47 protein-coding genes and 4 pseudogenes are annotated in these 48,285 nt (G+C 70.5%); 34 read left to right on the top strand and 17 right to left on the bottom strand.

Features of this window, described 5'->3' with window-relative positions; all coding sequences use genetic code 11:
* The 4 genes from J1C73_RS22165 to J1C73_RS22150 form a co-directional block, all read left to right on the top strand.
* The coding region (locus tag J1C73_RS22165) for an alpha-mannosidase (RefSeq protein ID WP_207317956.1) at positions 1-2,672 on the top strand (2,672 nt) is incomplete at its 5' end.
* Between the two features lie 380 nt (positions 2,673-3,052).
* Positions 3,053-3,256 carry a cold-shock protein gene (locus tag J1C73_RS22160; RefSeq protein WP_015609674.1) on the top strand — a complete coding sequence of 68 codons (204 nt, stop codon included), beginning with the start codon at positions 3,053-3,055 and terminating at the stop codon, positions 3,254-3,256.
* A gap of 432 nt (positions 3,257-3,688) precedes the next feature.
* Positions 3,689-5,263 (top strand): DEAD/DEAH box helicase, encoded by a 1,575-nt coding sequence (locus J1C73_RS22155; protein WP_207317955.1) that lies wholly within the window; start codon positions 3,689-3,691, stop codon positions 5,261-5,263.
* 51 nt (positions 5,264-5,314) lie between these two features.
* Positions 5,315-5,626 carry an SCO5918 family protein gene (locus tag J1C73_RS22150; protein WP_207317954.1) on the top strand — a complete coding sequence of 104 codons (312 nt, stop codon included), beginning with the start codon at positions 5,315-5,317 and terminating at the stop codon, positions 5,624-5,626.
* A 76-nt stretch (positions 5,627-5,702) separates the two neighbouring features.
* On the opposite strand, the gene crcB (J1C73_RS22145) is transcribed toward J1C73_RS22150, so the two are convergent.
* Genes crcB (J1C73_RS22145) through crcB (J1C73_RS22135) form a run of 3 tightly spaced genes read right to left on the bottom strand, consistent with a single transcriptional unit; the run spans position 5,703 to position 6,837 of the window.
* Positions 5,703-6,077, bottom strand: a complete 375-nt coding sequence (crcB, locus tag J1C73_RS22145) for a fluoride efflux transporter CrcB (RefSeq protein ID WP_123460297.1) — start codon at positions 6,075-6,077, stop codon at positions 5,703-5,705.
* Positions 6,074-6,424, bottom strand: coding sequence for a DUF190 domain-containing protein (locus J1C73_RS22140; protein ID WP_207317953.1), 351 nt, complete (start codon positions 6,422-6,424; stop codon positions 6,074-6,076). The genes crcB (J1C73_RS22145) and J1C73_RS22140 overlap by 4 nt, the downstream gene beginning before the upstream one ends.
* A complete protein-coding gene (gene crcB / locus J1C73_RS22135) occupies positions 6,421-6,837 on the bottom strand; it encodes a fluoride efflux transporter CrcB (RefSeq protein ID WP_207317952.1) in 417 nt (138 codons plus the stop codon). Before crcB (J1C73_RS22135) ends, J1C73_RS22140 begins: the two co-directional genes overlap by 4 nt.
* A gap of 277 nt (positions 6,838-7,114) precedes the next feature.
* Between crcB (J1C73_RS22135) and J1C73_RS22130 the strand changes: the two genes are divergently transcribed.
* The 7 genes and pseudogenes from J1C73_RS22130 to J1C73_RS22105 all read left to right on the top strand — a co-directional run bounded on the left by J1C73_RS22130 (position 7,115) and on the right by J1C73_RS22105 (position 11,023).
* On the top strand, positions 7,115-7,852 hold the full coding sequence (locus J1C73_RS22130) for a polyprenol monophosphomannose synthase (protein ID WP_372446720.1): 738 nt from the start codon (positions 7,115-7,117) through the stop codon (positions 7,850-7,852).
* 67 nt (positions 7,853-7,919) lie between these two features.
* A pseudogene (locus J1C73_RS22125) lies at positions 7,920-8,661 on the top strand (peptidoglycan recognition protein family protein).
* 85 nt (positions 8,662-8,746) lie between these two features.
* Entirely contained in the window at positions 8,747-9,340 is a 594-nt protein-coding gene (locus tag J1C73_RS22120; RefSeq protein WP_207317950.1) for a GNAT family N-acetyltransferase, read from the top strand.
* 107 nt (positions 9,341-9,447) lie between these two features.
* Positions 9,448-9,888 (top strand): annotated as a pseudogene (locus J1C73_RS35120) (MMPL family transporter); the annotation flags it as partial.
* Positions 9,872-10,078 (top strand): annotated as a pseudogene (locus tag J1C73_RS22115) (response regulator transcription factor); the annotation flags it as partial. The pseudogenes J1C73_RS35120 and J1C73_RS22115, both read left to right, overlap by 17 nt.
* 106 nt (positions 10,079-10,184) lie before the next feature.
* Entirely contained in the window at positions 10,185-10,772 is a 588-nt protein-coding gene (locus J1C73_RS22110) for a DUF2975 domain-containing protein (protein WP_207317949.1), read from the top strand.
* Complete coding sequence (locus J1C73_RS22105; RefSeq protein ID WP_207317948.1) at positions 10,772-11,023, top strand: helix-turn-helix domain-containing protein; 252 nt, start codon at positions 10,772-10,774, stop codon at positions 11,021-11,023. The genes J1C73_RS22110 and J1C73_RS22105 overlap by 1 nt, the downstream gene beginning before the upstream one ends.
* A 132-nt stretch (positions 11,024-11,155) precedes the next feature.
* Here J1C73_RS22105 and J1C73_RS22100 read toward each other — a convergent pair whose 3' ends face one another.
* Positions 11,156-12,709 carry a DUF8823 domain-containing protein gene (locus J1C73_RS22100; RefSeq protein WP_207317962.1) on the bottom strand — a complete coding sequence of 518 codons (1,554 nt, stop codon included), beginning with the start codon at positions 12,707-12,709 and terminating at the stop codon, positions 11,156-11,158.
* 667 nt (positions 12,710-13,376) lie between these two features.
* Here J1C73_RS22100 and J1C73_RS22095 point away from each other — a divergent pair.
* From J1C73_RS22095 to J1C73_RS22075, 5 genes are all read left to right on the top strand, one after another.
* The gene (locus J1C73_RS22095; protein ID WP_207317947.1) at positions 13,377-14,360 is read left to right on the top strand and encodes an ABC transporter permease; all 984 of its coding nucleotides are present in this window, start codon (positions 13,377-13,379) and stop codon (positions 14,358-14,360) included.
* A 1-nt stretch (position 14,361) separates the two neighbouring features.
* Positions 14,362-15,315 carry an ABC transporter permease gene (locus J1C73_RS22090; protein ID WP_207317946.1) on the top strand — a complete coding sequence of 318 codons (954 nt, stop codon included), beginning with the start codon at positions 14,362-14,364 and terminating at the stop codon, positions 15,313-15,315.
* Positions 15,312-17,444, top strand: coding sequence for a dipeptide ABC transporter ATP-binding protein (locus J1C73_RS22085; protein WP_207317945.1), 2,133 nt, complete (start codon positions 15,312-15,314; stop codon positions 17,442-17,444). The genes J1C73_RS22090 and J1C73_RS22085 overlap by 4 nt, the downstream gene beginning before the upstream one ends.
* Positions 17,445-17,550: 106 nt before the next feature.
* Positions 17,551-19,233, top strand: coding sequence for an ABC transporter family substrate-binding protein (locus tag J1C73_RS22080; protein ID WP_207317944.1), 1,683 nt, complete (start codon positions 17,551-17,553; stop codon positions 19,231-19,233).
* Between the two features lie 532 nt (positions 19,234-19,765).
* On the top strand, positions 19,766-20,440 hold the full coding sequence (locus tag J1C73_RS22075; RefSeq protein ID WP_207317943.1) for a DUF998 domain-containing protein: 675 nt from the start codon (positions 19,766-19,768) through the stop codon (positions 20,438-20,440).
* 123 nt (positions 20,441-20,563) lie between these two features.
* Here J1C73_RS22075 and J1C73_RS22070 read toward each other — a convergent pair whose 3' ends face one another.
* Positions 20,564-21,064, bottom strand: a complete 501-nt coding sequence (locus J1C73_RS22070) for a hypothetical protein (RefSeq protein WP_307797771.1) — start codon at positions 21,062-21,064, stop codon at positions 20,564-20,566.
* A 318-nt stretch (positions 21,065-21,382) separates the two neighbouring features.
* On the opposite strand from J1C73_RS22070, the gene J1C73_RS22065 reads away from it, so the two are divergent.
* The gene (locus J1C73_RS22065; protein WP_207317941.1) at positions 21,383-21,613 is read left to right on the top strand and encodes a hypothetical protein; all 231 of its coding nucleotides are present in this window, start codon (positions 21,383-21,385) and stop codon (positions 21,611-21,613) included.
* A 54-nt stretch (positions 21,614-21,667) separates the two neighbouring features.
* On the opposite strand, the gene J1C73_RS22060 is transcribed toward J1C73_RS22065, so the two are convergent.
* Positions 21,668-22,150: an ArsI/CadI family heavy metal resistance metalloenzyme gene (locus J1C73_RS22060; RefSeq protein ID WP_207317940.1), complete on the bottom strand. Its 483-nt coding sequence runs from the start codon at positions 22,148-22,150 to the stop codon at positions 21,668-21,670.
* 89 nt (positions 22,151-22,239) lie between these two features.
* Between J1C73_RS22060 and J1C73_RS22055 the strand changes: the two genes are divergently transcribed.
* Genes J1C73_RS22055 through J1C73_RS22045 form a run of 3 tightly spaced genes read left to right on the top strand, consistent with a single transcriptional unit; the run spans position 22,240 to position 24,198 of the window.
* A complete protein-coding gene (locus J1C73_RS22055) occupies positions 22,240-22,608 on the top strand; it encodes an ArsR/SmtB family transcription factor (protein ID WP_207317939.1) in 369 nt (122 codons plus the stop codon).
* A complete protein-coding gene (gene arsB, locus J1C73_RS22050; RefSeq protein ID WP_207317938.1) occupies positions 22,605-23,720 on the top strand; it encodes an ACR3 family arsenite efflux transporter in 1,116 nt (371 codons plus the stop codon). The genes J1C73_RS22055 and arsB overlap by 4 nt, the downstream gene beginning before the upstream one ends.
* Entirely contained in the window at positions 23,713-24,198 is a 486-nt protein-coding gene (locus J1C73_RS22045) for an arsenate reductase/protein-tyrosine-phosphatase family protein (RefSeq protein ID WP_207317937.1), read from the top strand. Before arsB ends, J1C73_RS22045 begins: the two co-directional genes overlap by 8 nt.
* Before the next feature lie 536 nt (positions 24,199-24,734).
* Here the strand turns inward: J1C73_RS22045 and J1C73_RS22040 are convergent.
* The 3 genes from J1C73_RS22040 to J1C73_RS22030 form a co-directional block, all read right to left on the bottom strand.
* The gene (locus tag J1C73_RS22040; RefSeq protein WP_207317961.1) at positions 24,735-25,217 is read right to left on the bottom strand and encodes a DinB family protein; all 483 of its coding nucleotides are present in this window, start codon (positions 25,215-25,217) and stop codon (positions 24,735-24,737) included.
* A gap of 243 nt (positions 25,218-25,460) precedes the next feature.
* The gene (locus J1C73_RS22035; RefSeq protein WP_207317936.1) at positions 25,461-25,697 is read right to left on the bottom strand and encodes a hypothetical protein; all 237 of its coding nucleotides are present in this window, start codon (positions 25,695-25,697) and stop codon (positions 25,461-25,463) included.
* Positions 25,698-25,711: 14 nt separating this feature from the next.
* Positions 25,712-26,023 carry a hypothetical protein gene (locus J1C73_RS22030; RefSeq protein WP_207317935.1) on the bottom strand — a complete coding sequence of 104 codons (312 nt, stop codon included), beginning with the start codon at positions 26,021-26,023 and terminating at the stop codon, positions 25,712-25,714.
* Positions 26,024-26,408: 385 nt separating this feature from the next.
* Between J1C73_RS22030 and J1C73_RS22025 the strand changes: the two genes are divergently transcribed.
* Together J1C73_RS22025 and J1C73_RS22020 are read left to right on the top strand one after the other, a co-directional pair.
* On the top strand, positions 26,409-27,185 hold the full coding sequence (locus tag J1C73_RS22025; RefSeq protein ID WP_207317934.1) for a polysaccharide deacetylase family protein: 777 nt from the start codon (positions 26,409-26,411) through the stop codon (positions 27,183-27,185).
* A 166-nt stretch (positions 27,186-27,351) separates the two neighbouring features.
* Entirely contained in the window at positions 27,352-27,621 is a 270-nt protein-coding gene (locus J1C73_RS22020) for a hypothetical protein (RefSeq protein ID WP_207317933.1), read from the top strand.
* A gap of 175 nt (positions 27,622-27,796) precedes the next feature.
* Here the strand turns inward: J1C73_RS22020 and J1C73_RS22015 are convergent, their stop codons facing one another.
* Both J1C73_RS22015 and J1C73_RS22010 read right to left on the bottom strand, forming a co-directional pair.
* Complete coding sequence (locus J1C73_RS22015) at positions 27,797-28,171, bottom strand: PadR family transcriptional regulator (RefSeq protein WP_207317932.1); 375 nt, start codon at positions 28,169-28,171, stop codon at positions 27,797-27,799.
* A gap of 198 nt (positions 28,172-28,369) precedes the next feature.
* Positions 28,370-28,858, bottom strand: coding sequence for a MarR family transcriptional regulator (locus tag J1C73_RS22010; protein WP_207317931.1), 489 nt, complete (start codon positions 28,856-28,858; stop codon positions 28,370-28,372).
* 98 nt (positions 28,859-28,956) lie between these two features.
* Here J1C73_RS22010 and J1C73_RS22005 point away from each other — a divergent pair, with 98 nt between their 5' ends.
* From J1C73_RS22005 to J1C73_RS21990, 4 genes and pseudogenes are all read left to right on the top strand, one after another.
* A complete protein-coding gene (locus tag J1C73_RS22005; protein WP_207317930.1) occupies positions 28,957-30,141 on the top strand; it encodes a PP2C family protein-serine/threonine phosphatase in 1,185 nt (394 codons plus the stop codon).
* A 210-nt stretch (positions 30,142-30,351) separates the two neighbouring features.
* A pseudogene (locus tag J1C73_RS22000) lies at positions 30,352-32,032 on the top strand (SpoIIE family protein phosphatase).
* Positions 32,029-33,120, top strand: a complete 1,092-nt coding sequence (locus J1C73_RS21995) for a cobalamin B12-binding domain-containing protein (RefSeq protein WP_207317929.1) — start codon at positions 32,029-32,031, stop codon at positions 33,118-33,120. Before J1C73_RS22000 ends, J1C73_RS21995 begins: the two are co-directional and overlap by 4 nt.
* Positions 33,117-33,545 (top strand): STAS domain-containing protein, encoded by a 429-nt coding sequence (locus J1C73_RS21990; protein ID WP_242644519.1) that lies wholly within the window; start codon positions 33,117-33,119, stop codon positions 33,543-33,545. The genes J1C73_RS21995 and J1C73_RS21990 overlap by 4 nt, the downstream gene beginning before the upstream one ends.
* 166 nt (positions 33,546-33,711) lie before the next feature.
* On the opposite strand, the gene J1C73_RS21985 is transcribed toward J1C73_RS21990, so the two are convergent.
* The gene (locus tag J1C73_RS21985; RefSeq protein ID WP_207317928.1) at positions 33,712-34,083 is read right to left on the bottom strand and encodes a DUF4259 domain-containing protein; all 372 of its coding nucleotides are present in this window, start codon (positions 34,081-34,083) and stop codon (positions 33,712-33,714) included.
* Positions 34,084-34,538: 455 nt separating this feature from the next.
* Here J1C73_RS21985 and J1C73_RS21980 point away from each other — a divergent pair, with 455 nt between their 5' ends.
* The 3 genes from J1C73_RS21980 to J1C73_RS21970 all read left to right on the top strand — a co-directional run bounded on the left by J1C73_RS21980 (position 34,539) and on the right by J1C73_RS21970 (position 37,212).
* The gene (locus tag J1C73_RS21980) at positions 34,539-35,483 is read left to right on the top strand and encodes a DUF5996 family protein (protein ID WP_242644517.1); all 945 of its coding nucleotides are present in this window, start codon (positions 34,539-34,541) and stop codon (positions 35,481-35,483) included.
* Positions 35,484-35,615: 132 nt separating this feature from the next.
* The gene (locus J1C73_RS21975) at positions 35,616-36,080 is read left to right on the top strand and encodes a VOC family protein (protein WP_207317927.1); all 465 of its coding nucleotides are present in this window, start codon (positions 35,616-35,618) and stop codon (positions 36,078-36,080) included.
* A 586-nt stretch (positions 36,081-36,666) separates the two neighbouring features.
* Complete coding sequence (locus J1C73_RS21970) at positions 36,667-37,212, top strand: hypothetical protein (RefSeq protein ID WP_207317926.1); 546 nt, start codon at positions 36,667-36,669, stop codon at positions 37,210-37,212.
* Positions 37,213-37,231: 19 nt separating this feature from the next.
* Here the strand turns inward: J1C73_RS21970 and J1C73_RS21965 are convergent, their stop codons facing one another.
* Positions 37,232-38,089 carry a hypothetical protein gene (locus tag J1C73_RS21965; protein ID WP_207317925.1) on the bottom strand — a complete coding sequence of 286 codons (858 nt, stop codon included), beginning with the start codon at positions 38,087-38,089 and terminating at the stop codon, positions 37,232-37,234.
* Between the two features lie 112 nt (positions 38,090-38,201).
* Entirely contained in the window at positions 38,202-38,636 is a 435-nt protein-coding gene (locus J1C73_RS21960) for a hypothetical protein (protein ID WP_207317924.1), read from the bottom strand.
* A 635-nt stretch (positions 38,637-39,271) separates the two neighbouring features.
* On the opposite strand from J1C73_RS21960, the gene J1C73_RS21955 reads away from it, so the two are divergent.
* Complete coding sequence (locus tag J1C73_RS21955; protein WP_207317923.1) at positions 39,272-41,449, top strand: FG-GAP repeat domain-containing protein; 2,178 nt, start codon at positions 39,272-39,274, stop codon at positions 41,447-41,449.
* A 264-nt stretch (positions 41,450-41,713) separates the two neighbouring features.
* Here the strand turns inward: J1C73_RS21955 and J1C73_RS21950 are convergent, their stop codons facing one another.
* The 3 genes from J1C73_RS21950 to J1C73_RS21940 are packed head-to-tail and all read right to left on the bottom strand — an operon-like array spanning position 41,714 to position 44,444.
* A complete protein-coding gene (locus J1C73_RS21950) occupies positions 41,714-42,211 on the bottom strand; it encodes a hypothetical protein (RefSeq protein WP_307797770.1) in 498 nt (165 codons plus the stop codon).
* The gene (locus J1C73_RS21945; protein WP_307797769.1) at positions 42,208-43,755 is read right to left on the bottom strand and encodes an ATP-binding protein; all 1,548 of its coding nucleotides are present in this window, start codon (positions 43,753-43,755) and stop codon (positions 42,208-42,210) included. Before J1C73_RS21945 ends, J1C73_RS21950 begins: the two co-directional genes overlap by 4 nt.
* A complete protein-coding gene (locus J1C73_RS21940) occupies positions 43,752-44,444 on the bottom strand; it encodes a response regulator (protein WP_207317922.1) in 693 nt (230 codons plus the stop codon). Before J1C73_RS21940 ends, J1C73_RS21945 begins: the two co-directional genes overlap by 4 nt.
* Positions 44,445-44,580: 136 nt before the next feature.
* Between J1C73_RS21940 and J1C73_RS21935 the strand changes: the two genes are divergently transcribed.
* From J1C73_RS21935 to J1C73_RS21920, 4 genes are read left to right on the top strand one after another with little or no spacing between them, the layout of a single operon-like run.
* Positions 44,581-45,234, top strand: a complete 654-nt coding sequence (locus J1C73_RS21935; RefSeq protein ID WP_207317921.1) for a hypothetical protein — start codon at positions 44,581-44,583, stop codon at positions 45,232-45,234.
* On the top strand, positions 45,231-46,313 hold the full coding sequence (locus tag J1C73_RS21930) for a peptidoglycan-binding protein (RefSeq protein ID WP_207317920.1): 1,083 nt from the start codon (positions 45,231-45,233) through the stop codon (positions 46,311-46,313). Before J1C73_RS21935 ends, J1C73_RS21930 begins: the two co-directional genes overlap by 4 nt.
* Positions 46,310-47,029 carry an ABC transporter ATP-binding protein gene (locus tag J1C73_RS21925; protein WP_207317919.1) on the top strand — a complete coding sequence of 240 codons (720 nt, stop codon included), beginning with the start codon at positions 46,310-46,312 and terminating at the stop codon, positions 47,027-47,029. Before J1C73_RS21930 ends, J1C73_RS21925 begins: the two co-directional genes overlap by 4 nt.
* Entirely contained in the window at positions 47,026-48,219 is a 1,194-nt protein-coding gene (locus J1C73_RS21920) for an ABC transporter permease (protein WP_207317918.1), read from the top strand. Before J1C73_RS21925 ends, J1C73_RS21920 begins: the two co-directional genes overlap by 4 nt.
* Positions 48,220-48,285 lie beyond the last annotated feature (66 nt).

Here is a 48,285-nt window from a genome sequence, read left to right as displayed (position 1 = left end):
CGCGCAACCAGTGGGTGCGCGTCGGCGCCCCCGCAGCCGGTGGCGAAAAGGTGCTGCTGCACATCGAGGCCGCGTCCAACCCGGTCATCCTCGACTACCACCCCTTCCTGCCGACCCAGCTGGGCGACAAGGAGACCGCGGGCAGCGAACCGCAGTACACCCTCGCCCGGATGGACCTCGCCCTCTTCGACGAGAACGTGTGGAACCTCGTCCAGGACCTGGAGGTGCTCGGTGAGCTGATGCAGGAGCTGCCGGTCGACGGCGCCCGCCGCTGGGACATCCTGCGCGCCATCGGCCGCTCGCTCGACGCGGTCGACCTCCAGGACGTCAACGGCACCGCGGCCGCCGCCCGCGAGCAGCTCGCCGCCGTCCTCGCGACGCCCGCGCAGCCGTCCGCGCACCGCATCAGCGCCGTCGGCCACGCCCACATCGACTCGGCCTGGCTGTGGCCGCTGCGCGAGACAGTCCGCAAGGTCGCCCGTACGACGTCCAACATGACCGCCCTGCTGGAGGACGAGCCCGACTTCGTCTTCGCGATGTCGCAGGCCCAGCAGTTCGCCTGGATCAAGGAGCACCGCCCCGAGGTCTACGCCAAGGTCAAGCAGGCCGTGGCGGACGGGCGGTTCGTGCCGTCCGGCGGCATGTGGGTCGAGTCCGACACCAACATGCCCGGCTCCGAGGCGATGGCCCGCCAGTTCGTGCACGGCAAGCGCTTCTTCCTCGACGAGTTCGGCATCGAGAACGACGAGGCGTGGCTGCCCGACACCTTCGGCTTCGCGGCCGGACTGCCGCAGATCATCAAGGCCGCGGGCTCCAAGTGGCTCCTCACCCAGAAGATCTCGTGGAGCCAGACCAACAAGTTCCCGCACCACACCTTCCAGTGGGAGGGCATCGACGGCACCCGGATCTTCACGCACTTCCCGCCCGTCGACACCTACAACTGCTCCATGAAGGGCAGCGAGATCGCCCACGCGGCGAAGAACTTCAAGGACAAGGGAGTCGCGCGGCACTCCCTCGCGCCGACCGGCTGGGGCGACGGGGGCGGTGGCACCACCCGCGAGATGATCGCCAAGGCGGCCAGGATGCGCAGCCTCGAAGGCTCCGCGACGGTCACCTGGGAGACGCCCGCCGACTTCTTCACCAAGGCGGAGGCGGAGTACCCGAACGCACCGGTGTGGGTCGGCGAGCTCTACCTGGAGCTGCACCGCGCCACCCTGACCAGCCAGGCGAAGACGAAGCAGGGCAACCGCCGCAGCGAGCACCTGTTGCGGGAGGCCGAGCTGTGGGCCGCCACCGCCGCGGTGCGGACCGGCTCCGCCTACCCGTACGAGCAGTTGGACCGGATCTGGAAGACGGTGCTGCTGCACCAGTTCCACGACATCCTGCCCGGCTCGTCGATCGCCTGGGTGCACCGCGAGGCGGAGAAGACGTACGCGGCCGTCGCCGAGGAGCTGAACGGCATCGTCGACACCGCGCAGCGCGCGCTGGCCGGCGATCCCGCGACGGGACGGACCCTGCTCTTCAACTCCGCCCCGCACGCCCGCGACGGCGTCCCGGCCGGTGCGGCGACTGCCGTCACGGCCGCCGGCGGCGGCACGCTCGCACCGCGCGAGGGCGGCGGGTTCGTCCTGGACAACGGTCTGCTCCGGGTGGAGATCGACGCCCGCGGACTGGTCGTCTCGGCGTACGACATCGGTGCCGGGCGCGAGACGGTGGCCCCGGGCCAGGCCGCGAACCTGCTCCAGATCCACCCGGACTTCCCGAACATGTGGGACGCGTGGGACGTCGACGAGTTCTACCGCAACACCGTCACCGACCTGACGGACCTCGACGAGCTCACCCCCGTCCAGGAGGAGGGCGCCGTATCCGTACGGATCGTCCGCGGCTTCGGTGACTCGAAGGTCACCCAGCTGCTGACCCTCGCGCCGGGCGTCAAGCGGCTCGACATCGACACCGAGGTCGACTGGCACGAGACGGAGAAGTTCCTCAAGGCGGCGTTCCCGCTGGACATCCACGCCGAGCGGTACGCCTCCGAGACGCAGTTCGGGCACTTCTACCGGGCCACCCACACCAACACGAGCTGGGAGTCCGCCAAGTTCGAGGCCTGCAACCACCGCTTCGTCCACCTGGAGGAGCCGGGCTGGGGCGTGGCCCTGGTCAACGACTCGACGTACGGGCACGACGTGACCCGCACGGTCCGCGACAGCGACGCGGGCACGACCACCACCGTGCGGGTCTCCCTGCTGCGCGCCCCCCGTTTCCCCGACCCGGAGACCGACCAGGGCGTGCACCGCTTCCGGCACGCGCTCGCACCGGGTGCGGGGATCGGCGACGCGGTCCGTGAGGGCTTCCGCATCAACCTGCCGGAGCGCCGGGTGACCGGCGAGCGCGAGGTGGCTCCGCTGGTGACCGTCGACAACGACGCGGTCGTGGTCAGCGCGGTCAAGCTGGCGGACGACGCGAGCGGCGACCTCGTCGTACGGCTCTACGAGTCGACGGGCGGCCGCGCCGGGGTGCGGCTCGCGGCCGGTTTCGAGGCCGTCGGCGTGGCGGTGACCGACCTGCTGGAGCGGCCGCTGGCCGACGCGGTGGTGCCCGAGCTCGGAGACGGCGGTGTCCGGCTGTCACTGCGGCCGTTCGAGCTGATCACGCTGAGGCTCGCGCGCGGCTGAGGCAGCGGTTGAACTGCCCGTAATCTCCCCCCTGGTCCTGAATCAGGGGGGAGATCAGGGCATCGGGAGCCGGAGCACTACCCCGTGCGGCGGCGAATATCTACAGCGACAAGCACAGAATTTTACGCAATGTGCGATGAGGGTTTATGACACGCCGGGCGGAGTGTAATTACTTGCCGCGCCCGGCCGCATTCATTGTGCTACTGTAGATCTCAGTTGCAGTTGTGGTTCCCAAAGACTCCAAGTGCTCTCCTCAGCTAAATGGGCTGATGGGTGCACTTTTGTATTTCCGGTTCATTATCCGGATGGGGTAATCATCGCGGCGACGTGGGACTGGCACAGTGCGAGTCCCCGGGCTCTGCCCCAGAAGGAGATAGAACATGGCTACTGGCACCGTCAAGTGGTTCAACGCGGAAAAGGGCTTCGGCTTCATCGAGCAGGATGGTGGCGGCGCTGACGTCTTCGCCCACTACTCGAACATCGCCGCCAGCGGCTTCCGTGAGCTGCAGGAGGGCCAGAAGGTGAACTTCGACGTCACGCAGGGCCAGAAGGGCCCGCAGGCGGAGAACATCACCCCCGCGTGAACCTGATTGCTCCGGCGCTCACGCGCTGAGACGCTTTCGCGCAGCTGGGGCCCGCACCTTGGGGTGCGGGCCCCAGCTCGTTGCTTTTCCGGGCCCACCCCCGAGCGATGCCGTGCCGGTGCACCACCGCCACGAGCTGCCGGGCAGGCGCCCAGAACCACGATCTTCACCGTGTGGCGGACGATCCGCCATGGCTCCCGGACCGGAACACCGGCCCGCCGGAGCCCCGTGACGTGACCTGCAGGACCGCTTCGCGGGCCCGCTCGCCGCGTCATTGCGAAGCACCGGACCCGGTTCGGCCGGGCCCGTATCGGCTCAAGACCGGCTGCCGGGCTTCGTTCACGTATGCCAACGGCCCGTTCTTGCGATTCTTGTGCCGCTCGTCGCCGCAATGAATTCCTCGATACGCGCCATATCGAGGAAGGGTTCTGTATGAACCGCGACCGCACAGCTCGCTCAAATGACCGTTATTCCCGCACTTCCGGCGGCTCCCGTTCGGGCGGCGGCTTCCGCTCGCAGGCCCCGGGCCGCCAGGGCGGCCAGGGCCGCTTCGGCGCCCCGGCCCAGCGCTCGGGTGGCGGCGGTGGCTACGGCCGCCGGCCCGCCGCCAAGCAGGGCGAGTTCGCACTGCCGCAGACCATCACCCCGGCGCTGCCCGCCGTGGAGGCCTTCGCCGATCTGGACATGCCGGCGCCGCTGCTGTCGGCGCTCGCCACCGAGGGCGTCACGGTGCCGTTCCCGATCCAGGCGGCCACGCTGCCGAACTCGCTGGCCGGCCGTGACGTACTGGGCCGCGGCCGTACCGGGTCGGGCAAGACGCTCGCCTTCGGTCTGGCCCTGCTGGCCCGTATCGAAGGCCGTCGCGCCGACGCCCGACGCCCGCTGGCCCTGGTGCTCGTCCCCACCCGGGAACTGGCCCAGCAGGTCACCGACGCGCTCACCCCGTACGCCCGCTCGCTCAAGCTGCGGTTGGCCACGGTCGTCGGCGGTATGTCGATCGGCCGTCAGGCGGCCGCGCTGCGCGGCGGCTCCGAGGTCGTCGTCGCCACTCCGGGCCGGCTGAAGGACCTGATCGAGCGCGGCGACTGCTCGCTGGACCGGGTCTCCATCACCGTCCTGGACGAGGCCGACCAGATGGCCGACATGGGCTTCATGCCGCAGGTCACCGAGCTGCTCGACCAGGTGCAGGCGGAGGGCCAGCGGATGCTGTTCTCGGCCACCCTGGACCGCAACGTCGACCTGCTGGTGCGCCGCTACCTGCACGACCCGGTCGTCCACTCGGTCGACCCGGCCGCCGGTGCGGTGACGACGATGGAGCACCACGTGCTCTACGTCCACGGCGCCGACAAGTACGCCACCACGACGGAGATCGCCGCCCGCGACGGCCGCGTGATCATGTTCCTGGACACCAAGCACGCCGTGGACAAGCTCACCGACCACCTGCTCAACAGCGGGGTCCGGGCGGCGGCGCTGCACGGCGGGAAGTCGCAGCCGCAGCGCACCCGCACCCTGACCCGGTTCAAGACCGGGCACGTCACGGTGCTGGTCGCCACCAATGTCGCGGCCCGCGGCATCCACGTCGACAACCTCGACCTGGTGGTCAACGTCGACCCGCCGAGCGACCACAAGGACTACCTGCACCGCGGCGGCCGTACCGCCCGTGCCGGGGAGTCCGGCAGTGTCGTCACGCTGGTGCTGCCCAACCAGCGCCGCGAGATGACGCGCCTGATGGCCGACGCCGGGATCACCCCGCAGATCGCCCAGGTCCGTTCCGGCGAGGCCGAGCTGAGCCGGATCACCGGTGCGCAGGCGCCCTCGGGCGTGCCCGTCGTCATCACCTCGCCGGTGTCGGAGCGGCCCAAGGGCGGGTCCTCGTCCCGTGGCCGGCGCAGCCGCCCGGCCCAGGCCCGGCGCACCTCGTCGTCGTCCGCGTCCTCGTCGTCCGCGTCCTCCCAGTCGCGGGGCGGCGGTGCGCAGCGCCGGTCCTCCGGCAACCGTGCAGCCTGACCGATACCCGCGTTCCCGTCCGGTTCCGCTCCCCGACCCCGTTGAGGCACTATGCGCTGCGTCATCGCCCGCTTCCCCTTCGACCTTTTCAAGCACGAGGTCGAGGCATCGATGAAGGGCATCAAGCCCGAACCCGTCACCGGGGAATCGGTGATCATCAGCCGTCGTGTCTACCCGGTCAAGCAGGTGGGTGAAGTGATCACCCGGCAGGACCGCCGCGACTTCACGGCCGGTGAGGTGACCAGGGCGCTGGGGCGTCTAGGCTTCACCTGCCGGTCCGTACCGGCGCCGTCCGCTCCGGTGGAGCTGAGCCCCATGGAGGCCGCTTCGGCCGCGCTGGGGACCCCCGGACAGGACGCCTGAACCACCGCACCACCCGCCGAGGCCCGGCTCCCCCTCGGGGGAGCCGGGCCTCGGCGCATCGTGCGTCCTGCGGCGGTCAGCCCCAGAGCGCCTCGGCGAGCGTGATGCCGGCGAACACCGCGCCCAGCCCCGCCACGACGCTCGCGGCCACATTGGCCGCCGCGTAGAACCGCGCGCCGTCCTCGGCCAGCCGCAGGGTCTCGTAGCTGAAGGTCGAGTACGTGCTCAGCGCCCCGCAGAGCCCGGTACCGAGCAGCAGCTGGACGTGCGAGGAGGCGGCACCGGCGGTCACCGCGCCGGTCAGCAGCCCCAGCACCAGGCAGCCCGTCACGTTCACCGTGAACGTCCCCCACGGGAAGACGGAGTCGTGCCGGGACTGCACCGCGCGGTCGGTCAGGTACCGCAGCGGGGCGCCGACCGCGGCGCCGGCGATCACCAGCAGCCAGTTCACCGGGCTTCCTCCGCCTCGCCCCAACGCACCAGCTCGCAGGCGTCCAGGACGAGCGGGCCGGTGCCGATCAGCTCCTTGATCAGCGGCAGGAAGGCGCGCACCTTCTCCTCGGTGTCCACGATCACCACCGCCACCGGCAGGTCCTCGCTCAGCGAGAGCAGCCGCTGGGTGTGGATCACCGACGAGGCGCCGAACCCCTCGATCCCGCGGAACACGCTGGCGCCCGCCAGTCCCGCCGCGTGCGCCCGGTGCACGATCTCGGTGTAGACCGGCCGGTGGTGCCAGCCGTCGGACTCCCCGACCAGGACGGTCAGCCGCAGGGCACGTTCGGTCCTCGGTGTCGTCATGACTGCCTCCACGCCAGCACGCGGCGTGTCAGCCACACCGCGCTCCACACCGCCGCGAGGGCCGCGAACAGTGTCAGTCCCAGATACACCAGGCCGCTGCGGGCCCGGCCCCCGTCGACGAGGCGCTCGATGTCCACGGCGTAGGTGGAGAAGGTGGTGAACCCGCCCAGCACCCCGGTACCGAAGAACGGCCGCACCAGCCGGTGGGCCGTCCATACCTCGCTGATCACCACCATGAACACGCCGATCGCCGCGCAGCCGATGACGTTCACGACGAGGGTCGTCCAGGGGAACCCGCCCGTCGCCGTGGGCCACAGCAGCGACGCCCCGTAGCGCGCGCAGGCGCCGGCCGCACCGCCGAGCGCGATCGCCGCGACGACCGGGGCCTGGGGGTTCAGGGGCTTGTCGGGCACACCTCTCCTACCTGCCGGGGCGCCCGCCGGACGCGGGCGTGCTCGTACGCAAGTAGGGACCGTTGGCGGCGCGATCGCGCCGCGGTTCGGGTACGGCGGGCCCCACCGCCGCGCAGCGGCCGTCTGCGGCCACGCTTTCTCCAGATTATCGCGTGGGCCGTGCGGGGGCGTGCCGGGCCTCGTGCGGCTCCCGGAGCGTGAAGATCCCCGGTGTTAGGCTCGCGCGGCCGTCCGCGCCGATCGCGGTGTCACGAGGGACTGACACGAGGGAATGGCCGTGGCTCAGACGCCTGTGAGGATCGTGGTGGTCGTACCCACCTATGACGAGCGGACGAACCTGCCGGTCCTCGTCGGCCTGCTGATGGACCTGGGCCTGCCCGGCCTGCACGTTCTCGTGGTCGACGACAACTCGCCGGACGGCACGGGCGAGGTGGCCGACCGGCTCGCGGCGGAGACCGGGGGCGTCGTGGGGGTGCTGCACCGGACGGAGAAGGACGGAATCGGCCGGGCCTATGTGGCGGGGATGGCGCGGGCGCTCGCCGAGGGCGCGGACGTGGTGATCCAGATGGACGCCGACCTCTCCCACCCGGTGTCCAGGGTGCCGGTCATGGTCGACACGCTGTTCGCCGAGGACGCCGCGGTGGTGATCGGATCGCGCTATGCGGAGGGCGGTTCGCTCGCGACGGAGTGGCCCTGGCACCGCAAGGCGCTGTCCGCGTGGGCGAATTTCTACGTCAACGCGATTCTGCGGCTCGGGGTGAAGGACGCCACCGCCGGGTTCAAGGCGTGGCGGGCCTCGGCGCTGAAGGCGATCGACGTCCCGTCGGTGCGCAGCAACGGGTACTCGTTCCAGGTGGAGATGAACCACCGCGCGGTCCGGCGCGGGCTGCGGATCGTCGAGGTCCCGATCCGCTTCGAGGAGCGGGTCAGCGGTGAGTCGAAGCTCGGTCTGCGGGTGCAGATCGAGTCCGCGATCGCCCCGTGGAAGCTGCTCCTCGGCCGGAACAGGGACTGACCCCCGGCCGTTCACCCGATCGGCCACCGCATCTGCGGGCCCGGAGGCGAGGCCGCAGGGTGGTCCCATGTGGCCCCATCGACTCGCGCTGGGCGCCGCGGTCCTCCCGCTCACCCTGCTGGCGCTGCGGGACGCCCCGGTGCGGCCGGCGCTGCCCGCACCGGCCGCCGCCCACGAGCGGCCGCGCCCGGCGGCGCGCGGGGCGCCGCAGCCGGCCGTCGTCAGCCGGGCGGCCTGGCGTGCGGACGAGCGCATGGTCAGGGAGCCGGCGGTCTACACGGGCGCCGTGCGGGCGGTCTTCATCCATCACACGGGGGAGTCCAACGACTACGACTGCGCGGACGTGCCGCGGATGCTGCGGGCGGTGGAGGAGGCCCACATAAAGGGGCAACGGCTGGGACGACATCGGCTACAACTTCCTCGTCGACCGGTGCGGGACGATCTACGAGGGCCGGGCGGGCGGCATCCGGCGTTCGGTCCGCGGCGCGCACACCACGGGCTTCAACGCCCACAGCGTGGGCATCGCGGTGCTGGGCGACTACGGGCGCGGGGCCACGGTGCCGCCGGTTCTCCTGCGGGCCCTCGCGAAGGTGGCCGCGTGGAAGCTGGTGCCGGGCGCCGATCCGCGCGGCACGGTGCGGCTGGTCTCGTCGAACGACGCGAGCAGGTTCCCGAAGGGCACGGCCGCCGTGCTGCACGCCGTGTCGGGCCACCGTGACGCGTACCGGACCAACTGCCCGGGCGAGGCGCTGTACGCCGAACTGTCCGAGATCCGGGCCGCGGCGGCGGCTCTGCGCAAGGGAAGGTGAACGGCCGCGGCCGCTCCCGTCCCGGAACCATTGCGCTAGTGCATATTCACTTTCTGCCTAGTTCGTAATGGACTAGGGTGCCGTCATGCCTGCCACGCACCCGCTTCCCGTGACCCTGACCGGCCGCCACGTCCGCCTGGAACCACTCTCCCCGGACCACCTCGACGGCCTCTTCGCCGCGGGCGGCCGTGACGACGAGGTCTGGCGCTGGCAGGGCGGACCGACCCCCCGGACCAGGGAGGAGCTCGGCGAGAAGCTGACGGCCCTGCTCGCGGACGCACGGCGCGGCGTGTACGTCCCGTTCGCCGTCATCCACCGCGCGAGCGGCCGGGCCGTCGGCTGGACCACGTACCTGGACGTCGACGTGGCCGACGAGCGCCTGGAGATCGGCTGGACCTGGTACGGCCGTGCGCACTGGCGGTCGGCGGTCAACACCGAGAGCAAGCTGCTCCTGCTCACCCACGCGTTCGAGGAACTGGGTATGGGGCGCGTGCAGTTGAAGACCGACCACCTCAACGAGCGCTCCCAGGCGGCGATCGCGCGCCTCGGTGCCCGACGCGAGGGAGTCCTGCGGCGCCACCGCCGCCGCCACGACGGCAGCTGGCGCGACACGGTCTACTTCTCGTTGCTCGCCGACGAATGGCCCGAGGCGAAGGCCCGGCTCGACGCCCGGCTCTGACCGCGTACGGGGGCAGGCCCCCGGGGCGTTGTCCACCGACCGGTGGACAACGGGTTCCACCGGCCGGGGCTGCCGGGCGCAGGGCCCCGCGGACCAGCATGTAACGCATGAGAATGCGACCCGTACGTATGGCCCGCTGGAGCGCGCGGCATCCGTGGAAAGCGATCGTCGGCTGGTTCGTCTTCGTGCTGCTGTGCCTCGGCGCGGGCATCACCGCGGGCAGCAACCCGGCCACCACCGAGGACTTCTGGGTCGGTGAGGCCGGCCACGCCGAGTCGATGGCCACCGACGGCGGCCTCCAGCGCCGGCCCACCGAGCACATCCTGATCCGGGCCGGGTCCGGCCCCCTGGACGCCGCGAAGGCCGCCGCCGCGGCCCGCGATGTCACCGCCCGGATGAGCGCGCTCCCCGAGGTGGCGGAGGTGGCGCCCCCGGTCCGCTCGCAGGACGGCACGGCCCTGCGGGTGGCCGTGGTCATGAAGGGCGCCGAGCTGGACGCCAGGAAGAACGTCGTCCCGCTGCTCGACGCGAGCGCGCGTCACGCTGACCGCCCGCGAGGCCGAGGTGCTGGACGCGGTCGCCGACGGACTGTCCAACGGGGAGATCGGCCGGCGGCTGTTCATCGGCGAGGCCACGGTGAAGACCCATCTGCTGCGGATCTTCGCCAAGCTCGACGTCAACGACCGTACGCGTGCGGTGGTCGTCGCGATGAACGGCGGTCTGCTGCAACGGCGTTAGGGGCTCACGTCGGTATCGCGCCGGGCTTGCCGACGGCCGCGCACTTGTCGTTTATCGATATGCTCCTCTAGGGTGGGCATATCGTTAATCGATGGATAGGGGTGCGATGAACACGCGGCTCACGAGCGTACTGGCCTCGGTGACCTTCGGGCTGGCGATCCTCAGCGGGCTTGCCTTCCTCGGCACGGGGGTCACCCACATGCTCGACGACGGGGCGGTCTGCGTGGAGACGGGCTTCTGGGCCAACGCCCGGCTGGCGCCGGACGGCCTGCCGGTCGCGAAGGGCGTGGAAGCGGCGGGCAGCGTCACGCGGCTCTGCCAGAACGGCCCCTCCGTGGGCCAGCGCGCGGCCGACCTGGGGGGCGAACTGCCCTGGCTGCTGTTCGGCGCTCTCGCGCTGCTGCTCTTCTCCCGGCTGCTGACGACCGTGCTGCGGCAGGGGCCGTTCACCGAGGCGGTGGCCGGGCGGCTCAGCGCTCTCGGCTGGTTCGTCGCCGTGGGCACACCGGTGGCCGGCCTCGTCGTCGGGTGGTCGCAGTCCTGGCTGGTCGACAGCATGGCGCCGGTCGTGGGTTCCGGGCCGACCGTCTCCGGACCGATGGTGCTCGTGTTCGCCGGTCTCGCCGGTGTGATCCTTGGGAAGATCATGCGTGAGGGCGTGCGTATGCGAGAGGATCTCGAAGGGACCATCTGATGCCGGAAGAGGAACTCCACTCGATCCGCATCCACCTCGACCGGCTCCTGGTCGAGCGCGGAATGACGCTCACCGAACTGTCCGCGCAGGTGGGCATCACCGTCGTCAACCTGTCCGTGCTCAAGAACGGGCGGGCCAAGGCCATCCGCTTCTCGACCCTGTCGAGGATCTGCGACATCCTCGGGTGCCAGCCCGGAGACCTGATCACCCACGAGCCCGCCGAGCCCGCCGACCCCGGCAAGCCCGCGTAGGACGTGTCCGGCCGTACGGCCCGCCCCCCCGCAGCGCGTCCGGGGCGCGCTCGCCCGCGCGGACCCGGACCACGGACCACCGTGTCGATGACCTGCTCTGTCCGGTGCGCGGACCACGCGCACCGCCCCGGTTCAGCAGCCGCTGCCGCCGCCCGGCAGTCCGTAGGCCGAGTCCAGCCGGTAGGTACCGCCCTTCGGCACGGTGAGCTCCGTCCAGTCGCCGTCCTGCCGCAGGCATCCACCGGCGCCGTGCCCGCCGACCTCGCGCGCCCGCAGCCACGGCGAGTACGCGAGCCGCACGGTCAACGAGCCCGCTTCCGGCACCCGGACCACCAGATCGGCTTCGCTGCCGCTCACGACCGCGGCCGGCGCCGGCACCAGGGGCACCGCGTTCCGCACCCGGTAGACGGTCCAGCCGTCGTCCCGCCACACCCGCCGCAGCCAAGGCAGCCCACTCCGCACCAGGGCCGCCTCCGCCTCGGCGGGGCCGTCGGGCTTCCCGTGGTGCAGCACGACGTACCCCACGGCCCAGCGGTCCAGCCAGGCGCGGTAGGTGGCCGGGGACAGCGTCCCGTCGTAGAAGAGCCGCCCCCGCTCCACGTCGAGTTGGCGGTTCCAGCCGCGTGCCATGTTCACGTGGCGGGCCAGGACGGTCGCCTCCCGGTGGTTGCGGGCGGGGACGACCTCAACGCGGGTGAGATCGGCGTCCAGGCGGCGCAGTTCGCCGACGACGCCGTCCGTGCGGGCGGCCCAGGACGGCTTGTTGTCGGAGACCTTGAGGTCGTCCACGGTCTTGTCGACCAGCCAGTTGGCGGACAGCCCGAGAGCCACGCCGATCACGAGGGTGCGAACGAACTGTCTCTTCCGGACGAGTTCCATGAGCGCCGCGAGCAGTACGGGGACGGCGACCAGGCCGAGGAGCCGTTCGACGTTCGTGCCGATCGGGGAGGCGACGAGGAAGACGAGGAGGACGCCGACGGCGTACACCACGGCGCCGTAACGCGTGACGCGCCATGTGCGCCCCGGCGGCGCCGCGACGGCCAGCGCGGCGCAGACGAGGAGCGGCATCCACAGCCGGTTGCTGTGCATGGGCTGCTCGCCGCCGCCGGGGAAGAGCAGCGCGACGGTCCCCACGACGGCGAAGAACGGGACGGACAGGACGGCCCCCTTCCGCCACTGCCGGTCGAGGAGGTACGCCGCCCCCGCCACCACGAGGAACAGCCCCGCGACGGGACTCGCCATCGTCGCCAGCGCCCCGGCCACGACGGGGACCGCGGTGCGGTGGGCGTACAGGCAGGCGACGAGCCCGATCGCGACGCCGAGGGCGAAGGTCGTACGCCCCGACGCGACGTTGCACCACAGGGCGAGTGAGGCGAGAACCGCGGGGACGAGCGGCCGGCGCATCCCGGTGCGTACGAACAGCAGGGCGATGACCCAGGAGCCGGCGAGCCCGGCGGCCACGGAGACCGTACGGACACCGAGGAAGGCCATCAGGTAGGAGGAGAAGACGCTGTATCCGGCGGTGTGGATCCCGCCGTACCAGGAGAGGTTGTACGCCGAACCCGGGTGGCGTGCGGTGAACCCCGACCAGGCGAGCTGCGCGGCCAGGTCGCCGCCGCCGGTGGCCAGGACGGCCGCCCAGACGACGTACAGCGGAACCACGACGCCGACGGCGACCAGCGGCACGCCATGGCGCCGCCACCAGGGCGCGGCGGGCGGTTCCCCTTCCCGGCCGTCCCGCCGTCGGTCGCCGACCACACCCGTACCCGCTCGCACTTCCCCGAGGACACCCACCCGGCAACCCTAGGACAGGGGACGTCCCGGCCGTCGGGTCAGCGCGGGTTCTTCAGCATCTCCGCGCCGAACGGCGTGATGTCATGGCGCGCCCGCGAGCGCGTCCTCGCCGTGGGACCGCGGGGCCCGGTCGCTGGTGTCCGCGGAGCCGTGGTCGATGCAGGGGCCCTCGGTGATGATCAGCCCCACACCGCCCGCGGCATGCCCGTGCCGGGCCCGACGTGGTCAAGGTCTCCCGCGACGTCCGGTGGCCGGACCGCATCGAGAGGGGGGCGGGAAGCGGACGTGTGCGTATGTCAAGTCCACTTGCGGCCACATGCGTTCGGCCTGGTCGGGGTGTGCATCGCGATATGTCCGGACTGTTTGCTACAGCGGTATGTCGGTGTCGTGGCGGGACCGGTCGCGCTCTGGTGGCGCCGAGTTCCCGCGGTCCATACTGACGCCCGCACATCTGTGCTCACGGCCCGTCCCCCCAGAAAGCTTCGCGGCACATGCAGACGTCCCTCAGACTCGGCGATCCCGAAGCGCACCGTTCGCGTGCGGTGAGGAGGTGCCGCGCATGGTGCGCTATGTGATGCGCAAGGCCACGGGCTGGCTGCTGATGATCGTCGTAGCGACCAACGCCACCTACTTCCTGGCCAGTTGGTTCCTGGACCCACGGTCGAACTTCAAGGAGCTGCGGCCCGTCCGCAGCGAGGCCCAGATCGACCGGGCCCTCGCGCCCTACAACCTGGACCCGCAGGTGCCGGTGGTGCAGCGGTGGTGGGACTGGCTCACCTCGGTGGTCGTCCACTTCGACTGGGGGAGGTCCCCCACCGGCGTCTCCGTCAACGGCGAGATCGGCTACCGTTCGCTCGTCAGCGCCGAGTTGGTCATCATCGCGACGATCCTGTCCGTGGTGATCGGCGTATCGCTGGGTGTGTACACGGCGTCGAGGCAGTACGGCTGGGGCGACCGGGTGTCACAGGCCGTCTCCATCGCGGTGTTCAACATCCCGACGTCCGTCGCCGCGCTCGCCGTGGTCTTCGTCGCCATCTGGCTGAACCAGCACGCCGGGCTGCGCTTCCTCTACGTCGCCGGGGAGAACTCACCGAACGTCGAAGGATTCCTCCCGACCATCGGTGACCGCTTCCTGCACCTGATCCTGCCGACCCTGACCCTGACCCTCATGGGCTATGTCGGCTACCACCTGACGCAGCGCTCGCTGCTGCTCGACACGATCAACGCCGACTTCGTACGGACCGCACGGGCCACCGGACTCACCCGGACGCAGGCAATCCGCAGACACGCCCTGCGGACCGCGCTCATCCCGACGGCGACATCCGTGGCGTTCAGCGTCCCGGCCATTTTCACCGGGGCCATCATCACCGAGACGATCTTCGGCTGGAACGGCATGGGCCGCTACTTCATCCAGACCATCAGCAAGAACGACGTGCACGGCACGGTCGCGACGGCCGCCTTCGCCGCCGCCCTGACCGCGGTCGGCGCGATCCTCGCGGACATCGCCACGGCCCTCCTCGACCCGAGAGTGAGAGTGAGCTGACGTGGCCGCGGACCTGACCACCGGTGCCTCGTCGCCCGCGGCGCCGGACCGGGCGCCGAAAGAGGCGCTCCTCGCCCGGGGCGACGGGCGGAACCTCGGCCTCGGCCGGCTCTATCTGCGGCGCTTCCTGCGCAACCGGCTCGCCGTCGTCGGAGTGGTGATCTTCGTACTGCTGGTGCTGTTCAGCGCGTTCGGCGGGCTGTTCACCTCGTACGCGTACTCCGACGCGGACTTCGCCGCACTCACCCAGCCGCCGAGCGCCGCCCACTGGTTCGGCACCAACCAGGGCGGCAACGACATCTACGCCTCGGCCGTGCACGGGCTCCAGCGCTCCCTGGCGATCGCGGTGAGCGTCTCCGTCCTGACCGTCGTCGTCGCGGCGCTCATCGGCTCCAGCGCCGCGTACTTCGGCGGCCGGGTCGAGAAGGCGACGCTCGCCGTCATCCATTTCCTGCTGATCGTCCCCTCCTTCCTCATCCTCGCCCTGGTATCCAACCGGCTCGCCGGGGACTGGCGGGTCCTCATCGTCGTCCTGACGGTATTCGGCTGGATGTCCACCGCGCGGGTGATCTGGTCCGTCTCGACCTCACTGCGCGAACGGGACTACGTGACGGCGGCCGAATTCATGGGGGTCGGCCCGCTGCGCATCATCCTGCGCCACATCATCCCCAATCTCGGCTCACTCCTGATCGTCAATCTGACGCTCGGAGTCGTCGCGACCGTCCTCAGCGAAACCGCCCTGTCCTTCCTCGGGTTCGGCGTCCAGACCCCGGACGTCTCGCTCGGCACGATGCTCGCGGACGGGGCGAGCACCGTCACGAGCGCCCCCTGGCTCTTCGCCTTCCCCGCGGGCCTGGTCGTCCTGCTCACCGTGTCGATGACCTTCGTCGGCGACGGACTGCGCGACGCCCTGGACCCGATGTCCGTGACCGGCGCGGCAGGAGGCCGACGATGACACGCACCACAACACTGTCCAGAACCGGGCTGCCCGACGGCGCCGTCACACCGGTGCTCTCGGTGCGGGACCTGCGGATCTCCTTCCCCTCGGAGGCCGGAACCGTCGAGGCGGTGCGCGGCGTCGGCTTCGACCTCCTGCCGGGCCGGACCCTGGGCATCGTCGGCGAGTCCGGCTCGGGCAAGTCGGCCACCGCCATGGGCATCATGGGGCTGCTGCCGCCCTCCGCCGACCTGCGGGGGCAGGTGCTGCTCGGCGGCCGGGACCTGATCGGCCTCGGGGACAAGGCGCTCTCCGAAGTACGGGGCAAGGCCATCGGCATGGTCTTCCAGGACCCGCTGTCCGCGCTCACCCCGATCTTCTCCGTGGGCAGACTGCTCTCCGACACCCTGCGCATCCATCAGGACCTGACGAAGCGGGCGGCCTGGGAGCAGGCCGTCGAACTGCTCGACCTCGTCGGCATCCCCGACCCCCGCAACCGGGCCCGCTCCTTCCCGCACGAGTTCTCCGGCGGTATGCGCCAGCGCGTCGTCATCGCCATGGCGATCGCCAACAAGCCCTCCGTGCTCGTCGCCGACGAACCCACCACCGCCCTCGACGTCACCGTGCAGGCCCAGATCCTCGACGTCCTGCGACTGGCGCAGGAGGAGACCGGAGCGGGCCTCGTCCTCATCACGCACGACCTCGGGGTCGTCGCCGGCTACGCGGACGACATCGCCGTCATGTACGCGGGCCGGTTCGTGGAGCGGGCCGGCGTGGACGAGCTGTTCAGGCGGCCGGCCATGCCGTACACCGCGAGGCTGCTCGCCGCGGTGCCCACCGTGGACAGCGGGGTCCACCGGCCCCTGGTCCCGATCGGCGGGGAGCCGCCCGCCCTGGTGGGCCTCCCGACCGGCTGCCCCTTCGCGGACCGCTGCGCCCTGGTGCTGGACGCGTGCCGCACCGACGAACCCGGGCTGCGCGAGATCGCCGGGCACGGGGACGTGGCCTGTCTGCGCGCCGACGAGACCGTGGACGGATCGCTGGACCCGGCACGGAGCGGCGGCCCTGCCGAAGCCGGTGACCCCGCCGGGGCCAACGACGCTGCGGGGGACGGTGATTCAGCCAGGAGCGGCGGCCGCGCCGGTGCCGGTGAGGTGGTGCTCCGGGTCGAGGACCTCGTCAAGACCTTCCCGGTCACCAAGGGCGCCGTCCTCAAACGCCGGGTCGGCACGCTGCACGCGGTCAGCGGGGTGAGCTTCGAGCTGCGGGCCGGGGAGACCCTGGGCCTGGTGGGCGAGTCGGGCAGCGGCAAGACCACGACCCTGATGGAGATACTCCGGCTCAGGCAGCCCGAGGGCGGGCGGATCGAGATCGCCGGCACCGAGGTCGGCGCGGCCGGTTCCGCCGCACGGGTACGGGAGTTGCGCCGGGACGTCCAGATCGTCATGCAGGACCCCCTGGGGGCCCTGGACCCGCGGCTGCCCGTCTACCAGCTGCTCGCCGAACCCCTCCAGGCCATCGGGCGGGACCGCGAGTCGATCCGCTCCCGCATCGGTGAGCTGCTCACGCTGGTCGGTCTGGACGCCGCGGTGAGCGACCGGTTCCCGGCCGCGCTCTCCGGCGGTCAGCGCCAGCGGGTCGGCATCGCCCGTGCCCTGGCGACGGAACCGAGACTGCTCGTCCTGGACGAGCCGCTCTCGGCCCTGGACGTGTCGGTGCAGGCGGGGGTGATCAACCTGCTGGCCCGGCTCAAGCGCGAACTGGCCCTGGCCTACCTGGTGGTGGCCCACGACCTGGCCGTGGTCCGGTACATCTCCGACCGTGTCGCGGTGATGTACCTGGGGCACATCGTCGAGACCGGGGACACCGAGACGATCTTCTCCGACCCGCGGCACCCGTACACCCGGGCGCTGCTGTCGGCGATCCCGGTGCCGGACCCGCAGCGGGAGCGCACCCGGGAGCGCGTCGTGCTGGAGGGCGAGCAGCCGAGCGCCGTCCGGGTGCCCGCGGGCTGCGTCTTCGTGGACCGCTGTCCGCTCTACCGCCTCGCCGACGAGGACGTACGCGTGCGCTGCCGTACGGAACGTCCCGCGCCGACCGAGGTGGCGGAGCAGCCCGGCCACCGGTACGCCTGTCACGCGGCCTGAGGCCAACTCCTGCGCGCAGCGACTCTGTCCGTCCCCGCTGCCGCTCGTCCAGCCCCCCACCGGGCTTCCCCGTCCGGCTCCACCGAATCAGAAGGAACCTTTCGCCATGCGCGCAAGACTGGCTCTGCCCCTGGCCCTCGTCGCCGCCGTCTCCGTTGCCGCGACCGCGTGCCAGTCCTCCTCCGGGACGGACGCGGACGGTCCGGACGGGAAGGACGCCCCCAAGGCCGCGTCGGCCGCCGTCGACTACAACCCCCAGCCGTACGAGCAGGTCAAGGAAGGCGGCACCTACACCACGGTCGGCACCTTCGACGACCAGGGGAACCCGTTCAACGTCAACGCGACGCTGACCGCGTCCCGGGTGTGGGGCTGGTACAACGCCGACGCGATCACGTACTCGCCCACCGGTGAGGTGCAGTACAACGCGGACTACTACAGCGAGGTGAAGGTCGCCGTCGAGGGCGGCGACCAGAAGGTCACGCTGACGATCAACCCGAAGGCCGCCTTCAACGACGGCACCCCGATCGACTGGACGGCGATCAAGGCCACCTGGAAGGCCAACAACGGTTCGGACAAGGACTTCGCCGCCTCGTCCACCGACGGCTACGACCAGATCACCTCGGTCGAGCGGGGCAAGGACGCCAAGCAGGCCGTCATCAGCTTCAAGGGCGTCAACGCCTCCTGGTCGACCCTGTTCACCACCTTCCTGCACCCGAAGGCCGCCACGGTCGAGAACTTCAACAAGGCGTACGTCAAGAAGGCCCACCCGGAGTGGGGCGCGGGCCCGTACACCGTCGCCAAGTGGGACACCCACTCGGGCAACATCACCTTCGCCCGGAACCCGAAGTGGTGGGGCAGGAAGGGCAGGCTCGACCGGCGCGTCTACGTCAACCTGGAGCCGACCGCGGGGGTCAACGCCTTCAAGAACGGCCAGCTCGACTACACCTCCGCCGTCGACGCGGAGAGCCTCAAGCAGATCAAGGGGCTCAAGGGCACGGAGATCCGCAGCGGCGGCAGCCCCTTCGAGTACGCGCTCTACTTCAACACGAAGTCCGCGGTCCTTTCGGAGACGGCCGTCCGCAAGGCCATCGCGCAGAGCATCGACCGGGCACAGATCGCCAAGATCCAGTTCCAGGGGCTCGACTACCGGGAGCCGCTGCCCGGTTCGGCGGTGCTGTACAGCTTCCAGAAGGGCTACCAGGACAATGTCTCGGCCGTACTGAAGCACGCGCCGGACGAGGCGGGGAAGGCTCTCGACGCGGCGGGCTGGAAGCCCGGCGCGGACGGCGTCCGGGTCAAGAACGGCAAGAAGCTCGACGTCGGGTACACGCTCCTCGGCGACGACCCGCTGGGCAAGGCCACCGCGGGCGCCCTCGCCGCGATGCTGAAGCCGGTCGGCGTCCACCTCGTCATCAAGAAGGGCGACGACGCGGACTTCTCCAAGGTCCTCAGCGACCGGCGCTTCGACCTCTTCCTCTCGGGCAACCGCTCCATGGACCCGTTCGGCGCGCGCTACCTGTGCGACTTCTACTGCTCGGACCGTGACTCCAACATCACCGGTGCGGGTACGCCGGCGCTGGACAAGGAGATCCGCGCCACCACGGAGATCGCCGACCTCGACCAGCAGTCCGCGGCGGTCAACAAGGTCGAGCAGAAGGCGCTGCGGCAGTACGCCTTCCTGCCGCTGTTCAGCGGTCCCTCGACCTACGGCGTGAAGAAGGGCCTGGCCAACGTCGGCGCGACCATCTTCAACACCCCGCTCCCGGAGACGGTCGGCTGGCAGAAGTGACGCCTGCCCCGGAACGCCCACGGGGCGACGGGGCCGGGCGATCCGAGGGGTACCGCGCCGGCCGGCCCGGCGCGATACCCCTCCCGCCGGGCCGGCGGGAGGGTCGGAACCGGGCGGCGACCGGTTCCCTCCGCACGACCGACCGGTCCAGCCGTGCCCGTTCCGCGGCCCGGACGACCAGGTGGGGCTCCAGGTCCCGTACGGTCCCCGAACCCACCGGCGAACGGCCCCCGTCTGCGCGCGGGGGACGTACCTGCCCGGGTCCGGTACCGCCCTGCGGAGCGGGCAGCGGCTCGCCGCCGCAGCCGAGCGTCCGGGACACCCCGTTCGCCATCCGCACCACGATCCGCAGCACGGCCGCCTTCTCCTCGCGGCTCTCGGCGAGGTACGTCCAGGTGCCCGCCGGCAGCCTGCGGTGCTCCCCGCCCGACCCTCGAACCGACTGTGACCCAGATCACAGAGTCTGCGTCGATGACTCCACCGTGCGTTGTCGGTCATACATGTGACAACACTCGGACGAGGAAGGCCCGCCATGACGCAGACACTCAACACCAGCCAGTCCGCAGCCAGTTCGATGACCGCTTCCCCGTCGGCCTCCCGACGGCTGTTGGCCGGTGCGGTGGTCGCGGGCCCGCTGTTCCTCGGGGCGGGCATCGTCCAGGGCTTCGCACGGGAGGGCTTCGACTTCACCCGCAACGCGATCAGCCAGCTCGCCCTCGGCGACCTGGGCTGGATCCAGACCGTGAACTTCGTGGTCACCGGCGCCCTGTTGCTCATCGGGTCGATCGGCCTGCGCCGCGTGCTGAGACGGGAGCCGGGCGGGACCTGGGGGCCGGTCCTGATCGCCGTGTTCGGCGCCTCGTTCCTGGTCGCCGCGGTCTTCCAGGCCGATGCCGGAGGCGGCTTCCCCGTCGGTTCCCCCGATGTGGGCACGATGAGCGCGCACGGCGCGGGCCACATGGCCGGCGGGGGAATCGGCTACCTCGCGCTGTCCGCCGCGTTCCTCGTCCTGGCCCGTCCACTGGCGGCCCGGGGTCACCGCGGCTGGGCCCTGGCCTCCCGGATCGCACCGGTCGTCGTCCTCACCGGATTCATGGCCTCCGCGGCCTCGGTCCTGGTGTTCACCCTCGGAGCCGGCTCGGGACTCTGCTGGCTGGCGGCCGTCGCGGTCCGACTGCTCACCGGGGCTTCGCCGGAACGGGGCTAAGGTCTTTCGTTCGGACCGGGCTGGATCAGGGTGCCGCACCGGACCCCGCGAGCCCGGCGTGCTCCAGACGGGGGGCGGCCCCCGGTGTTCGGCCGGGCGGCGGCCGTGCCCGGGGGCGGCGGCCTACAGTTCCTCCCGCAGCCGTGCCCAGGTGTGCGTGTCCAGGCTGTCGTGGGGGCCGAGGCGGGAGAGTTCGGTGCCGTCCCGCCCGAGAGCCACGATGAGGGGGCGGGTGCCGCGGCCGGCCTGAGTGGTCATCCAGGCGACGACGAGTCTGCGCTGCTCGGGAGCGTCGATGCGGCGGTTGCCCACGAGGAGGCGGCCGACCTCCTGCCCGAGGTGAACTCTGGCGCTGTTGATCCACGGGGCCCCGGCGAGGGAGTGCGGCGGGTCATGGCGGTGGGTGGGGCAGAGGGTGCCCCCACCGCCCCGGACCTCGATCACGTCGACGTCGTCGGGTTCCTCCGCCGGGCCGCTTGCGACACCCAGGCTCCGCCACTGTCCCTCGTGCCGCTCCAGGAGCGCGGTGTGCTCACGCGCCGCCGCGGACCTCGGACGCCACACGACCCAGACGGCACCGGCACCGGTGGTGGTGTCGAGGTCGGCGGACACCACCGTCAGCACCCGACGCGGAACACCTCGCGGCTGCGGTTCCGCCCCGTTCAGCACGCGCCGCACCACACCCGGGACAAGGGCCTCCACCCATCGCCCGGCCCCCAGGCCATGTACCCACGTCCGCATACGACTTCGGTACCCGGTACGTGCGAACCTCAAAGCAGCCCGCCCGGTGCGTTGTTACGTCTGGCAGCCCATGATGGGGCGGCCCATCTCGACGCGCTGTCGAACGGCAGATGCCCGAACCTCCGGTGTGCCGGGCCCGCACGCTGTCGACCCGGGCCATGGAGCGGTCCTCCCGTCGCCCGGCCGGTAGGCTCGTCGGCCATGCCCCTACCGAGACCCGCACGGCTCGCCCCGCGCGGCGTGAGAGCCGTCGTCGTCCTGGCTGCCGTGTTCGCATCCGGCTGGTACCTGGGGCAACCCGTTGTTCCCGCCCCGTGCGAGGCGCCGCCGAGGACCGTGCGCTACAGCGACCACCTGGCAGCCGACACGCCCCAGGGGGGCTGCGACGGCCGGGCGCGCCTCCTGGCCTGGCTCGCGGGGGACCTCCGCTGAGGGCAGGGCGGATCACGGTCACGGCGGCGTTCGGGCCGTGGCGTGCGGCGCCGGTCAGCTGCCGCAGGCGCAGCCCGCAGCGGCGGGCGCGGACGCCTCGGGGCCGGCGCTCCCGCTCTGTCCGGAGCAGCAGGTGTCGCCGTCCAGGGCGGGGCTCGTGCCCATCAGTCCGGCGTCGGCCTTGACGACGTAGACCTCCCACGGCTCCTTGCCGGGGCCGTGGACCCACACCTTGTCCTGGAGGGCGTAGCAGCAGGAGGTGTCGTTCTCCTCGAAGGTGGCGAGCCCGGCGTCCTTGAGGCGGGTGGTGGCGGCGGTGACCTCCTCGGTGGTGTCGACCTCGACGCCGAGGTGGTCCAGGCGGGTTTCCTGGCCGGGCTCGCCCTCGATGAGGACGAGCTTGAGCGGCGGGGTGGTGATCGCGAAGTTCGCGTAGCCGGGGCGCCGCTTGGCGGGTTCGACACCGAACAGCTTGGAGTAGAAGGCCACCGACGCTTCGAGGTCGGCGACGTTGAGCGCGAGCTGGGCGCGGGACATATGAGTCTCCTCGATCAGGTGCATCAGGTTGTATCGATGCCTGTCGATTCAACCTTGCGCCTTGCATCGAAAAACGTCAACATAGAAGCATGTCGAAACAAGAGCTCGTGGTGCTCGGCCAGGACGGCCCCGCATGCTGCCCCGCCCTGCTGACCGCCCCGCTGGACGAGGAGCAGGCCGGGACGCTGGCGGCGGTGTTCAAGGCGCTGGGCGACCCGGTCCGGCTGCGGCTGCTGTCGATGATCGCCTCCCGCGCGGGCGGGGAGGTCTGCGTCTGTGACCTCACTCCCGCCTTCGAGCTGTCCCAGCCGACGATCTCCCACCACCTCAAGCTGCTGAAGCAGGCCGGGCTCATCGACTCCGAGCGGCGCGGGACGTGGGTGTACTACCGGCTGCTGCCCGAGATGACCGACCGCCTGGCCGCGATCCTCACTCGCCCCGCCGGGGCCGGCTCGTGAGCGCCGGCGCCGCGGCGCCCGCGGGGCCGGTCGCCGGGCGGCTGTCGTTCCTGGACCGCTTCCTCGCCGGGTGGATTCTCCTCGCGATGGCCGCCGGACTCGGTCTGGGCCGCCTCGTCCCGGGCCTGGGGGACGCGCTGGCGAAGGTCACCGTCACCGGCGTCTCGCTGCCGATCGCGCTCGGCCTGCTCGTGATGATGTACCCGGTCCTGGCGAAGGTCCGCTACGACCGCCTCGACACCGTCACCCGCAATCCACGCCTGCTGGTCCCGTCCCTGGTCCTGAACTGGATCGTCGGCCCGGCCCTGATGTTCGCGCTCGCCTGGATCTTCCTGCCCGACCTGCCGGAGTACCGCACCGGCCTGATCATCGTGGGCCTGGCCCGCTGCATCGCGATGGTCATCATCTGGAACGACCTCGCCTGCGGCGACCGCGAGGCCGCCGCCGTCCTCGTCGCCCTGAACTCCGTCTTCCAGGTGATCGCGTTCGGCCTGCTCGGCTGGTTCTACCTCGACCTGCTCCCCGGCTGGCTCGGCCTGGAACAGACCGCCCTGGACATCTCCGTATGGGAGATCGCCCGCTCGGTGCTGATCTTCCTCGGCGTCCCGCTGCTGGCCGGGTTCCTCACCCGCCGGATCGGCGAGAAGGCCAAGGGCCGCAGCTGGTACGAGACGAAGCTGATCCCGCGCATCGGCCCGTTCGCCCTGTACGGGCTGCTGTTCACGATCGTCGTGCTCTTCGCGCTTCAGGGCGACGCCATCACCTCCGAGCCGCTCGACGTCCTGCGGATCGCGCTGCCGCTGCTGGTGTACTTCGCCGTCATGTGGGCCGGGTCCATGGGCGTCGGCCGTGCCGTGGGACTCGACTACCCGAAGGCGACGACCCTGGCGTTCACCGCCGCCGGCAACAACTTCGAACTGGCCATCGCGGTCGCCATCGCCACCTTCGGTGCCACCTCCGGCCAGGCCCTCGCCGGGGTCGTCGGGCCGCTCATCGAGGTGCCCGTCCTCATCGGCCTGGTCTACGTCGCCCTGGCCACCCGTCGCTTCTTCCCGCAGCCCGCACCGACGGCCGGACCGGCCGTCGCCCCGGAAGGCGCAGCCCGTGTCTGAGAACCCGAAGCCCTCCGTGCTGTTCGTCTGCGTCCACAACGCCGGCCGCTCCCAGATGGCGGCCGCCTTCCTCACCCACCTCGCGCCGGGCCGGGTCGAGGTCCGCTCCGCCGGGTCCGACCCGGCCGCCGCCGTGAACCCGGCCGCGGTCGCCGCGATGGCGGAGCTCGGCATCGACATGTCCGCCGAGACGCCGAAGGTCCTGACCGCCGACGCCGTGCGGGCGGCCGACGCGGTGATCACCATGGGCTGCGGCGACACCTGCCCCGTCTTCCCCGGCAAGACCTACCGCGACTGGAAACTCGACGACCCGGCCGGACAGGGCGTCGACGCGATCCGGCCGATCCGGGACGAGATCGAGCGGCGCATCCGCGGACTGCTCGCTGAACTCGGCGTGGAGACCGTACGCCACCCGTCCGCCCGGCCAACCCACGGCGGTTCCGGTCCAGTTGACCCGGCCGCCCCTCACCGTGAGTGAAGCGCCCACCTGCTGCCATCGACGGACGTCGTTCCCGGCAGCGCGATGAGTTCCGGTTTGAACAGCGGCGGCGCGCCCATCGCGGGCTCCCAGGTCGCCACCTTCTCGTCCTGCGGGACCTCGATCCACCGCCCCTCGGCTAGGGTCTTTCGTTTGGATCAGGCTGGATCAGGGAGCGGGGTCCGGTGCGTGCAGATGCAAGGCGGAGGAGGGAGTCAATGCGGAGCATTGGCGACCGACGACAACACGGCAGGTGCGCGTGCCGGACCCCGCGAGCCCGGCATGATCCAAACGAGAGGCCCTAGGTCGGACACCACTCGCAGCAGCAACCGCACGCCGAGCGGGGCCAGATGCTCGCGCCAAGGGCTCTGCGCGGTCGAGCTCGGCGGCCGAGGAAGGCGTGTGAATGCGCGGCGACGATGACATCCACCCCGTCCGGGACATGCAGCGCGCGCAGCTCGGCCGAGTCCGTCCACGTGATGCTCCGGGCGTACGCCCAGGAGCGCAGGCGGTCCCAGGACAACGCGGGGCGCTCACTATCCGGCGTTCGGCCGGGCGTGCTGGTAAATCCCGGTACTGCCGTCGATGGTCTCTCGAATGATGTCCGCGTGACCGGCGTGCCGGGCAGTCTCTTCGATCATATGGAGCAGGACCCACCGCAGATTCCGGTCCACGAGGTCGGGTCGCCCGCACGGAGCCTCCAGCGCCAGGCCTGCGATGATCTCCCTCGAAATGGCCGCCTGCTCCTCGAAGAAGGCCGCCCAATGCTTGACGGTGTCCTGCTCGCCGACACGGAAGTCCGCTGCCCTCCAGTCCTCGATCTCCGGTTCGGGCCACTCACCGGGGAGTGTGCGCCCAGCGACGATGACCTGGAACCACCGGCGCTCCCAGAGCGCGGAGTGTTTGAGCAGGCCCAGCAAGGACAGCGAACTCACCGTCGGTGCCCTGCGGGCATCCGTGTCGGAGACACCCTCGACCTTCCGGAGCAGATCAGCGCGCTGCTTGTCGAGACGCCGCAGAGGGCGTCCCGCTCGGTGGCTATCGAGAACTGGTCGGCTGTCATGTCGCGCACGCTACAGAAAGGGAGAACTGTCAGCATCCACCTGCTGAAGCGTCTTCATCCAGTCCAGCCGGGATGATCCTCTTGCCCCGATGCCACCGGTTTCTCCACGCACCCGCATATTGATCAACGGACATCCCTTCGGCCGGAGTCAACGGAGTCAACGGGGTCGATGCGGCCGCCCGACTCACGCCGCCAGCGGTCACCCCGCCTTGGCGGGGTCAATGCCGTACAGGGCCGCCGCGGCCACTGCCTGCTTCACCCCACAGGACTCCTGCTCGTCGGCCGGGGCGAGCCACAGCGGTATCAGACGTGACGCGGAGGACGAGGAGTCCATGCGCAGATAGTGGCAGGCGCCGTTGACGCGCAGCGCGAGAACGTGGACGTCACCGCCGTCAGCCTTGCCGGAGACCACACGCACGGTGTCCCCGGCAGGCACCAGCCGTTTGTCCTTCAGTAGTCCAAAGCCCCCTGCGGGGTATGCGCATATCCTGCGGTCGCCGTCTGCCGGTACACATTCGCCTCGGTGGGCTGCCGCGCGAGCAGCGCACCCAACTGCGCCGTGAGGCTGCCGGGCTTGCTGTCGGTCCGCGAGGCGGGGCACGCCATCGTGGACTGTTTCACGCTGTGTGCGCCGAAACTGAAGGAGTAGCGGTAGCAGCGGACCGGATAGGCGTCTGCGGTGACGGCCTCCGTGCCGGGTGGCAGCAGCCCCGGCATCGCGACCAATCGGTCGTGATCAGGGGCAACTTGTTGTCTCGTCATGTTCTTTCCCCCTGTTGGCAGAAAGCCTCGAATTCCCCGCTGCCGCCGCATACTGCCAGCCGCCCCGTAGCGGCCGGCCGAGGGCTCTTGCGGCGCGGTCTGCGCAGGTCGGATCACGGGCCGCTTCCCTCCACGCTCAGCGGAGCCCGGACGGTGTCCGCCCCCTGACCGGTGACGTGGTCCCGTCGCGCCGGCCGGGGATCTCGCCGCCCTCGCCGGCGCCTTGGCGGGGCGTCGCGTCCCCGCACCTGTCGCGGAACTCCCGCGTTTGTCGCCAGCCGCCTGCAGCTTTGTCCGCGATCGGTAACCGAGGGATCTTGCAGGGGCATTCGTGTGTCTAGATGGGTGCACGGCATCGGCGGAGACAGCAAAGGGGCGGGCGAACATGGCAAAGCACAAGGGAAGGGGATGGCACAGCCGGCTTCTCGCGGCGGCGCTCGGGGTGACGGCGGTGGCCGCTGCCACGTCGGTGTGGACCGCGCAGGCCGACACCGTCGGGGGACGGCAGCCGGAAGCGCGTGTCTCGGCGCCGGACGCCGGGTCCCATGACCGGGCCAAGGTGGCGGAAGACATCGCGCACGCCTCGGACCGGGGCGCCCGTGGCGTCAACATCACCATCGACGACGGACCGGACCCGGTCTGGACGCCGCAGGTGCTGCAACTGCTCAAGGACAACGGTGTGAAGGCCACGTTCTGCATGGTGGGCACGCAGGCCCAGGCGCACCCGGACCTGGTCAAGGCGGTCGTGGCCGCCGGGCACCGGCTGTGCAACCACACCGTCTCGCACGACACCGCCATGGACACCAAGTCCGAGGCCTACCAGTCCCAGCAGATCCTGGATGCCGAACGCATGATCACCAAGGCGTCCGGAGGCGTCCGGCCGCAGTACTACCGGGCCCCGGGTGGCGCTTTCACCCCGTACAGCCGGCACCTCGCCGCGTCCCGGGGAATGCGGCCGCTGGGCTGGAACGTCGACACCAAGGACTTCGAGCATCCCGGTGTGGACACCATGGTCGCCACCGTCAAGAGCGAGATCTCCAACGGGCCGACCGTCCTCTTCCACGACGCCGGAGGGGATCGCTCCCAGACCCTTGCCGCTCTGCGCGAGATCCTGCCCTGGCTGAAGCAGCAGGGGTACTCCTACGGTTTCCCCGTGCGCTGACTGAGGCCTCTTCCGCACCGACATCAAGACGCTCGCCCCGCACGGGGCGAGTACACCGGTTTCATCGGAGGCCGGAGAACTCTGCCGTGCCGTTCCGGCAGTACCGACGACGGCCACAGCAAGCCCGTTAGGCTCAAGGAGCCCCCTCTCCGCCGAGGCTCCTTCCATGGACATCCGCGCCATTGACCCCCGGGACACTGCCTGGGAGCAGGAACACGCCCGCTACCGCGTGTACTTCTGGGACAGGCCGGCCGTCACCGCACACGAGTACGAGGTGCTGGACGAGGTTGACGTCGACGAACTCCTGACCTGGGTTTCGGTCTACGCGGCCGAACGCGGATGGGGGTACACCATCTACGTCTCCACCACCGAGGGAGACAGCCCGGGTCTCATCCGGCTGGCCGGCGTACGAGGTGATCCGTTCGCCGGCGTGTAGCGCCTTCGTCGAGCGGAACTCGATCCGGCCTACGCGTGCGGGTTCCCGCTGATCCCTCTGCCGACCCGCAGGGCCCCGACCGCACCCCGCGACGCACGACCGCCGCAGAGCTAGGCCGCAGAGCTGGGCCGCAGAGATGGCGGAGTGGTGTCGCGTACCGGGTCGGCAGATGCCTTCATCCCGGTTCTCCGGTGGGGGAGTTCGGGGCGGTCAGGAACGCGTCGACGGCGTCGCGGAAGCCGGGCCAGACGCGGGTGAACTCGTCGAGCGCGGCGCGGCCGCTGTCGGTGAGCGCGTAGTAGCGCCGGGGCGGTCCGGAGGCGGATTCCTGCCAGGTGGTGGTGACCAGGTCGTCGCGGCGGAGCCGGGAGAGCAGCGGGTAGACCGTGCCCTGGCTGGTGGCCAGGGCGCCGGAGTCCTCCAGGGCGTGGAGGAGCTCCACGCCGTATCGGGGGCGGTCCCGCATCAGGGCGAGTACGCAGTACTCCAGGACACCCTTGCGCAGTTGGGCTGCTGCCCGGGCCTGCTTGGCCGAATCACCTGGTTCCATGCGATGCAAGATACCTGGCAGGGCAAATGGATGGGAAGAGGGGCGGATCCCCTGGCCCATCAGTCTGCTGGTGCTGGTCCCTGCGCTGAAGTCTGCGCTGGTGCTCGCGACGGTCCGGGTCGTCGCCAGGCCGTGATCAGACGGGTGACTCGGCATCCCGCGTGTCGTCGGCCCGATGGCCCGGAGCCGATGGGCCCGTCAGGCGGTCTGCTGGTGACCGGGGGGCTGGGAGGGCTCCGTGACCGCGTCGCACAGTGCACTGAGTCCGATGGCGAGTGCGTTTCGCGCCTCCGGGGTCATGCGGTCCATGGCCTGGTGGAGGGCTTGTCCTCGGCGGTTCCTGATGTCGCGCAGGTGTGCGGCGCCGGCGTCGGTGAGTTCCAGCTGTATTTCGCGGCGGTCCTGGGGCCGGGGGGTTCTGCGCAGGAACCCGGCTGCCTGGAGACGGTCGCAGAGGCGGGTGACGGATGGAGCGGCTGCTGAGAGGTGGCTGCCCAGTGTGCCCAGATTGATGCCGGGTTCGCGTTCGATGATGTACAGCACGCGCGTCTGGGCGGCGGAGAGGGGCGCGGTGCTGAGCGTGCCGCGACCGCGTTCCCAGGCGATTTCGAGGAGCTCCAGGACCTGGCTGATCTCGGGCACGGCAGTGGAGGGCCGCTGGGGAAGGGTTGTGGGGGCCTCGTTCATGTGACACTCCCGAGTGGGCCGTTTTGCGCCCGTTCCGGCTGGTCGACGTCGTCAGTCTCATAGATGAAGATATGTGAAGGAAAGCAGGTCCGGTACCGGTGGACAGACCCAGTGCGGTCGAGCGTGCTCTGCGCGAGGCCGCGCCCCACGAGATCTTCGATGTGCTCCGCTCGCTGATCGAGCGCCGCCACCACGCACGGTCCGTGGAGCTGTTGATGGCCGACTATGCCATGACCAGGCTGCAGCCCGTGGGGGTGCTGCCGCACACAGGCTCACCGATGTCAGCGTATGAGAGCGCGCCTGGCCGTGCGTTCGGCGCCCAGGAACCGCACTGCGCGCGCGACAGCTCTGCTTCCACGGTGACCGTGCATCTGCCGGTCAGTGTCCGCGGGGACCGGCTGGGTGTCCTGAGCGTCACTCTGCCGGTCGGGGAGGGAGGCGAAATGGAGGCCCAGGTGCTGGAGGACCTTCAGGAGTGCGCCGATGCGCTCGCACACGAGGTGGTCGTGGCGGAGCGGGACACCGATGTGTTTTTGCAGGCCCGCAGGGCGGAGCGGCTGACCCTGGCCGCCGAGATGCAGTGGCAGCTGCTGCCCGGTCGCTCGTGCGCCCGGCCCGAGTACAGCATCGGCGCCCAGTTGGAACCCGCGTACGCCGTCTTCGGCGACAGCTTCGACTGGTCGTCCTATCCGGATGATCTGTACCTGACGGTCAGCAACGGCATGGGCGAAGGCATTGACGCCGCGCTGCTGACCAACCTCGCGGTCAATTCCCTGCGCAACGCCCGCCGCGCCGGACTGGACCTCGGTGGCCAGGCCTACCTGGCGGATCAGGCCATTCACGGGCAGCACCGGGGAGAGCGGTACCTGTCGACGCTGCTGCTCCGCTTCCACCTCCCGACCGGGGACGTGGAGATCATCGATGCCGGTTCGCCCCGTCTGTGGCGATTGCGCAGGGGTGCGGTCGAGGCCATTGACCTGGAACCGCAGATGCCGCTCGGGATGTTCGAGGACACTGCCTACGTGCCGCAGCACTTCGAGGTCGAACCTGGCGATCGGCTGCTGTTCATCAGTGACGGTGTCTACGATGCCCTGTCGCCCGGCGGTGAGAAGTACAGCGTGCACGCGCTGGCCCGGTCGATCGCGGGTACGAGCCTGCTGCCCGCGTCACAGGTGCCCAGGGCGATGCTGCGGGAACTGCTGGGGCATCGCGGCTCCGGCCCGGCGGCGGACGACTGCCTGGTGATGTGTCTGGACTGGCACGGTCGCCGCGCCGCCGGCTGAAGCCGTCGTCCCCGCAAGCCACTTCGGTGGTTGTTGCGTGAAGGTCCTGGGCCCGAGTCGTGAGGATCGCACCCGTCACGCCGTCCGTGGAAGCTCGCGTGTGGGTCCGGGTTGTCGTGAGGGACGCGCCTGAGAGATGCTTGCCGTCCGGCAAGTAATTCTTCTTCCAGTGGAAGGGCGGTGCGGTTCGCCTCAGGCGGGCCCCCCTTCATGGCCTCTACCGAGGGAATCTCCGTTACGAGAACCGAACAGCGCTCCAGGCCCGACTTCTGGGCCCTGGCGCCTTACCCCGTGTTCATGGCCGATGAGATCGGCACCGTGGTGGAGGCGAACACCGCGGCCACCCTCCTGCTGGAAGGTGTTGTCCTCGGGACGAGCCTGGCGGATGCGGTTCCGGACTGGCTGGCGCAGGCGCACCAGGAGGCGGTGGGAAGGCCGCTCAGGGCGCGGGAAGGCCCGAATGGTGAGCGTCTTTCCTCGGTGTCGGGGTTCATCGGGACACAGAGCTTCGAGGCGCATCCCACCCGGGGCCAGAACGGGACCGTGGTGTGGTGGCTGGTCGATGACACCGACCGGCGTCTGGCCGAAGAGGCGCTCGTGGCGGAGCGGGAGCGCACCGGGTTCCTCGCGGAGGCGTCCAACGTTCTGCTGGCCTCGTTGAACACCGACCGGTGCATGGTCGTCACCGCTCAGCTGGCCGCTGAGCACCTGGCGGACGCGGCGGTCGTCATCACCCCGGCGCGTGGCAACAGGCTGCCCGTCGCCCATGCGATCGCCGGTCAGGACGTCATCCGCACGCTGGTCGACTCCGACCCGTCCCAGCTCCCGGGCCTGAGCGAGGCGCTGCAGGGATTTCCCCCGGTCCCCTCACGGTGGATCGACCCCGCGATCCTGCCCGAGTGGATTCTTCCGCAGGGCTTCACCGGGACGATCGGCTCCGTCGTCATCACCCCCCCTGCCCGGCCACGGTGTGCCCGCCGGAGCCTTGGTCCTGCTGCGCAGCGCTGACCATGAGCAGTTCAGCGAGAGCGAAGAGATCTTCGCGCGGCTGTTCGCCGCCCGGTCCGGTGCCGCCCTGTCGGCTGCCCGCCTGTACAGCGAGCAGAGCGCCATCACCCAGACGCTGATGCGTGACCTGCTGCCGCCCCAGCTGCAACGGGTGCACGGGGTGGAGTTCGCCGGCGGTTACCGGCCCGCCGAGGCCGGTGAGCGGGTGGGCGGTGACTTCTACGACGTCCACCCCGCCGCCACCTCGTCCGACGCGTCGCTGGTGATCCTGGGCGACGTGTGTGGCAAGGGTTTGGACGCGGCCGTTCTGACCGGCAAGATCCGCAACACGCTGCAGGCGCTGATTCCGATGGCCGACGACCACGAACGGATGCTGCAGCTCCTCAACGGAGCCCTGCTGAACTCCCATCACACCCGGTTCGCGACCTTGGTGATGGCCTCGGTGCAGCGTGCCGAGAACCAGGTGCGGCTACGCCTCACGTCGGCGGGCCACCCCGTCCCCCTGGTGGTCCGTCTGGACGGCAGCGTCGAAGAGGTCCCCACGCACGGCACGCTGATCGGAGCCCTCGAAACAGTCGAGGCGCATTCCGTCGAGGCCGTCCTGCAGCCGGGCGAGACCTGCCTGCTCTACACCGATGGCTTCACCGAGGCCCGCGGCGGGCCACTCGGCAACCAGATGTTCGGTGAAGAACGCCTGAAGCAAGCCCTGTCGGACTGCGCCGACATGCCGGCGGAGGCCGTCGTCGAACGCATCCAGATGATCGCCTCGTCGTGGGTGCGCGACGGCAGCCACGACGACATGGCCGTCGTCGCGATCAGTGCCCCCCGTACCACCCACCTGAGCGCGGTGAACGGCCGCACCCGGGGCAGGTACACCACATGACACAGAGCAACCGCGCCACCGATGACATCCCGGCTCTGCGGGACCAGCTGTGGACGGCCGTGTCCGCACGCGACGAATTCAGCGCCGCGGACATCGTCTTCGCCGCGCTGGACGGCGGCCTGGCCGCGGAGACGGTCCTGCTGGATCTCATCGCTCCGGTGCAGGCCACGGTCGGTGCCGAGTGGGCGGCCAACCGTCTGAGTGTCGCGCAGGAGCACGCCGCCACTGCTATCACCGAGCGCGTCATAGCCGCTCTCGCCCACCACCCCGCCACCCGCACCACAGCCTCCCTCGGGCGTATCACCGTGGCGTGCGTGGACCAGGAATGGCACGTCATGCCGGCCCGTCTCCTCGCCGAAGTCCTCACCCTGCGGGGCTGGCAGGTCGACTTTCTCGGCGCCCAGGTACCCACCCCGCACCTCATCGCCCACCTCCACCACAGCGGTGCGGACGCGGTCGCGCTCTCCTCCTCGATCCCCACCCGACTGCCCGCCGCCCACGCCGCGATCACCGCGTGCCAGGCCATCGGCGTCCCCGTCCTCGTCGGCGGGGCCGCCTTCGGGCCCGATGGCCGCTACGCCCGCCTCCTCGGCGCCGATGCCTGGGCCCCCGACGCGCGCGTCGCAGCCCAGCAGCTGGCTGACGGCATCGCGGTCACTCCCGCCACCGGGCGTCAGCAGATCGACGACCTGCCCCATCTCGCGGACCAGGAATACACGCTCGTCGCCCGTTCCCATGACCGGCTCGTCAGACAGGTCCTCACCCAGCTGGAAGTCCGCTTCCCCGCGATGGCCGCCTACACCGCTCAGCAGCGCGAACGCACCGCCGAGGACATCGCCCACATCGTCGAGTTCTTGACCGTGGCCCTGTACACCGACGACGACGACCTGTTCACCACCTTCATCACCTGGACCGTCGGCATCCTCACCGCCCGCCGCGTCCCCGCCCAGTCCTTGCGCCCGGCCCTGAAGATCCTGGCAACCGAACTCAAGGAATTCCCCCGATCCACCCGGCTGCTCGACCGGGCGCGCTTCGCCCTGGACAGCGCACCCGTGTCGGCCGGAACACACCTCGGAGCAACCGCATGATCCCCCTGCCCCACTCCTCCTTCACCGTCACCGTTGAAGCAGGGCCGGGCACCGCACACCTGCACATCGCCGGTGCCCTCGACTACGACACCAGCGACGAACTGGCCCAGCGCGCCGACCAATGCCTCACTTCACACGCAGATCTGCGGGAGCTGCACCTCGACTGCGCGGAGCTCACGCTCTGCGACTCCATGGGCATCTCCACCTTCCTGGCGATCCGCCGCAAGACAACCGCACGCGACATACGGCTCCACCTGGACAACGCGCCCCCGTTCCTCGAACGCGTTCTCACCACCACCGGAGTCCGGACGCTGTTCACGCAGGCGCACGATTCTCAGCGGCACGAGGAACCACTCGCCGGCCCGAGCACGTCACCATTCAGCCCTCGGCCCCACAGCGCACCGGCACCCGACTCCTCCGCATGACCACGTCCGGCCGGCGACGCCGAGCATGTCGGCAACCGGAAGCCGCGCGATCGAACCGCGGCGGCATCGGGCCGGACCGGCCCACCTGGTCGCCGGACAGCGTGACGGTGCCGCGAGTCGTCGAGGACATACGCCAAGCACACCGGAGCAGGCGCCGCGACGGCCGCTACTTCGCTGCCGCCGACGCCTCGGCCAGGTGCTCGAACGTCTCGTTGAGTACCGCCCTGCGTTCGGCCTTGTACGCGGGCTCCGGCTCCAAGTCGTCGATCGTCCGCTCCCACACAGCCAGGAACGTCTTCTGCCAGGTCCGGATCGCCTCGGGCGACGGGAGGGTCACGCCCACCCATCCCTGCCGGGCCAGGACGAGCAGCAGCTCCAGGTTGCAGGGGAGGGTCACACCCCAGTACTCGTCCGGTTCGAGCTCCACCGGATCGCCGGCCATCGCCTCCGTCACCTCGGTCACCAGCCGGTCGACCAGCGCCGCGAGATGATCCGCCGCCGTGTCGCTGTCGAAGTTGCCCGCGCCCCACGTGCCCACTGTTCCGCCTCCGCATTGTGCGTCGTCGTTTCCGTTCGTCATCACAGCAGACGGCACTGACAGTTGGGACCCCGGCGGGTCGGTCGTGGGGGCGGTCGGCCGGTCGGAACAGGCTCCCCGGCACGAGGGCCATGGCCACCGTGTCGGAGGCGTCGGTGGCACGGATGAGCGCCATTCGCCGCAGGAGCGTGCGGTACCCGGCAAGGTGCAGCGGGGGAGTCGTCCGCCGGCCGACCGATCGCCACCGTCGCGCAGGCCGGCTTCCGTGTGCGGCGCTTCGGTTCCTTGGTTCTCGATCGCGGGTCTCAGTGGGGGTTGAAGTTGCGGGGGAGCAGAACCCTGCGCAAGGTGGTCGAGACGGGGATCGGCCCACCCCCCTTCGTCCGACGGCCGACCTGGCCGGTCCCCGCCGACGCGAGGAACTGCCTGACGTTGTCGAGCAGAGGACCATCAGCATGGTGATGAAGGAATCCTCCCGGACCGGGTCGCAGTGGCCGCGGTTGCGCGTCGATGACTGGGTCGAGACCCGGCAAACGCTCCACATGTGGGCTCAGATTGTCGGCAAGGTCCGGTTGGCCCACGCGCCCATGCTCAACCACTGGTGGCAGGTGACCCTCTATGTCAGTCCGCGGGGGCTGACCACCTCCGCCGTGCCCCATGGCGCTGGAGCCTTCGACATCGAGTTCGACTTCGTCGACCACCTGCTGCATCTGCGCACCAGCGACGGCGGAGCGCGCAGTATCAGGCTGGAGCCCATGGCGGTGGCCGACTTCCGTGTCCGCATCGGGCAAGCGCTGGAGGAACTGGGGATACCCACAACCATCCAGGATCATCCGAACGAGGTCGACCTGGCGATTCCGTTCTCTGCGGACTACCAGCACCGCACCTACGACCCGCGTGCGGCGCACTTGTTCTGGCGCCAACTCCTGCAGGCAGAACGTGTTCTGGGCGCATTCCGCGGACGCTTCGTCGGCAAGGTGAGCCCGGTGCACTTCTTCTGGGGGGCCATGGACTTGGCGTGCACCCGGTTCTCCGGGCGCCGCGCCCCCAGGCATCCCGGAGGCGCGCCGAACTGCGGTGACTGGGTCATGGTGGAGGGCTATTCGCACGAGCTGAGCAGTTGCGGGTTCTGGCCCGGCGGCGGGGAGGAAGGGGCCTTCTACGCGTACGCCTACCCCGAGCCGGCCGGCTTCGCCGACAGTCCGGTGACCCCGTCGGATGCCTTCTACAGCCGGCAGAACGGTCAGTTTCTGCTGCCGTACGAAGCCGTACGCACCGCCGACGATCCGGACCGCACACTCACCGGATTTCTGCAGAGCACCTACGTAGCAGCCGCGGACAGGGCCGAGTGGGACCGGGCGGCGCTGGAGACCGATCCGGAGCGCTGGGCCGACCGGTAGGCAGGCTCGCGGATGCGGTGGGCACCGCCCGTCAGGATGCCCGTTCCCCCGCGAAAACCGGGGTGTGTCCGGGTGGCCGTGGAGAAATCGGCAGGCGAGTGGACAACGAACACAAGTGGAAGGACGACCCTCATGGCTTCCCGTGACGACTGGCCGACACCTGTGCAGGGACTGGCGCTGACCCACTTTCTGACCGTGCGGGACGTCGCGGTCTCGCGTCGCTTCTATGCCGACGTGTTCGGTGGCCAGGTGGTGCTGGAGGAGAACCCCTGCATCGTGAAGATCGCCAATGGCTGGATCATCATGAACCCGGGCGGCGGCCCCACGCCCGACAAGCCCGATGTCGTCCTCACCGCTCCCGAACCCGGTGACCCCGTGTCCTCCTTCCTCAACGTGCGGGTGAGCGACATCGCTGCTTTCTACAAGCAGGCAGTAGCCATGGGTGCGCGGTTTCTCACCGAACCCCTCGACCGCAAGGCCGAGCTCCGGTGTTATCTCCGGGATCCGGATGGCTACCTGATCGAAGTCGGGCAGGCCACCGGCATGCTGGAAGGCATCTTCGCGGATCGAGTGAACCCGCCGGGGAGCAGGGCGTGACGCCCCTGAAAGGGCGCGGCGTCCGAGCGCCGGCCGACGACGCGAAGCGATCGCTAGGTGCGGTGGCCGGGTAGGTGCGTGGTTCTTGAACTGATCTGGACAACAAAGACGCCCAAGGCTGCCGGCCTGGGGCTTTCGCGTGGAGTGGGTGACGAGAATCGAACTCGGGCTCCGAGCTTGGGATTCACCCGGCGCTCAGGTGTCAATAGGTCACCTGACCTGCGGAAAATGGCTGCTGCTTCCGGATTCGAGTGTCGCGACGGCACCTGCGCCGACCGCTCCTTATCGGCGCTACTGGCACGTTATGGCACGGTGGTCACCGCTAGTGCGGCCCGCAGGCACGCCGCCTGAAGGGCGACGGAGAAATACTCGCGGTGGGCTGTCCGACGCAGTGGTTGAGGTTGTTCTCCGCGCACCGGAGACCGGCCCCGGTCAGGGGCAGACGGGATCAGCGATGCCGCTCACCTGGCAGGCCACCACGAAGCGGGCGTCACGCGACTGCACCGAAGTTCTGGGGCTCCGATAGGCTGATGATCGTGAACGCTGACCCGTAAAGGGCAGAGCATGACATAGAGGGAGCAGTCTGGTGTCGACCCGCAGGATATCCTCCGGTGTCTGGATCGTCGTTTTGCTGGCCGCTGCCCTCGCCGCAATTTCCTTTTTGTCGGTGCAGGCTTCCCAGAACATGCCTGCGAAGAATATCGCAAGTGCCGAGCCCAAGCCGAGTGCGAAGCCCCACCCTTCCGCCACCAAGCCCAAGACGTACAAGGTTCCCGATGACTCCGGAACCGGGCGGCGGATCGTTTATTCGCTTTCGCAGAAAAGGGTCTGGCTGATCTCCGAGAGCGAGTCCGCCGCCCGTACCTTCACGGTGTGGCCGGGCAATGTGCCCCCGGCGGAGGGGAAGCATCCGGTGACCTTCCGCCGTGCGGAGGGCACGGGAAGCGATGGTGTGCGAATTGAGCACGCGGTCTATTTTGGGACGCAATCAGCCTTTTCCAACGCCGTTGACGGGGCCTCTCCCGCACCGGACAGCACGGTGAAGACCGGTGCGATTCGCGAGAGCGTCGCGGACGGAACAGCGCTATGGGATTTCGCCACAAAGGGGACGCTCATTCACGTCGTCGGCTGAGTGCGGGCTGTTTCCGCGGTCAGGACGTGAGCACTTCGCGGGCGGTTTCCGCTCGTTCGGATATCCTCGCGCGCACCTCTCGGAGCTTCGCTCCTTCCGCCTTGACGGCTTCCTTCTGTATTTCGGTCTCCGCGCCAAACCACTTGGTGACCAGTCCGGTCTTCTTCTTGCAGGCGACGTCCTGCCGAGCGGCGCGTATCTCCGTACCGCTCGCCTGCTCCTCCTGCCAATTCCACCGTGGATCGCGCATGGCTTCCTCCGGCGTCGCGTACGTGAAACCCGCAGTCGCCATGCATGTCGACCAGCGGGTAAAAGCGGCGCGTACTCCGGGCTCGTTCATGGAGTCCTTGTAGCTGGCCGCCTTGATGCGGTCGGGCACGCCGCCGTCGTCGAGGGAGGGGAAGCGCCCGGCCGCTTTGCCGGAGCACTCCTCGACGGCCTTCTGCTCATCGGCGCGCGGCTGGCTCTGCTGGGCCGGGGCGGCTGTCACGGCCATCATGAAGTGGTATCCGTAGCTTGCCTGCTCCTCGTTCACCGGCCCGTAGCGGCCGGCGGTGAGAGCGGGGGCCGGCCGAGCGGAGGGCTCCGGAGGGCGGTAGGCAACGTGTTCCGAGGTCAGGCATCCGACGAGCAGAGAGCGCTGGGCCAGAGCCACCTCGCGCAACTGCCCGGGCGACTCCAGGTACGCCTCGACGGGGAATTCCAGCCCGGGAAGGGGATCGGTCAGCTTGTCCGGCCGGGCGGCCGAGACGGGAATTCCCGATTTCGAAGGCCGGGGAACGGAACCCTCGCCCTCCGGGGGAGACGTGCTGCTGCACGCCGAGATCAGGCCGCCCGAAAAGGTGAGAAAAAGAAGGCCGAGGGTGAGCGACTTCATTCTGGCTCGCATGATCGAATCTGCCCGTCGAGAGCGCGTCGGAATGCCGGATACGGAAAAGGACGGGTGCCCGCCCACTTCTCGTGGCGGGCACCCATGACGAGGACGGCTGCTACAGGTTGCTGTAGGCCGACCACGAGGCGTTCTGGTTGTACGTCTTGACGAGCGCCTTGTCGGTGTTCGACGTCACGGTGTCGTAGTTGCCGAGGTAGCCGGAGTTGTAGAAGACACGCACGTATTCACCGCTGCACACGCAGCCGCCGCCCATGGTGTACGAGGCGGAGGCGGAATTGTTCTTGACGGCCTGTCCCGCACCGGCACCGTTGTTCGGGTACACCAGACCGGCGAGGTTCGAGACCCCGCCCGTGTTCCCGCTCCACCTGTAATAGGCGCCGGCCTGGCCCGAGTTGTAATACAGGCAGAATCCTATTCCGGTGGAGGATTCCTTGGGACACGAACCGGAAGCGGCCTGCGCGGGTGCGGAGAAAGCGAAAAGTGAACCCGCCGCGGCAGCCGAGGCGACGGCGAAAACCAATGTCTTACGCATGCTAATTCTCTCCTAAGGGGTGAATAGATTTGGATGCTATCCGTGTGCCCGTAGGAGGTCAACGGCTAAAAATGCGGCTTACTTCCCGATTTTCATGGATAGGTATCCTTGGCTGATCGGGCGGGGCGATCAGAACCGCGCCCGCCCGAATCAAACCTAAAAAACAGCCGAATTTTGGCGCGAAAGTATTGGCTAAAAGAACCCTCACCCCGGGGTGAGGGAATGCGCCGCGATGCGCGGGGAGCCCGCCCACCGCACCGAGGCCCCGGAGGCCGGGGGAGAGGAGAGAGGGGAACGAGGCGCGGCGGACCGTTCGGCCACTCTGGCCTCGGCGCCGTGGAGCGGGTGACGGGAATCGAACTCGCGCTCTGAGCTTGGGGATCACCTGGTACTTGGTCCCGTGCGTATCCTCTGACCTGGGGGAACAGGCGCCGATGGCGGCCTCGGGGGAGACGTTGCGTGGTCACCCCGGATCGGCGAGCTGCTGCGCGCTGGACGGGCTGCCCGCATTCCTCTGAGCGGGAGGGAAATCCTCTGCGCGGGCCGATCTTGGCTGATATACGCTGCGCCTGACTTGTTCGAACAGTTTGGCGAATCCGTGCTGTCGGATACGCCCTGCCCGGGGGGGCATTCCCATGACTTCGCAGTCCCGCGCGGTGCTCGGCATCGTGCTCACTCCCGTCCTCGCCCTGGCGGCCGCGGCCCCGGCCGCCGCCCACACCACCGCCACGGCCGTGAGCGCCACGGCCCGCACCACCGCCACGGCCACCGGCACCGCCCCGGCCGCCGTCGAGACGCGTGCGCCGGGTCCGTGGGGCACCCGCACCCCGCACGCCCCGAACCACAACCCCGCTTTCGCCTCGGGCGGGCTGAACGCCTTGGAGTCGGCACGGAACGGCGCCCTCGTCTCCCTCACCGGTGACGCGCTCTCCCGGTCCACCCGGATCCGGGCCGCCGGCAGCACCCGTTGGCTCGCCCCGCAGACCTGGCCGGACGCCGGCGGGTACAACACCGAGCTGGTCTCGCTCGGCGACGGCTCGGTGCGCCTGGTCTGGCGGGCCCAGCGCGCCGACGACCACTACAACTACTGGCTGAAGGTGGCCACCCTCACGCCCGGCGCGACGGCCTTCTCCGAGCCCGAGTACGTCGCCGCGGTGCCCGAGAAGGGCTACCACCACCTGGCGGCGGCCCCCGACGGCCGGCTGGTCGCCGTGTGGTCGGTCTCCGGCGTCGTGAAGGCCGCCGAGAAGACCGGCCCGCGGGCCGCGTGGTCCGCTCCGGCCGCCCTGAACGAGCAGCCGCCGTCCGGGAGCCGGGACATTTCCGCCATGGACCTGGCGGTCGCCAAGGACGGCACCGCCCTGCTGGTGTGGCAGTGGAAGACGGGCAAGGCCGTCGTCGCCCTGGAGAAGGCCCCCGGAGCGTCCGCCTGGACCGCGGTCGGGGGCTTCCCGGTCCCGGCCGTGGACCTGGCGCGCCCGAAGGCGTTCGCCAATCCACAGGGCGGCTTCGACGTGTTCTACGACCACCTCGCGCACCTCATGCACACGCGCCGGCCCGCCGGCGCCACGCAGTGGAGCACCCCGCGGTCCGCCGCCAACCTTGGCAGCACGTCCGGGATGACGGCGCCCGTCCACCTGCCCAACGGCGACCTCTTCGTCGCCGGCGGGCCGGGCTACTCGACCGGCCCCTGGTACGCGGTGCGCTCGGCGGCCACCGGCGCCTGGCAGCCGTACACGCAGCCCTTCTCCACGCACAAGCAGGTGCGCGCGGTCGGCGCGGCCGCCACCTCGGGCGGCACGGTCGCGGTGACCTGGCGGGAGGGCTACTCGGGCAAGGAGTACACGATGGCCGCCGTCTTCAAGGGCGGCACCTGGTCCGCCCCGCGGCGGCTGAGCGCGACGAGTGCCCAGTTCACCGGGGCGCCCAGGCTGGCCGCCGACGCGCTCGGCCGGCCCGTCGTGCTGTGGGACGAGTACAGGCTGACCGAGAAGAACAGCTTCGCCCTGGACGGCGTTTACCAGGCCACCACCACCAGCCGCGCGCTGCCCAAGTGGCGTGACCACACGGACGACGGCAAGGCCGACCTGTTCGGCCGCAACAGCACCGGGCTGAAGGTGTACGCGGGCGACTCGACGAAGCTGTCCGCGGGGCAGCGCACGAGCAGCTGGCCGACGGGCACGCTCGTGCTGCCGTTCGGCGACCTCGACGGCGACCGCTGCAACGACGTGTTCGTCCGCTACCCGAAGGGCGAGGCCCGCGTCTACCCGACGGTCTGCGGCGGGCTGCCCGACCAGCAGTCGTTCCACGTCAAGGTGTCCTCGGACTGGAGCGGGTACAACGCGGTCGTCTCGCCCGGCGACGTGACGGGCGACGGCCGGGCCGACCTGCTGACCCGGTCCGCCTCGACCGGGAAGCTGTACGTGTCCGCGAACAACGGCGCGGGCGGCTTCAAGGCCCGCTCGCTCGCCGGGTCCGGCTTCGGCGGCTACAAGAGGCTGATCGCCGCCGGAGACCTCGACGGCGACGGCAAGAACGACCTGCTGGCCCTGGACGCGTCGAACGAGCTGTGGCGGTTCAGGGGGACCGGCGTCGGCACGTTCGCGCCCCGGTCGCTCGTCTTCAAGGACTGGGGCACCTCCTACAAGGACGTGGTCGGGGGGCTCGACCTGTCCGGGGACGGCCGGGCCGATCTCGTCTCGCTCGACAAGAACGGCCGCGCCTGGCTGAACCGGGGCAACGGCCACGGCGGTTTCGGCAACCGGTCGCAGGTCGGCAAGGCCACGAACTGGTCGGACATCCGCATCTCCTGACGGCGCGGATCCGACGGCCACTCGGGACCACGGGGTCCCGAGTGGCCGTCTTCGCGTCCGGCTCCGGTTCCGGCGGGTCCGCCCGGACCACCTCGCCCCGGAAGGGCAGACGGACCGGCCGGGCCCGTTTCCCGTACGCCGCCACAGCCGCCGCGCCCAGGACGGCCGAGTCAGGTACCCGCAGCCCACCGTGACACCCGGCCGAGCAGGGCGCCGTCCACTCCGTCTCCGGCACGCCGTCGGCCCGCAGTCTCCGAGCCCACTTCAGCCGTTGAGGAACTCCGCACACCGGTAGGGGCCCAGCACGGCGCCCTCGGACGGCCGCAGGGTGACCTCGACGTCGTCGGTCCTGACCTTCGGTTCGAGTACGGACTGGGTGCGCGCCAGCGTGCAGACCAGCTGCCCCGTTCCCTGGTCGCGCCCCGTCTCCGGATAGGCGCCGTAGAGGTGCACCGTGACGTGGGCGCCCGTTCCGGTCACCGAGAAGCCGGGGATCTGGACGAAAGAGGTGAGCCGGTCGGCCTGCTCGGCGGGCGGCGGTCCCTCGAGGAGCAGCTTCACCACCGCGTCGAGGTTCTTGATCTCCCTGTCGAGCACGGGCACCCCGCGCAGTCCGCCGGCGGACGCGAAGTACAGCCGCGCCCCGCGCGTCAGCCCGGACGCGGGCTCGCCCGCGCCTATCACTCCGGTCGGCTGGACGCCGCAGCCCATGAGGGCGATCCCCAGCGCTACGCCCACGAGCCCCTGCCTGACCTTCTTCACTCCGTGCCCTCTCCTGTACGCCGCAGGGGCAGCCGCAGCGTGAACACCGCGCCGTGCTGCGGCCCATCGGCCACGTCGGCCACGTCGGCCACGTCGGCCACGTCGGCCACGTCGATCGTGCCGCCGTGCAGCCGTGCGTTCTCCAGTGCGATCGCCGTACCGAGGCCGCTGCCCTGTCCGCTGTCGTCGGCCGTGCCACGCGTGCGGGCCGCGTCCGCCTTGTAGAACCGGTCGAAGACCCGCTCCCGAGCCCCCGGCGGCAGCCCGGGACCGCGGTCGGAGACCTCCAGCGTCACCCACTCCCCGTCCGCCGCGTGGGCCGTCCCGAGGGTCACGGTGACCGGCGGGGCTCCGTGCCGCAGCGCGTTGCCCACGAGGTTCGCGACGATCACGTCGATGCGGCGCCGGTCGACCACCGCCCGTACGCCCTCGTCGAGGTGTGTCCGCACTCGGTCCGTCCACCCGCGCAGCGCCAGCGACGCCCGTACGGTGTCGGCGAGGTCCGTCTCGGCCGCGTTCAGCCGTACCGTCCTGGCGTCGAAGCGGGAGATCTCCATCAGGTCCTCGACCAGCCGGGACAGCCGCGCCGTCTCCGCGCCGACGGTACGGGCCGCCCGCGCCGCGTCCGGCGGCAGCTGGTCGGCGTCCTCCTCCAGGACGGTCGCCACCATCGTCATCGCCGCGAGGGGCGTGCGCAGTTCGTGCGACACGTCCGCCACGAAGCGGCGTGCCTTCGCCTCCTGCTCGCGCAGTTCCGCGTCGGAAGCCTGGAGCGCGTCGGCGGTCTCGTTGAACGTCGTCGCCAGGTCGGCGAGTTCGTCGTGCCCGGTGACGGCGACCCGGCTGCCGAGGTCTCCGGCCGCGAGCTCGCGGGTGGCCCGGCCCAGCTTCCGTACCGGACGAAGGACCGTCCCCGCGGCCAGCAGCGCCAGGACGGCGGCCAGCAGCACCACCGGCACGGTGCCTGTGCGTACGGAGTCCAGCAGGGCGGCGGTGTCGTCGCGTTCGGCCCGCAGATCGGTGATCGCGAAGACGTCCAGGCCGGAGGTGCGGTGGTCCCCGTCGGCGAACGTGACAGGCGTGCCGACGACCAGGTAGGGCTCGCCCCGCCACTGCACCCGCTGGAACTTGGCGTCGTCGCCGGTCATGACGGCGGCGCGCAGCTCGGTGGTGATCCGGCCCTCCGTCTCGGCGTACGAGTCGGAGACCGCGGTGAGGTCCTGGTAGCGGGCGACCACGATCTTCCCGCCGATGCCGTCCGAGACCTTCGCCGCGAACCGGGACAGCGACTGCTGGTCGGGTGGTACGTCGAAGTCGGCGGCGACCGCGGTGACCCGCTGCCGGAGGTCGTTCACGGCCGCGTTCTGGGTGCGCTGGAGGACGGCGGTGCGGGCGTCCCGGTAGGCGAGGGCGGTCGAGGTCACCGCGCTGATCAGGGCGACGACGACGAAGGTGACGACGAGCCGGACACGCAGCCCGCCGACGAGCCGCCAAGAGCGCCTCTTCGGGGCGACGCCGTGCTTGCCCTCGTCGGTACGGTTCACAGTGGCCCGAAGCGGTAGCCGAAGCCCCGCACGGTCTGTACGTACCGCGGCTTCGCCGGTATGTCCTCGAGCCTGGCCCGCAGCCGGCCGACCGCCGCGTCCACCAGCCGGGAGTCGCCCAGGTAGGTGTGGTCCCAGACGGATTCGAGGAGCTGCTCGCGGCTGAAGACCCGGCCGGGGGAGGCCGACAGTTCCAGCAGCAGCCGCAGTTCGGTGGGCGGCAGCGCGACCGGTGTGCCGTTCTTGGTGACGGTCAGCCCGGCGCGGTCGATCACCAGCCCGGCGAGATCGGCGTCCGAACGCTGTCGTGCGGACGGTTCCGCACGGCGCAGGGCGGCCCGGATGCGGGCCTCCAGGACGGGCGCGGTGACGGGCTTGACGACGTAGTCGTCCGCGCCCGCCTCCAGGCCGGTCACGATGTCCGAGTCGTCGCCGCGCGCGGTCAGCATGATGACCGGCAGGGTCGTCGAGCGGGCGCGGATGCGACGGCACACCTCGAAGCCGTCCATGCCGGGCAGCATCAGGTCCAGTACGGCCAGTTCGACCCGCGCGCCCCGCTCCCCGGCCAGCAGGGCAAGGGCCTGCTCGCCGGTGGCGGCGGTGTCCACGCCGTACCCGTGACGGCGCAGCACGAGCTCCATTCCGTCCCGTACGGAGGCGTCGTCCTCGATGAGCAGTACATGCGGCATGGGACCGATTATGAGCATGCCGGGACCGTTTCCGCCTACTCCGGGCTGGGGGTGGACGCGCAGGTCGGGGGCATTGTTACGTTCCCATCATGTGGTCATGGACGGGCCATCATCTGTGGCGGCGAACGTGCAGCGCATGAGCTTCCTCAGGACGAACCCCCGAACCACCGCCCGGCTGCGCATGGCCACCCTCGTGGCCGTGCCCCTACTCGCCTTCTCCGCCGCCTGCGGCGCCGGTGACGACAGCACCGGCGATGCGAAGAAGGACGACGTGATCGCCGACGTACCGGACGCGCCGACCGCGAGCGTCGCGAAGGGCGAGAAAAAGCCGAGCACCCAGCCCGCGGGCAAGAGCGCCTTCTACGACGCCCAGATGAAGTACGTCCAGTGCATGCGCGTCAAGGGCGGCTACAAGGACTTCCCCGACCCCAAGCTCAGCGGGCACCTCGACTGGACGAAGGTCAACGAGATCGGCTCCCAGCCCGGCCGCAACGAGGGCATCAAGGGCGGCAAGGACGGTGCCTGCGTCACCGAGTTGCAGGCCGCCATGACGGCCGAGCCCAAGCGCGACCAGCAGAAGGACTACGAGTCGATGCTTGCGCACGCCAAGTGCATGCGGGACAACGGCGTCTCCAAGTTCACCAACCCGACCATGAGTGGCGGTAACGCGATTCCCGGCGGCGACCCGAACCCGGGGTCCCCGTCCATCGACCCGGAGTCGCCGTCGTACAAGCAGGCCCGCGAGGCGTGCAAGTCGAAGCTGCTCGACGGTCTGGACGGCATGCAGTGAAGCGACGCACCGCCTTCCTCGCGCTCGGCGCGGTGACCGTCGCCGCCGCCGTCACCGGGGGAGTCCTGTTCCTCGGCGACGGCGATGGCGGCGACGCGGGCGCCTCCGGGAAGGGCGGCGACCTGCCGCCCGCCACCGCGACCGTCGTACGCACCGACCTCGTGCAGTCCAAGACGGTCGACGGAAAGCTCGACTTCGCGCAGCGCCGCGCCGTCAAGTCCGCCGTCGAGGGCACCGTCACGGTGGCCGCTTCCGAAGGGGAGACGCTGACCATGGGGCAGGCACTGTACGAGCTGAACGACAAGCCCGTCACCCTCCTCTACGGCCCGGTCCCGATGTTCCGCGAGATGAAGGTGGGCGACCGGGGCAGCGACGTACTCCAGCTGGAGCGCAATCTGCGCGACCTGGGGTACGGGGCGCATCTGTACGTCGACACGCAGTACGACGAGGACACCGAGGCCGCCGTCAAGCAGTGGCAGAAGTCGCTGAACCGTGAGACCACCGGCATGGTCGGCAGGGGAGATGTCGTCTTCCAGCCCGACCGGGTCAAGGTCGTCACCGCTGACGCGGCGCTCGCCGACCAGGTCGGCCCGGACACGGCCGTGCTGACGGTCGCCTCGACCAAGCCGGTCGTCCGCGCGCAGCTCGACCAGGGCGACGGCGCGCTCACCTCCCGGGGCACCAAGGTCGAGGTCACCCTCCCGAGCGGGAAGACGGCGACCGGCAAGGTGGCCCGGACGGTGCGCCCCGAGGCGTCCGCCGGGGAGAGCGATGCCGCGCAGAACGGCATCACCGTCGAGGTCGTCCTGGACGGCGGAGTGAGCGCCGCGTCCGGCGAGGACGCCAAGGCGTCCGCGAGCGTGAAGTTCGTCAGCGAGGCGCGCAAGGGGGTCCTCGCGGTCCCCGTCGAGGCGGTCGTCGCCCTGCGCGGCGAGAACGGCGGCTACGGCCTCCAAGTCGTCCAGGGCGCCACCTCGAAGATGGTGCGGGTGGAGACGGGCATGACCGCCGACGGGCAGATCGAGGTCAGCGGCCCTGATGTGCGCGAGGGCCTGAAGGTCGGAGTGGCGAAGTCATGACGTCGGCCCCGGTGATCGAACTGCGGGACGCCACCAAGTCCTACCCCGGCGGCGTCCACGCCCTGCGCAGAGTGAACCTCACCGTCGAAGAGGGCGAACTGCTCGCCGTCGTCGGCCCGTCCGGCTCCGGCAAGTCCACGATGCTCAACGTCATGGGCACCCTCGACAAGCCCACCACGGGCACCGTCCGGGTCGCCGGGTACGACGTGTCCGAGCTCTCCGACTCCCGGCTCTCCGCACTGCGCGCCCGCCACATCGGCTTCGTGTTCCAGCACTTCCACCTGGCGGCGGGGCGCGACGCGGTGGACAACGTCGCCGACGGGCTGCTGTACGCGGGCGTACCGCTGAAGGAACGGCGCACGCGTGCGCGGGAAGCGCTCGCCAGGGTTCGACTGGACCACCGCTACTCGCACACGCCGAACGAGCTGTCCGGCGGTGAGAAGCAGCGTGTGGCCATCGCCCGCGCCCTGGTGGGAGATCCCCGGCTGCTGCTGGCGGACGAACCGACCGGGGCGCTGGACACCGCGTCCGGCAAGATCGTCATGGAGCTGCTGCACGAGCTGAACGCGTCCGGCACCACCATCTGCGTGATCACCCACGACAACGAGATCGCGGACTCGCTGCCGCGCCGGGTCCGCTTCAAGGACGGGGAGATCGTCTCGGACTCGCGTTCCGGCGCGCGCTCCGCCTCCCGTACGGAAGAGGTCGGTTCATGAAGAACGGCCTCAAGCCCTCCCGTCTCTCCCCCCGCGACATCCTCCGCGTCGGTGCGGTCGGCCTTCGCGCGCGCCGCGCGCGCGTGGTGCTCTCGGCGCTCGGCATCGCCATCGGTATCGCGACCATGGTCGCGGTCGTCGGCCTGTCCGAGTCGAGCCGCGCGGACCTGATGGCCCAGCTCGACCGCCTCGGCACCAACCTCCTCACCGCCGAGGCGGGCGAGGACGCCATGGGGCAGCCGATCAAACTCCCCAAGAACGCGGTCGCGATGGTCGAGCGTGTCGGCCCGGTCCAGCACGCCACGGCCACCGCCGACGTCGACGCCCGCATCCGCCGCAGCGACGTGGTCCCCGAGGAGCGCACCGCCGGCGTCACCACCCAGGCGGCCCGCATCGACCTGCTGTCCGCGCTCGGCGGCGAGGTCGACCAGGGCGTCTGGCTGAGTCCGGTCGGCGAACGCCTCCCGACGACGGTCCTCGGCGCGGTGGCGGCGGACCGCCTCGGAATCACCCGCACCGGCGAGACGATCATGATGAACGACACGCGCGTGGTCGTCGTGGGCATCCTCAAACCGCTCGAACTGGTACCCAACCTGGACCGGGTGGCCATGGTCGGATTCCCCGCCGCCGAGCGTTACTTCGGCTTCGACGGCCACCCCACCACCATCTTCGAGCGCTCCACGGACGCCTCGGTGGAGGACGTACGGGCCATCCTGGCCCGCACCATCAGCCCCGGCAACGAGGGGGGCGTCAAGGTCTCCCGCCCCTCGGACGCGCTGGCCGCCAAGGCCGCCACCGACGAGGGCCTGACGACCCTGATGCTCGGCCTGGGCGCGGTGGCCCTCCTGGTCGGCGGTGTCGGCGTCGCCAACACCATGGTCATCTCCGTCCTGGAGCGCCGCCAGGAGATCGGCCTGCGCCGCTCGCTGGGCGCGACCCGCAACGCGATCCGGCTCCAGTTCCTGACCGAGTCGCTGCTCCTGTCGGCCCTGGGCGGGGCGGCGGGCGCGCTGCTGGGCGCGGCAGCGACATACGGCTTCGCGCAGGCCCAGGGGTGGACGGCGGTCGTCCCGCCCTGGTCCCTGGCGGGCGGCCTGGCCGCCACCCTCCTGATCGGCGTGGTCGCGGGCCTCTATCCGGCGATCCGCGCCTCCCGTCTCCACCCGACGGTGGCGCTGAACGCGGCGTGAGGCGACGGCGTACGGGGTGCCCTCGTGAGGCGGCGCCCCGTACGCCCCACGCCGCTCCCGCCCCCG

The sequence above is a fragment of the Streptomyces laculatispora genome, assembly GCF_017353455.1.
Lineage (GTDB): Bacteria > Actinomycetota > Actinomycetes > Streptomycetales > Streptomycetaceae > Streptomyces > Streptomyces laculatispora.
Note: the sequence above shows the minus strand (reverse complement) of the source record. Positions and strands in the feature narration are given on the sequence as shown.

Bases quoted from the DNA above. Each gene is read 5' to 3' on its own strand.
- J1C73_RS22020 (WP_207317933.1), top strand. From the start codon at position 27,352: ATGGACATCCGCGCCATTGACCCCCGGGACACTGCCTGGGAGCAGGAA.
- J1C73_RS21965 (WP_207317925.1), bottom strand. From the start codon at position 38,089: ATGAAGTCGCTCACCCTCGGCCTTCTTTTTCTCACCTTTTCGGGCGGC.
- J1C73_RS22015 (WP_207317932.1), bottom strand. From the start codon at position 28,171: ATGGAACCAGGTGATTCGGCCAAGCAGGCCCGGGCAGCAGCCCAACTG.
- J1C73_RS21940 (WP_207317922.1), bottom strand. From the start codon at position 44,444: ATGCCGCATGTACTGCTCATCGAGGACGACGCCTCCGTACGGGACGGA.
- J1C73_RS22010 (WP_207317931.1), bottom strand. From the start codon at position 28,858: ATGAACGAGGCCCCCACAACCCTTCCCCAGCGGCCCTCCACTGCCGTG.
- J1C73_RS21960 (WP_207317924.1), bottom strand. From the start codon at position 38,636: ATGCGTAAGACATTGGTTTTCGCCGTCGCCTCGGCTGCCGCGGCGGGT.
- J1C73_RS22160 (WP_015609674.1), top strand. From the start codon at position 3,053: ATGGCTACTGGCACCGTCAAGTGGTTCAACGCGGAAAAGGGCTTCGGC.
- J1C73_RS22030 (WP_207317935.1), bottom strand. From the start codon at position 26,023: ATGACGAGACAACAAGTTGCCCCTGATCACGACCGATTGGTCGCGATG.
- J1C73_RS22110 (WP_207317949.1), top strand. From the start codon at position 10,185: ATGAACACGCGGCTCACGAGCGTACTGGCCTCGGTGACCTTCGGGCTG.
- J1C73_RS22080 (WP_207317944.1), top strand. From the start codon at position 17,551: ATGCGCGCAAGACTGGCTCTGCCCCTGGCCCTCGTCGCCGCCGTCTCC.
- J1C73_RS22055 (WP_207317939.1), top strand. From the start codon at position 22,240: ATGTCGAAACAAGAGCTCGTGGTGCTCGGCCAGGACGGCCCCGCATGC.
- J1C73_RS22060 (WP_207317940.1), bottom strand. From the start codon at position 22,150: ATGTCCCGCGCCCAGCTCGCGCTCAACGTCGCCGACCTCGAAGCGTCG.
- J1C73_RS21920 (WP_207317918.1), top strand. From the start codon at position 47,026: ATGAAGAACGGCCTCAAGCCCTCCCGTCTCTCCCCCCGCGACATCCTC.
- J1C73_RS22025 (WP_207317934.1), top strand. From the start codon at position 26,409: ATGGCAAAGCACAAGGGAAGGGGATGGCACAGCCGGCTTCTCGCGGCG.
- J1C73_RS22075 (WP_207317943.1), top strand. From the start codon at position 19,766: ATGACGCAGACACTCAACACCAGCCAGTCCGCAGCCAGTTCGATGACC.
- J1C73_RS22140 (WP_207317953.1), bottom strand. From the start codon at position 6,424: ATGACGACACCGAGGACCGAACGTGCCCTGCGGCTGACCGTCCTGGTC.
- J1C73_RS22150 (WP_207317954.1), top strand. From the start codon at position 5,315: ATGCGCTGCGTCATCGCCCGCTTCCCCTTCGACCTTTTCAAGCACGAG.
- J1C73_RS22120 (WP_207317950.1), top strand. From the start codon at position 8,747: ATGCCTGCCACGCACCCGCTTCCCGTGACCCTGACCGGCCGCCACGTC.
- J1C73_RS21990 (WP_242644519.1), top strand. From the start codon at position 33,117: ATGATCCCCCTGCCCCACTCCTCCTTCACCGTCACCGTTGAAGCAGGG.
- J1C73_RS21935 (WP_207317921.1), top strand. From the start codon at position 44,581: ATGAGCTTCCTCAGGACGAACCCCCGAACCACCGCCCGGCTGCGCATG.
- J1C73_RS21975 (WP_207317927.1), top strand. From the start codon at position 35,616: ATGGCTTCCCGTGACGACTGGCCGACACCTGTGCAGGGACTGGCGCTG.
- J1C73_RS21980 (WP_242644517.1), top strand. From the start codon at position 34,539: ATGGTGATGAAGGAATCCTCCCGGACCGGGTCGCAGTGGCCGCGGTTG.
- J1C73_RS21955 (WP_207317923.1), top strand. From the start codon at position 39,272: ATGACTTCGCAGTCCCGCGCGGTGCTCGGCATCGTGCTCACTCCCGTC.
- J1C73_RS22065 (WP_207317941.1), top strand. From the start codon at position 21,383: ATGCCCCTACCGAGACCCGCACGGCTCGCCCCGCGCGGCGTGAGAGCC.
- J1C73_RS21995 (WP_207317929.1), top strand. From the start codon at position 32,029: ATGACACAGAGCAACCGCGCCACCGATGACATCCCGGCTCTGCGGGAC.
- J1C73_RS22155 (WP_207317955.1), top strand. From the start codon at position 3,689: ATGAACCGCGACCGCACAGCTCGCTCAAATGACCGTTATTCCCGCACT.
- J1C73_RS21925 (WP_207317919.1), top strand. From the start codon at position 46,310: ATGACGTCGGCCCCGGTGATCGAACTGCGGGACGCCACCAAGTCCTAC.
- J1C73_RS22105 (WP_207317948.1), top strand. From the start codon at position 10,772: ATGCCGGAAGAGGAACTCCACTCGATCCGCATCCACCTCGACCGGCTC.
- J1C73_RS22085 (WP_207317945.1), top strand. From the start codon at position 15,312: ATGACACGCACCACAACACTGTCCAGAACCGGGCTGCCCGACGGCGCC.
- J1C73_RS22095 (WP_207317947.1), top strand. From the start codon at position 13,377: ATGGTGCGCTATGTGATGCGCAAGGCCACGGGCTGGCTGCTGATGATC.